At 69.6% G+C, this 40,843-nt stretch carries 33 protein-coding genes; 9 read left to right on the top strand and 24 right to left on the bottom strand.

Going from position 1 to position 40,843, the window contains the following annotated elements:
* From NIE79_RS27990 to NIE79_RS27935, 12 genes are all read right to left on the bottom strand, one after another.
* On the bottom strand, positions 1–2,926 hold a 2,926-nt coding region (locus NIE79_RS27990), incomplete at its 3' end, for a type 2 lanthipeptide synthetase LanM family protein (protein WP_238681422.1).
* A 94-nt stretch (positions 2,927–3,020) separates the two neighbouring features.
* Positions 3,021–3,299: a mersacidin/lichenicidin family type 2 lantibiotic gene (locus NIE79_RS27985; protein WP_091399738.1), complete on the bottom strand. Its 279-nt coding sequence runs from the start codon at positions 3,297–3,299 to the stop codon at positions 3,021–3,023.
* 88 nt (positions 3,300–3,387) lie between these two features.
* Positions 3,388–3,639, bottom strand: coding sequence for a mersacidin/lichenicidin family type 2 lantibiotic (locus tag NIE79_RS27980; protein ID WP_238681421.1), 252 nt, complete (start codon positions 3,637–3,639; stop codon positions 3,388–3,390).
* A gap of 73 nt (positions 3,640–3,712) precedes the next feature.
* On the bottom strand, positions 3,713–7,015 hold the full coding sequence (locus tag NIE79_RS27975) for a type 2 lanthipeptide synthetase LanM family protein (protein ID WP_238681420.1): 3,303 nt from the start codon (positions 7,013–7,015) through the stop codon (positions 3,713–3,715).
* A gap of 33 nt (positions 7,016–7,048) precedes the next feature.
* A complete protein-coding gene (locus NIE79_RS27970) occupies positions 7,049–7,873 on the bottom strand; it encodes an AfsR/SARP family transcriptional regulator (RefSeq protein ID WP_238681419.1) in 825 nt (274 codons plus the stop codon).
* Positions 7,874–8,172: 299 nt separating this feature from the next.
* On the bottom strand, positions 8,173–8,802 hold the full coding sequence (locus tag NIE79_RS27965) for a VOC family protein (RefSeq protein ID WP_238681418.1): 630 nt from the start codon (positions 8,800–8,802) through the stop codon (positions 8,173–8,175).
* Positions 8,803–8,866: 64 nt separating this feature from the next.
* Complete coding sequence (locus NIE79_RS27960; protein ID WP_238681417.1) at positions 8,867–10,057, bottom strand: MFS transporter; 1,191 nt, start codon at positions 10,055–10,057, stop codon at positions 8,867–8,869.
* A gap of 99 nt (positions 10,058–10,156) precedes the next feature.
* Positions 10,157–10,444, bottom strand: coding sequence for a MarR family winged helix-turn-helix transcriptional regulator (locus NIE79_RS27955; protein WP_372471837.1), 288 nt, complete (start codon positions 10,442–10,444; stop codon positions 10,157–10,159).
* A gap of 66 nt (positions 10,445–10,510) precedes the next feature.
* Positions 10,511–11,395, bottom strand: coding sequence for a pyridoxal-phosphate dependent enzyme (locus NIE79_RS27950; protein ID WP_238681415.1), 885 nt, complete (start codon positions 11,393–11,395; stop codon positions 10,511–10,513).
* 66 nt (positions 11,396–11,461) lie between these two features.
* Complete coding sequence (locus tag NIE79_RS27945; RefSeq protein ID WP_238681414.1) at positions 11,462–11,995, bottom strand: hypothetical protein; 534 nt, start codon at positions 11,993–11,995, stop codon at positions 11,462–11,464.
* Between the two features lie 44 nt (positions 11,996–12,039).
* On the bottom strand, positions 12,040–12,744 hold the full coding sequence (locus NIE79_RS27940; RefSeq protein WP_238681413.1) for a GAF and ANTAR domain-containing protein: 705 nt from the start codon (positions 12,742–12,744) through the stop codon (positions 12,040–12,042).
* 132 nt (positions 12,745–12,876) lie between these two features.
* The gene (locus NIE79_RS27935; protein ID WP_238681412.1) at positions 12,877–14,004 is read right to left on the bottom strand and encodes a glycoside hydrolase family 183 protein; all 1,128 of its coding nucleotides are present in this window, start codon (positions 14,002–14,004) and stop codon (positions 12,877–12,879) included.
* Positions 14,005–14,350: 346 nt separating this feature from the next.
* On the opposite strand from NIE79_RS27935, the gene NIE79_RS27930 reads away from it, so the two are divergent.
* Genes NIE79_RS27930 through NIE79_RS27920 form a run of 3 tightly spaced genes read left to right on the top strand, consistent with a single transcriptional unit; the run spans position 14,351 to position 18,146 of the window.
* Positions 14,351–16,405 (top strand): N-acetylmuramoyl-L-alanine amidase, encoded by a 2,055-nt coding sequence (locus NIE79_RS27930; protein ID WP_238681411.1) that lies wholly within the window; start codon positions 14,351–14,353, stop codon positions 16,403–16,405.
* A gap of 16 nt (positions 16,406–16,421) precedes the next feature.
* A complete protein-coding gene (locus NIE79_RS27925) occupies positions 16,422–17,414 on the top strand; it encodes an alpha/beta hydrolase (protein ID WP_238681410.1) in 993 nt (330 codons plus the stop codon).
* Between the two features lie 21 nt (positions 17,415–17,435).
* Complete coding sequence (locus NIE79_RS27920) at positions 17,436–18,146, top strand: DNA alkylation repair protein (RefSeq protein WP_238681409.1); 711 nt, start codon at positions 17,436–17,438, stop codon at positions 18,144–18,146.
* 39 nt (positions 18,147–18,185) lie between these two features.
* Here NIE79_RS27920 and NIE79_RS27915 read toward each other — a convergent pair whose 3' ends face one another.
* Entirely contained in the window at positions 18,186–19,088 is a 903-nt protein-coding gene (locus NIE79_RS27915) for an SAM-dependent methyltransferase (RefSeq protein WP_238681408.1), read from the bottom strand.
* Between the two features lie 150 nt (positions 19,089–19,238).
* Between NIE79_RS27915 and NIE79_RS27910 the strand changes: the two genes are divergently transcribed.
* Positions 19,239–20,174 (top strand): hypothetical protein, encoded by a 936-nt coding sequence (locus NIE79_RS27910; protein ID WP_238681407.1) that lies wholly within the window; start codon positions 19,239–19,241, stop codon positions 20,172–20,174.
* A 174-nt stretch (positions 20,175–20,348) separates the two neighbouring features.
* Complete coding sequence (locus NIE79_RS27905) at positions 20,349–22,043, top strand: cellulose binding domain-containing protein (protein WP_238681406.1); 1,695 nt, start codon at positions 20,349–20,351, stop codon at positions 22,041–22,043.
* A 100-nt stretch (positions 22,044–22,143) separates the two neighbouring features.
* Here the strand turns inward: NIE79_RS27905 and NIE79_RS27900 are convergent, their stop codons facing one another.
* The 8 genes from NIE79_RS27900 to NIE79_RS27865 all read right to left on the bottom strand — a co-directional run bounded on the left by NIE79_RS27900 (position 22,144) and on the right by NIE79_RS27865 (position 34,445).
* Positions 22,144–23,130: a LacI family DNA-binding transcriptional regulator gene (locus tag NIE79_RS27900; RefSeq protein WP_274524774.1), complete on the bottom strand. Its 987-nt coding sequence runs from the start codon at positions 23,128–23,130 to the stop codon at positions 22,144–22,146.
* Between the two features lie 112 nt (positions 23,131–23,242).
* Positions 23,243–24,970 (bottom strand): IlvD/Edd family dehydratase, encoded by a 1,728-nt coding sequence (locus NIE79_RS27895; protein WP_238681404.1) that lies wholly within the window; start codon positions 24,968–24,970, stop codon positions 23,243–23,245.
* 86 nt (positions 24,971–25,056) lie between these two features.
* Positions 25,057–25,941 (bottom strand): carbohydrate ABC transporter permease, encoded by an 885-nt coding sequence (locus NIE79_RS27890; RefSeq protein ID WP_238681403.1) that lies wholly within the window; start codon positions 25,939–25,941, stop codon positions 25,057–25,059.
* The gene (locus tag NIE79_RS27885) at positions 25,942–26,883 is read right to left on the bottom strand and encodes a carbohydrate ABC transporter permease (protein ID WP_238681402.1); all 942 of its coding nucleotides are present in this window, start codon (positions 26,881–26,883) and stop codon (positions 25,942–25,944) included.
* Positions 26,884–26,959: 76 nt separating this feature from the next.
* A complete protein-coding gene (locus NIE79_RS27880; RefSeq protein ID WP_238681401.1) occupies positions 26,960–28,300 on the bottom strand; it encodes an ABC transporter substrate-binding protein in 1,341 nt (446 codons plus the stop codon).
* 104 nt (positions 28,301–28,404) lie between these two features.
* Entirely contained in the window at positions 28,405–30,588 is a 2,184-nt protein-coding gene (locus tag NIE79_RS27875) for an alpha/beta hydrolase (protein WP_238681400.1), read from the bottom strand.
* A gap of 172 nt (positions 30,589–30,760) precedes the next feature.
* The gene (locus NIE79_RS27870; protein WP_238681399.1) at positions 30,761–31,756 is read right to left on the bottom strand and encodes a LacI family DNA-binding transcriptional regulator; all 996 of its coding nucleotides are present in this window, start codon (positions 31,754–31,756) and stop codon (positions 30,761–30,763) included.
* Positions 31,757–32,072: 316 nt separating this feature from the next.
* Positions 32,073–34,445 (bottom strand): glycoside hydrolase family 3 N-terminal domain-containing protein, encoded by a 2,373-nt coding sequence (locus tag NIE79_RS27865; RefSeq protein ID WP_238681398.1) that lies wholly within the window; start codon positions 34,443–34,445, stop codon positions 32,073–32,075.
* Positions 34,446–34,764: 319 nt separating this feature from the next.
* Here NIE79_RS27865 and arfA point away from each other — a divergent pair, with 319 nt between their 5' ends.
* The gene (gene arfA / locus NIE79_RS27860; RefSeq protein WP_238681397.1) at positions 34,765–36,288 is read left to right on the top strand and encodes an arabinosylfuranosidase ArfA; all 1,524 of its coding nucleotides are present in this window, start codon (positions 34,765–34,767) and stop codon (positions 36,286–36,288) included.
* 151 nt (positions 36,289–36,439) lie between these two features.
* Positions 36,440–36,592 (top strand): hypothetical protein, encoded by a 153-nt coding sequence (locus NIE79_RS27855; RefSeq protein WP_238681396.1) that lies wholly within the window; start codon positions 36,440–36,442, stop codon positions 36,590–36,592.
* 210 nt (positions 36,593–36,802) lie between these two features.
* Here NIE79_RS27855 and NIE79_RS27850 read toward each other — a convergent pair whose 3' ends face one another.
* From NIE79_RS27850 to NIE79_RS27840, 3 genes are read right to left on the bottom strand one after another with little or no spacing between them, the layout of a single operon-like run.
* The gene (locus NIE79_RS27850) at positions 36,803–38,320 is read right to left on the bottom strand and encodes an aldehyde dehydrogenase family protein (RefSeq protein WP_238681395.1); all 1,518 of its coding nucleotides are present in this window, start codon (positions 38,318–38,320) and stop codon (positions 36,803–36,805) included.
* Positions 38,317–39,525, bottom strand: coding sequence for a fumarylacetoacetate hydrolase family protein (locus NIE79_RS27845; RefSeq protein ID WP_238681394.1), 1,209 nt, complete (start codon positions 39,523–39,525; stop codon positions 38,317–38,319). The genes NIE79_RS27850 and NIE79_RS27845 overlap by 4 nt, the downstream gene beginning before the upstream one ends.
* Positions 39,522–39,845 carry a hypothetical protein gene (locus NIE79_RS27840; RefSeq protein ID WP_238681393.1) on the bottom strand — a complete coding sequence of 108 codons (324 nt, stop codon included), beginning with the start codon at positions 39,843–39,845 and terminating at the stop codon, positions 39,522–39,524. The genes NIE79_RS27845 and NIE79_RS27840 overlap by 4 nt, the downstream gene beginning before the upstream one ends.
* Positions 39,846–40,081: 236 nt before the next feature.
* Here NIE79_RS27840 and NIE79_RS27835 point away from each other — a divergent pair, with 236 nt between their 5' ends.
* Positions 40,082–40,516: a recombinase family protein gene (locus NIE79_RS27835; protein WP_238681392.1), complete on the top strand. Its 435-nt coding sequence runs from the start codon at positions 40,082–40,084 to the stop codon at positions 40,514–40,516.
* Positions 40,513–40,843: helix-turn-helix domain-containing protein (locus NIE79_RS27830; RefSeq protein WP_238681391.1), on the top strand; the 331-nt coding region annotated here is incomplete at its 3' end. The genes NIE79_RS27835 and NIE79_RS27830, both read left to right, overlap by 4 nt.

The following is a 40,843-nucleotide window of genomic DNA, read 5'->3' as shown; positions in this document are numbered from 1 at the left end:
CGCGGGCGAGCGCGATGCCGGGCCCGCCGTGGCACCAGGCGACCATGGAGTACCGCTCCGGCGTGGTGTCGCGCAGGTCGAGCCAGCACATGTGCTCCGGGTCGAAGGCCGAGCGTTCGTAGCGCATCGCCCCCTCGACCAGGGGCAGGTGGTCGCGGTTGCCGAGGGCCCGGTCCAGCCGGGCCAGGGCGACCGCGATGCCGGAGCCGCCGTGTGAGAAACCCGCCAGCGGCCGGCTCGGGTTGACCGCGCCCGCCCAGCCGATCCCGTCGCCGGCCGGCTCGGCCTTGTCGGCCAGGATCCGGGCGAACGTGCGGGCCGCGTCGAGGACCGGCTCCGACGGCCGTGCCGCGTGCAGCGCCAGCAGCGCGAGGATCGCTCCGGCCGCGCCGCTGATCACGTCGTACGCCTCGTCCTGCGGCGCGAGGTGCAGCAGGACGGGCACGATACGTCCGGCGGCGTCCAACAGGTCGTCGCGCTGCCACAGAGCACCCAGGTGACTCAACGCGTACAGCGGCCCGCCCAGCTCGTTGAAGGCGCCGACTGTGAAGTTCTCCAGGCTCTCCGTCGGCGTCTCGTCGAGCAGGTCGATCTGACGTACCAGCATGCCGGCGGCAACCTCGGCCGCGCTGCGGAAGCGCTGCTCGCCGCTGACCTCACCGAGGTAGCCCAGGAACAGCGCGATTCCGGACAGCCCGCTGTAGAGGTCGATCCCGACCGGGCCCAGCTGCCAGATCTTGTCGGCCACCAGGGTGTGCCCGAGCCAGGCGATCGAGTCCTCGCCGGTGTCGGCCGACAGCAGCAGCCGGTCGCCGGCAGCGCACGCGGCGGCGATGAACCGGTCCACGTCGGCGGGAACGGTGGCGGCGGTGACCTGGTACTCCGACCACTGCCCCTGACTCTCCACGCCCATCGTCAGCGCCGCGAGCGAGCTACGCAGGATCCAGGTCTGCTGGGCCAGGTGCGTCTCGGAGAGGGCGCCGATGCGCTGCCGCGACCGCTCCAGGCCGCTGGTGGGCAGCACCCCGGCAACCACCGAGCCGTCTCCGGCGACGAAGTCGTGCGAGGCGGGTGTCGTGCTGAAGAAGGGGATGTCGCCGCGGCTCAGCTGCGCCTGCTCGGCGGTCGCGATCCGGGCCTCGGCGCCGGGCCACTCCTCCTGCAACCAGAGGAAGCTGAAGAACCGCTCCCGGTCCAGCGCGTTGCGCAGCAGGTCGGGGTGGCGGCTCTCCTGCAGCAGCTTGCCGTAGGTGCGGGTGGCGCGCAGGATCACGCGTACCTCGTCACCGGCGAACGCGGCCACCGGTCCGTCCGGTGCCAGGAGTTCGTCGCGGTGGCCGTGCAGCAGCCGGTAGGTCTGCTCGAACCCGGCCATGATGTCGGCGCTGAAGTCGAGGGTGTGGTGTGCCGCGTCGCTCAGGCTGGGAAGGTTCTGCCCGCCGCCCATCTCGATCCGTTTGCGGACCAGGCGCATCTCGTCCGTGCCGGACTCCTCCCAGGTGGCGACCGGGGTGGGCGTGAGCTGCCCGGCGGTGCCGGCCAGACCGCTGAAGTCGACACCGCCGACGCCGTCGTCGTCCTGGTAGATGATGGGCCGGGGCAGGAGCCCGACCTCCAGGACCGACTCCCGCATCGTCCGGAACGACTCCGCCGAGACGCCGATCTGCTGGTCCGTCTGCTCGCCCTGCGGGTGGAAGAGGGCTTCCAGGTCGACGAGCATCGGGTGCTCGCCGGCGGCGATGATGTTCTCCAGGTGGAAGTCGACGGCCGCGAGGCTGTGCAGCAACGCCAGATAGCTGCCCTGCCGGGTGTAGAAGCGGCGCAGCGCGTCGTGATCGGCGCAGGGCCCGGCGGTGACGAACTCCGACCAGCCGTAGTCACCGCGGTCGAGCACCCACATGGTGCGCAGCGGCGGGTTCGCGCCGCGTGCGTTGAGCCAGTCCAGCAGTTGCTGGAAGTGCAGCTCGACCTGCAATCCTCGGGGCTTGTAGACGGCTCGGGCGCCGTTGGCGAAGCGGACGAACCCCACCGAGCGGCCACCGCGGTGTGAGTCACCGGCCCCGAACGACACCTCGGTCACGCTGCCCAGCTTTGCCGGGTCGCCCAGTCGGGCGGTCAGCGCGAAGGCGTCCGCGGTGAGCCGCTGGGCGAACTCGACCCGGGCGTCCACCCAGTTGTCGATGAGGATCGTCGCGTCCCGGGCCAGCACCGGGTACTCCATCAGGACGTCGAGCGTGTACTTCGGGTCGCGCAGCCGCCGGGCGAAGTCCTGGAAGCGCTGCTGCGAGGTCTCCCCCTCCAACTGCCCCTGCAACCGCAGGACGTTGAGTTCCAGCACGAGCACCCGGCCGACGAGCAGGTTGATCGCCCCGTAGGGCGGCTCGCAGAGCTGGTCGGCGAGCAGGTCGGCGTCCAGGTGTGGTCCCGACGTCTGCGCGCAGGCAGCGTGCACCGCCTCGCGTACCCGGCGCACGCCGTCGTCCACCAGCGGGCGCACCAACTCGACGAACGCGGCGTGCGGGTGCGGCTCGTGGTGGTGGTCATGGTCATGGTCATGGTCGTGGTCGTGGTGGTCGGTGTCAGCGGTTTCGCCCGGTCGGTGGTTGCGCCAGGCGCGCTCGATGGTGCGCACGTACTCCGGGATGTCGGCGAACCTGCTGCGGACCGTTTCCGGCGTTTCGCCGAGCACCCGGGTCAGCGTGGGCTCGTCGAGGTCGAGGGCGTCGAGCCAACTCTCGAACAGGTCCGTGTCACCGGCGAAGACCGGCTCGTTCTTCCACCGATCGAGCCGGAGCCGCCCCCGGTCCTCGTCCACCGAGCCGGTCGGCGCCGCGCCGCCGAGCCTCTCCGGCAGGGAGTACGCCAGGTACCAGCAGGGGTTCGAAACGTCCACCGGGTCGTGACCGGGTAGGTGCGACTGCGTCATCGGGGGTGCTCTCTCTCGCGCAGCGGTCGGGTCTCGCGGGGGGACGGTGCCCGGACACCGCAGGCATCCGGGCACCGCCGGTGGAGCCGGTGGATCAGGCGGTGCACAGTCCGCAGGTCGACTGCGTCTGGCAGGTGCCACAGGTGGTTCCGCCGCACGTCGCGCCACAGGAACCGCACGGGGTCTCCCGGGCGGTGAAGCCGCCGCAGCAGCCGAGGGTCCAGAGACCCTCGGTGCGCGCGCCGGCGATGTGCGCGAGGACGTCGTCACCGAGCTCGACCACGCCGCAGGGGTGCTCCGGCAGCGCCGCCAACTGCTCGGCGGAAAGGCTCGCCCGGTACTCGGGGTCCTTCCAGGCTTGCACGATGTTCATGAAGGGCTCTCCTCAAGGGGTTCGGGATGTGCTGGCGGGAGGACGCGGTTGTCGAGGACGGTCCGTCTTCTCCGCCGAGGTGGACCGATCAGCCGCAGCAGCCGACGGTGAAGGCCGCGCAGGTGCCGTTGCAGAAGGTGCCGTTGAAGCTGAAGCAGCCCACCGCCCCGGTCACCATCGTGATGGTGGGGGTCGGCGTGAGCGTGCCGCCGTCGGCGCCGTCGAGCTCCTGGTCGTTCAGCTCGACGAAGCCGGCCGGGTTCGCCGGCAGGCTGGCGCGGTCCTCGGCACTGAGGGACGCCCGGTAGACCGGGTCCTTCCACGCCCTGATGTAGTCCATGTGAAACTCCGATCTATGGGTGGTGAAGCGCGATACGTGGATGGGCCTCCACGGGCGGAACCGTAGGACCGCGCTATGGCAGATCGATGGCACCGCGATGGTCGGTCGGCGGTTCCAGCAGCAGCACCGACGGCACACCCGACGGATCGGCCCAGCGCAGCAGCGCGTAGCCGATGCCGGCCAGGCCGCTCATCAGCCCCGGGGTCTCCACTCCACGGGGCACACCGCACCGCCAGTCGCGGTTCTCGATGTCCGCCACGGCTGTCGCCGCGATGGCGGCGGCGCGCTCGGCCGCCCCGTCGTCGCCGAGGGCCCGCGCGGCGGCCAGCGCCGCCTCGGCGTTGCCGAGGTCCCCGTGACAGATCGAGTGGTTGTGCAGCAGGTTGCCCGGCTCCAGCGTCGCCGTCAGGGCACGCCGCAGGTCGTCGCGCAACAACGCCTCGTCGGTGGCGTAGCCCAGGAGTTCGGCACGGGCCATCGCGACCCCGGCCGCTCCGTGGCACCAGGCGACCATGGAGTCGCCCTGCGGTGTGTCCGGGCGGAGGTCACGCCAGTTGCCGGTCACGTCGTCGTAGACCGTGCGTTCGTAGCGCAGCGCCGCGTCCACAGTGTCGCGATGCTCGCGCGTCCCGGCGTATCGGTCCCATCGGGCCAGGGCGGTCGCGATACCTGACGCGCCGTGGGAGAACCCCGCCAGCGGTGCCTCCGCGTAGAGGGTGCCGGACCAGCCGACCCCGTCGCCGACCGGCCGCGCACCGGTGAGCGTGTGCCGGGCCAGCGTCCGGGCACCGGCGAGCAGGCTGGGGTCCGCGGTGACCCGGTGCAGCGACAGCAGGGCCAGCAGCCCACCGGCGCTGCCGTTGATGATGTCGTACTCGCGGGTCTCGGTGGCGTGCGTGACCATCGACGCGGCCAGGCTCACGGCGGTGTCGACCAGGTCGGCGCGGTCCAGGACTGTGCTGAGGTGGCTCAGGGCGTACACCGAACCGCCCAGGTGGTCGAAGCCGCCGACGCCCGCGGCCCCGGCCGGGTCGGCGAGCCAGCTCTGGGCCTCGCGGACCATCATCGTGGCGGCCCGGTCGGCGGCCTGCCGGTAGACCGGGTCGCCGGTGACATCAGCCAGCCGGGCGAGGAACAGGGCGATGCCGCTGATGCCGTTGTAGAGGTCCATGGCGCTCGGGCCGAGCATCCACACCTTGTCGGCGATCAGGCTCAGGCCCAGCCAGCAGATCCGGTCGTCCTCGGCGAGCGCGGTGGCCAGCAAACGGTCCCCGATCGTCCGCGCCGCGTCGACGAAGCGCTCAGGTGTGACAGTCGAGGGCACGACAGTCGCGGGTACGACCGGCGGCGGCAGCACCACCGCGCCCGGGCCGCTCGGTGGACGCCACCGCGACGGGTCCCCCATGATCAGGGCAGTGAGCGAGGCTTCGATGATCCAGCTCTGCTGGGCCAGGTGGTCCTCGGACATGCCCGCCAGTCGGTCGCGGACCGCGTCCAGGCCGGTCCGGCGCAGTACGCCCGGCAACACGGTGCCGTCGCCGCCGGTGAGGTCCGTCGACGACGGTGTGGTCACGAAGATCGGCACGTCGCCGGCGTACATCTGGGTCAGCTCCGCGGCGATGAGGGCGTCGCGGTGCTCGCGGTGCTCGTGCCCCGCCCACAGGTTCTCGAAGTACCGGTCCCGGTCCAACGCGTCACGCAGCAGGTCCGGGTGCTGCGCCTCGGCGAGCAGCCGAATGTACGACTCGGTGGCGCGCAGCACCACCCGCACCTCGTCGTGCGCGAACGCGGCCACCGGGCCGGAGGCAGACAGCAACTCGTCGCGGTGTCGCAGCAGGATCCGGTAGAGCGTGCGGTACCCGTCGCCGATCTCGGGCGCGAACTCCGTCACGTCCAGGCGCTGCTCGCCCAGGGTGGGCAGGTTCCCCGAACCGGGCAGCAGCACCCGCCGCCGATCCAGGCGCATCTCGTCGGTGCCGAACCCGTCCCACACCGTGACCGGCCGGGCGGTCAACTGCCCACCGGCCCCGGACATCCCGCTCAGGTCGAACTGGTTGACCTGGTTGCCCTCGGTCCAGACCACGGGCGCCGGCAGCAGCCCCACAGTGACGACCGACCTGCTCATCAACTCGACACCGACGCTCTGCAGGTAGCCCGCCTGGTCGCCGACCGGCCGCTCCCACTGCCAGTTGTGCAGCATCGCCTCCAGATCGATGAGCATCGGGTGCTCACCGGAGGCGATCACGTTCTCCAGGTGGAAATCCGTCGCGCCGAGGGCCTGCAACAGGGCCAGCAGCGCGCCCTGCCGTCGATGGAACCGGCCGAGGGCGTCCCGGTCGGCGCACGGTCCACTGTCGACGAACTCCGTCCACCCGTACACCTCGCGGTCGACGACCCAGAACGTGCGCAGCACGGGCTCCGCACCGCGCTCGTTCAACCAGGCCAGCAGATTTTGGAAGTGGCAGTCGACCTGGAGACGCCGGGGCTTGTACATCACCCGCGCACCGGTCGCGAAGCGGACCACCGCCACCGAGCGACCGCCCCGATGGTTGTCGCCCGCCCCGAAGCTCACCTCGGCCAGGTCCCCGAGCGAGTCCGGCCCGCCGCACCGGTCGGCCAGCTCCGCGTAGTCGGCGACGACGCGCTCGGCGAACTCCAGCCGGCTGGCCTCCCAGTTGTCGACGACCCGCACCAGATCCCGGGCCAGCACCGGATATTCGCGCAGCAGACGCAGCGCGTGCTGCGGCTGCTCCAACCTGCGGAGGAAGTCGTGGAAGCGCTCGTGCGGGTTGCTCCCGGACAGCTCGCCCCGGATCCGCAGCACGTTGAGCTCCAGCGCCATCGTCCGGGCCACCAGCATGTTGACGGTGTCGACCGGCCCCGGACCCAACCGCGTGGTCAGCGCCTCGGCGGACAGGTGCGGATGGCCGTCGACCAACGCCGTCACCCGCACGCCCAACCGTTGCAGCGCGGCGGCGATCAGCGGCGCGACGAGCACCGCGAATCCCGCGGCATCATCGTGTCCCGCCGCGCCGTGGCCGGGCACCACCGCGGCGGCCGGATGTCGCCGCGCGGCCTCGACCAGCCGACGGGCGTGATCCGGTGCCGTGTCGAACCGGCTCCGGACGGTCTCCGGCTGCTCACCCAGGACCCGGATCAGGCCGGCCTCGTCGAGCCCGTGCTCGGCCAGCCGCCGCGGGGTCAGGTCGGGCCGCCTCGTGTGGACGGGCTCGTCCAGCCACATCTTCAGCCGGATCCGGCCGAGATCCTCGTCGACGGGGCCGGTCGGCACCGCGCCGGTCAGCCGCTCCCGCAGGGAGTGACCCAGAAACCATCCGGCGTCCCCCGGCTGTACCGGGGCAAGGCCGTCGTCCATCTGTTCCGCCTCACCGCGCGGCGTCGCCGCGCATCACGTGGTGGTGGCCGCCCATGCCCGGGCGGGTCCTTCGGGAAATCGGCCCGGCACCGAAGGCGGGCCCAGGTCGCCGCGCAACATCGAGGTGTACGCGGCGAGCAGCGCCGGGGTCGGCTCGACGCCCAACTCGGTCGCCAGGCGGGTACGGAAAGCGCCGAACACGTCCATCGCCTCGCCCTGCCTGCCGGTCTGGTACAGGGCGGTCATCAGCATGATCGCCAGCCGTTCCCGCAGGGGATACTCCGTCTGCAACGCGATGAGTGCGGGGATCGCCCGGTGGCAGTCGCCCAGCCGCAGGTGCAGTTCCAGTCGGTGTTCCAGGCAGACGATGCGACGTTCGAGCAGGTGTTGCCGACGGCTCTCCGCGTACGGACCGGTCAGGCCCGCCAACGGTTCGCCTGCCCAGCTCTGCTCAGCCTCAGCCAGTAGCGCAGCGGCTCCGGCGAGGTCGCCGGCCGTCTCGGCGGCAGCCGCCCGTTCCACCGCCTCGTCGAAGTCCGCGACGTCGGTGCGGGCCGTGCCGAGACGCAGCCGGTAGCCGATCCGGGAGCTGTCGATCGCGGGGCCGTCCTGGCCGACGCACGCGGCCTGGAGTGTGCGTCGTAGCCGGTAGATGTACGGCGGAATCAGCTTCGTGCCGGTCGCCGGGGTCTGGCCGCCCCAGACTCCCTGGAGGATCGACGCCGGTGTGACCACGCGGTCCGCGTTGAACAGCAGGATCGCGAAGACCGCCTGTTGCCGGACGGGCCCGAGGTCGAGCCACTCTCTGCCGACCTCGGCGTGCAGCGGGCCGAGGGCGAGGAACCGTACCGACGTCACGGCCTCGCACCGCCCGCACCAGGACTCGTCATCGAGGTCTCCTCCCTACCGGCGGCCGGGGAACCGCGCACAGGCGACGAGGCACGGCACACCACCCGAGTCAGCTCTGAATCCGGCGGTGCCGCTTGGATCGAAGATCATCACGTCCGGGGATGGTAGGGCGCTCGGCGTACAACTCGCGTACATCGCCCGTACGAACAGCGCGCAGCGGTGGGCCACGTGCACGCGGAGGTGGAAACGGTGCTGCCGGTGAGTCATCACGATGACTCACCGGCAGCACCGTTGGGCGTCGGCAGGGCTCACTCGGGCGGCTTGGCCCCCGACTGCTCGCTGACCATGTACGCCGCGTACCAGTCGGGCCAGTTGTCGTCATGCTCGCCCGTGCGTTCCTCGTGCTCACCGTGGGCGGCGGCCGCGCGCCGAAGCGCGCTCGCCAGGTCGCTCATGGAGCCGAACGACGTGAGGCCACCCTCGATGCGTCCGGGAAGCCTGGTCGTGATCTCCTGCATCAGCCAGGTGTTGCCGTCCGGGTCGCGCAGCGTGGCGCGGGAGAAGTAGCTGCGCCGCTGCGGATCAGGCCCGTCGACCGGGCCGTCCGGGCTGACGTGGAAGACGTCGCCGACCTCGACACCGGCGGCGGCGAGGGTGTCGTGGGCCGCCTCGATGTCGGACACGATCAGGTACGCCATGGCCGAGCCGGGTGCCGCCGACGTGAGGCCGGGGCCGAACTGTACGGAACACGCGGAGCCGTGTGGCGTCAACTGGACGATGCCGGGCGGGGTCTGGTCGAGCCGCCACCCGAGCCGTTCGTAGAACGCCTTCGCCCGGTCGACGTCCGAGACCGGGATGACGATCACCTCAAGCTTGACGTCCAGGCTCTCGATGCGCGACGTCGCACTCGCGTCGCCCTGGGCCACCTTCGGGCTCATCGCCGCCCCCCTTCCTGATCACCACGCTACTGCTTGTGTCAGTGCTCGGCGCCGGCTTCCGGCATCAGCCCGGCGCCGTCCTGGTGGCCCGGCGCACCCCCAACAGGGCGACCAGGGCGAGGAGGATGACGGCGACGGAGTACTCGTCGGCGGTCCTCGGCAGGCCGCCGGCGTAGACCACGAGGAAGCCGGCGATCACCGTGGGGAGACCGAAGCCGACGTAGCAGACGACGTAGAGCACCGACAGCACGCTGGCGCGTTGGTGCGCCTCGACCAGCGGCATGACAGTCTTGAGGCTGCCCTGGAAGCCGCTGCCGAAACCGACGCCCCCGAGCGCGAGGCCGACGAAGAAGACCGGGATGGACTGCGCCATGACCGCCACCAACGTGACGATCATGCCCAGGATGAGCGCGACGATTCCGGTCAGGATCACGGTCCGGGCGGCGGTGTTGCGCTGTACCAGCACGGCGATCGACCCGAAGACGGCGAAGACGAAGAGGACCAGACCGCCAACCACGATCGACGTGTTCATGAGGCTGCGGATCAGCGCCGGGCCGAGCGCGCCGAAGAACCCGGCCAGCGCCCAGACCGCGAAGAGCACCGGGATGACCACAAGGACCGGTTGGCGCACCGAGCGGGGCAGCGTGATGTCCGGCCGCAGGCTGCGTCGGGCCCCGGCCATCGGGGTGACCGTCTCCGGCATCAGCGCGACCCCGACGGCCTGGATCAGCAGGATCACGATCAGCACGACGTACACCAGTCGCGTCGGCGCGGGCAGGAACTGGATGAGCAGCGCCGAGAGCAGGGCGCCGCTTCCGGTTCCGATGCCGGGGGCGATCGAGTTGGCGAGCGTGCCCCGGGCCCGGTCGATGTCGAGCATGGCAGCGCCCACGGCGCCGGTGGCGGCGCCGGCCGCCAGCCCCTGCACGAGGCGGGCGACCAGCAGGGCCGCAACGCCGTTGGCGACGATGAAGACGACAAGCGCGAGCATCTGCACCGCGATCGCGACGGCCAGCACCGGCCGCCGACCGACGTGGTCGGACAACTTGCCGAACGTGAGCAGCGACGCCAGCACCGCGAGGGCGTAGACGGCGAAGACCACTGTCGTGGTGACCGGCGAGAAGTGCCAGCGTTCCTGGTACACGCCGTAGAGCGGGGTCGGGGCCGCCGACGCGGCCAGGAACGACACCAGGATCGACGCCAGCAGCACCAGGGAGACCGTCGGTGTGAGTCGGCCCCGCCCCGCGTTCGGCATGTCGGTGCTCCTCGGCTGCGTAAAGAGCGGTCAGCCTGGGCGTTCCGCCGGCCCCCGGGGCCACGGCGGCGTACCCGGTTGGCGCCGGCACATGCCAGCTCAGCCCTCGGTGTCCTGGCCGGTCGCCGGGAGGCTCGCCACGCCACGGGCCAGCGCGTCCCGGAAGTCGCGGTACCGGTCGGGGCCGAGCGTGTCGGCGAGTTTCTGCTCGATCAGGTGCACGACGCCGTCGGAGGCCGCGATGAAGCTGAGGCCCCGGTCCGTCGGCACGATCAACTTCGCCCGGCGGTCGGCCGGGTCGGGCGTACGCCGGACGTAGCCCAGCCGTTCCAACTCGTCGAGGATCGCGCCCATCGTCTGCTTGTTGCGGCCGGCCAGCCGGGCCAGCTCCGCGCGGTGCCCTCCGGCGCGATTTCGCCGGAGGGCACCGCCGTGCGTACCCGGCCGGCGCCCCTACAGCTCGGGGTGGCCGAAGAGTCCCGGCAGACCGCCGCTGTGCAGAAAGACGACCCGGTCGCCACGCGGGAAGCTGCCGGCCAGCAGCCCCGCCATCGCCCGACCGGTGTACGTCGGGTCGAGGAAGATGCCCTCCGTGCGCGCGGTCACCTCCAGCGCCGTCCGGACGGCGTCGGTCAGCGTGCGGTAACCCGCACCCACCTGGGTACCGTCGATCCGCAACGCGTCCGGCTCGACCTCGCCGACGAGCAGCCCGGCGACTGTCGCCCGTGGGTCCGGCACAGCGCCGACATCCACGCCGATCACCCGCTGCGCGCCCAACTCCCGCACCAGGCCGGCCATCGTCCCGCCGGAGCCGAGCGCCACCACGACCTCGACCCCGTCGATGTCCGGCAACTGGGCCCGCAGCTCCCGACCGCACTCCACATAACCCTGGACCGACGCGGGAGCGGTGCCGCCGAACGGGATGACGTACGCCGACCGCCGCTCCGCCTCGGCCGCCACCACCTCGGCGAGCGGACGGTCCCCGCTCCAGACGATCTCCGCGCCGGCGAGTCCGTCGAGCAGTAGGTTGCCTCGGGGGCTCTCCGGGGGTGGGCCGGCGAGTACCAGCACGCAGGAGAGGCCGAGCCGCGCGGCAGCGGCGGCGGTGAGCCGGGCGTGGTTGCTCTGCGGCGCCCCCGAGGTGATCAGCGTGGTGGCACCGTCGGCGATCGCCTGCGCGCAGGTGTACCGGAGCTTGCGGATCTTGTTGCCGCCCCCGCCGAGGCCGGTGAGATCGTCACGCTTGAACCAGAGTTCGGCCAGCCCCAGCCGGGCGGCGAGCCGGGGGGCTGCCTCCAACGGCGTCGGCCAGGTACCGAGGGGAACGGGTGTGATCATCCGTGCAGCTAAACACTCCCCGGCCGCGGACGCAGCTTCCTGGCCGTGGGTGTGTCCTTCCGCGGGCTATGCCCGGCGTGCTGCTGCCCGGGGCAGCGGACCGACGTCCGAGTGGCGACCGGGACGGAGTGCCGCGTGCCGCTGCCCGGGGCCCGCCCCGTCGCGGGCGGCGAGCACGTCGGCCACCGCTCCGGTGGCGAACGCGTAGATGGACTTGTGCAACACGTCGATGGCCAGTTCGGGGCGGGGCCAGGTCAGTGGGGGCGCCCCCACGCCGGTGGCGTTCTCCAGGATCTGGTCGTTGGTCAGACGCACCGCAGTGAACATCGTCGAAGCCCAGGCACCGCGCAGCCCGGCCTGCGCCATGACGCTGCGCAGCACGCCGACCAGCGCACCCTGGCCGTAGTGCATCGCCAGGTTCTGCCACCGGGGCTGCTGCCCGGAGGTCTCCGGCAGGCCGGTCAGCCTGGCCAGCACCCGGGCCGGCACGTAGGAGTCGGGCCGACCGGTCACCCGCTGCTCGATCTTCTCGGCGGCTGTCATCACCGCCGCCCCGGCCAGGCCCGCCGCCAGTCCCTGCCACACCGCTCGCTTCAGCATGGTTCAGCCCTACCCACAGCTCAGGCACCCACACCCGCGACTCGTCATTGGCCCACCGCCTGGGCGACCAGGGCCTCCGCGACCTCGCGCACCTTCCGGTTGGTGTCCTGAGAGATCTTCGACAGGAGCGCGAACGCCTCCTCCGACGAGCACCGCCGGCCCCCCATCAGGATTCCCTTGGCCTGCTCGATCACGGCTCGATTTCGCATCGCCTCCTGCATCTGCGCGGCCAGCGTGGCGGCGTTCTCGTACAGGTGCGCGTTGGCCAGTGCCACCGCCGCGTACGCGGCGAAACCCTCCGCGCTGGCGATCGAGGGCGGCTCGAATGCGTTCGCCGCATCGCTGTAGACGTTGAGCGCACCAACAACCGAGCCCTGGATGGGAAGCCCGATGGAGAGGGAACTCAGCACCCCGGCAGCGCGAGCCGTCTGCGCCCATGCCGGCCAACGCTCTTCGGTGGCCATCTCTGGCACGGAGATGGTGTCACCACTGGCGGAGGCATCCAGGCACGGGCCCCGGTGCTGCTCGTACTGCCACTCGTCCAGCTGACGGGCCAGTTCCCCGGTGAACGCCCCGGTCCAACCGACCCGACCGCGCACCAGAGTGACCGACACGTCCCTCGTCCCGGGAATGCTCCCCTTGGCGAGTTCGGCGATCCGGAGCAGCATGTCGTCCAGGCTGACCTCGTCGAGTCTGACCCGGCCCAGCTCGGCCAACGCGTCGGCGGGATCCATCCTCGGCTGCGTCATCGCAGTCCGCCCTCCTCGATCGGCGTCCGCCGGAATGGAAGGTTCCGGCACGGCCGGCACCACGTCGGATGCTCGGCAGCCCGCACCGGGGCGGTCGCCGGCAATCGTGGTCCTACCCCCAGAATCGCCCGGTCACACCGACCCGGTGAACTGGCTGACGTGGTAGGCGGTGCTGCGGCCGTCCGGGGTGCGGGTCCACTTCGAGACCATCAGGTGCAGGTCATCGGCGTTCCGGCTGGACCAGGGATGGATGAACCCACCGTAGAGCGCGGGCTCCTGCCAGCTCGTCAGCTGAATCTTCTCCCCCGTCCAGGCCCGGTCGGGTCCGGACGCGGTTCGGGTGACCAGACACCCGTTCTGACAGTTGAGGTAGGACATCACCCAGGTCCCGTCGGCGAGCCGGCGCACCGATGGTTCGCCGAAGCGGCCGGTGAGGATGGGTGTGCACTGTCTTCCCCAGCCCCAGTTGGTGCCGTTCCAGCCCCAGCCCTCGTACGACTCGGGGTAGAACAGCCGGTCCCACCGGACGCGTCGCAGCATCATCGGACCGTCCTGCCGCCCGGAGCGGACCGAGAAGACGTAGACGTACTCGCCGTCGCGCTGCATGGTCCACATCTGGAACGGGTCCTTGTTGTCCGGGCTGTTCCACCACTTCAGCGGCGTACGGATGAAGTCGTTGCCGTTGTCGGAGAAGGCCAGCCCGGCGTAGCGGGACTTCCACTGCGGCCCGGCCGGGCCTGCGGAGTTCCAGTTCTCGATGCTCATGTAGGAGATGAGCTGGCGTCCGGTCTCCGGGAAGCTGATGCCGTCGTTGGGGATGACTGTCACCTCGGGAAGACCGTCGATGCCGATGCCGTGGTGGCCGTTGTGCATCAGCTCCGGGGCCCGCCCGTTGCCGACGACGCGTGCGGCGCTGTCGAAGACGACTCCGCCCGGCGCGCCGGGGTGGACGGCGGAGCGCAACATGACCGGCGACCGCCAGTCGTTGGGCACTGGCGGGCCCTCGGGCCACGGCGTGTCGAAGGTGTCGCCGAAGAGGTAGCCGACCGAGCCGTTCTCCAGCACATAGGGGATGCCCAGATCGGTGCCGGCCACCCGCCATCGGCTGCTGGTGTCCAGGTCCGCGCCGGTCAGCCGCTTCTTCCAGACCGCCGCCTGGGCCGGAGCGGTAGTGGTCAGGATCGCGGCAACGGAACCGAACGCGCCGGCGGCCCCGATCGCGGCGGCGCGGCCCAGCAAAGAGCGACGACGTACCCCCATGGCTGCCCTCTCCTGTCGCACTCGTCATGGCCGTGCCGTGGTGGTGGGACAGCGGTTGCGGGCGAGTAAACCCGCCGACAATCGTCGTTGTCAATACCTGCCCGCCCCGAACGATGCATCGAAGGAATTCTTCATAGAACATTGACAGGCATCAGCGCCCTGAAGAAACTCTCAGCAATCGGTCTCCGGTCGGTGGCGGTCTCGTTACGCCATCAGTCGACCATTCCCGACCCGACGAGGAGCAGCGTGAGACGTACTCTCCTGGCCCTGCCGATCGCCCTCGGCGTCGCCGGCACGACGGTCCTCAACGGCGAGACGACACTGTGATCAGCGGATTGGAGACCCCATGCGACTGACCAGGCGCACGTGCGCCCTCTTCCTGGTGGCGGCGCTGGCCGGTCAGGTCGCGGCCGGGCCGGCCGACGCGGCCGAACCCGCGGCGTCCGGCTCGCTCACCGCTGATTTCGTCCGGGCCGCCGGCGAATTCGACGTGCCCCGGGACCTGCTGGTCGCCGTCGCCTACGGTGAGTCGCGGCTGGACGGGCACGGCGGCCTACCCAGCCAGGCCAACGGGTACGGGGTCATGCACCTGGTCAGCAACCCCACCCAGCACAGCCTGGAACGGGCGGCCACGCTCACCGGCGAACCGGTGGACCGCCTGCGCTCGGTCACCTCCGCCAACATCCGGGGCGGCGCGGCGGTGCTCCGCGACCTGGCCGACGACGAGGGGCTGACCGGCGGGGCGCGCGACCGGCTCTCCGCCTGGTATCCGGTGGTGGCGCGCTACACCGCCGCCGTCGACGCGTCGACCGCCCGGCTCTACGCCGACCACGTCTACGACCTGCTGCGCACCGGAATCGCCACCGGACCGGTACGGGTCGCGCCGCGAGCGCTCCGACCCGAACTGGGCCGGTACGCGGGGGTCACCCCCGCGGGCGCCGCCGGTGCGAACGTCGCGGCGGCGGTGCCGGAGTACGCGCCGGCCCGGTGGGTGTCCGCCTACGGCGGCAACTACCAGGCCGGCCGATCGGCGCGGATAACCACAGTGGTGGTGCACGTGACCCAGGGGTCGTACGCCGGCACTGTGAGCTGGTTCCAGAACCCGTCGGCGGGGGTCAGCGCGCACTACGTGGTGAAATCGAGCAACGGCGAGATCACCCAGATGGTGCGCGAGGGCGACACGGCCTACCACGCGCGCTCGGCCAATCCGTACGCGGTGGGCATCGAGCACGAGGGGTTCGTGGACAACCCGGCCTGGTTCACCGACGCCATGTACCGGTCGTCCGCCGCGCTGACCCGCTACCTCTGCGACAAGTACGGGCTGCCGAAGACCCGTGCGTCGATCAGGGGTCACAACGAGCTGCCCGGCAACGACCACACCGATCCCGGCCCGAACTGGAACTGGAACTACTACATCTCCCTGGTCAACGCCGGCGGCTCGGGCGGCCGTTACCTGGCGGGTTCACCGACGGACTTCACCGGCGACGGCCGCGACGACATCGTCGCGTTCACCCGCGGCTCGCTCAACGACGTGTACGTCTCGGCGTCCACCGGCTCCTCGTTCGCCGGGACGTCGGTGAAGTGGAACGACTTCTTCGGGCTCAACGACGAGACGTTGCTGTCCGGGGACTTCAACGGCGACGGGCGCGACGACGTCGTGGCGTTCACCCACGGCTCGCTCGCCGACGTGTACGTGGCACTGTCGAGCGGGTCGTCGTTCGCCGGCGCCACCAGGTGGCATGACTGGTTCGCGCCGAACGTCGAGGTCGCCGCGGTGGGGGACGTCAACGGTGACGGCCGCGACGACATCGTCGCCTTCACCCATGACGGCGCCGGGGACGTGTACGTCGCGTTGTCCACCGGTTCGTCGTTCGCCGGAACGGCACTCAAGTGGCACGAGTACTTCTCGATCGCCGGTGAGTACCCGGCCCTCGGCGACGTCAACGGCGACGGCCGCGACGACATCATCACGTTCACCCAGGGACCGGTCGCGGCGTCGGACGTCATCGTCGCCCTGTCCACCGGAAACGCGTTCGGGGCGGCGCAGACCTGGCACGACGTGTTCGCGGTCGGCGCGGAGCTGCCGCGTGTCGGGGACATCAACGGCGACGGCCGCGACGACATCGTCACGTTCACCTGCAACGCCGATGCCGACGTCTACGCGGCCGTCTCCACCGGCACCTCGTTCGTCGGCACCACAGTCAAGTGGAACGACTTCTTCTGCCTGCCCGGCGAGTTCCCCTACCTGGGCGACTACAACGGCGACGGCCGGGACGACGTCATCGCCTTCACCAGAGGCAACCTCAACGACGTCTACGTCGGCCTCTCCACCGGCACCAGCTTCCTCGGCGGCGCGAAGTGGCACGACTTCTTCGGGCTGCCCAACGAGACCACCCTCTGACCGCAGGGAGACCGCGATGTTCGACGTACCCCCGTCCTCGTCGATCAGCCGACGCCGGCTGATCGGCGGTTCCGCGGCGGCGGCCGCCGCCGGAATGCTCGGCGGCGCCCTCGCCGGGTCGTCCGCCGCCCAGGCTGCCGGTGACGGGTACGGCCTGCGCATCGTCGACCGTAACGAGAACGGCGGCCGGCTCCAGTACTACCGCTTCGCCACCGACGCCATCGAGTGGGATCCGGGCGTGAACGTGCTGCTACCCGACGGGTACCACACCAGCGGCAGGCGGTATCCGGTGCTGTACCTGCTGCATGGTGGCAACGCCGACTTCCGCACCTTTCACCTGCAGGACAACGTCGTCGGTCTGACCGCCGGCCGGGAGGTCATCGTCGTCATGCCCGACGCGTCGACCGGCTGGTACTGCAATCCGGTGACCAGCTTCGTCGGGCCCCGCAACTGGGAGACCTTCCACATCGCCCAACTGCTGCCGTGGGTCGACGCGAACTTCCGTACCTTCGCCGAGTACAACGGCCGCGCGGTGGCCGGCTTCTCGATGGGCGGCTTCGGTGCGCTGAAGTACGCGGCCAAGTACTACGGCCACTTCTGCTCGGTCAGCTCGCACTCCGGGCCGGCCAGTCTCCGCCGGGACTTCGGGCTGGTAGTGCACTGGGCGAACGCCACCTCCGCCGCGCTGGACCTCGGTGGAGGCACCGTCTACGGGGTCCCGTTCTGGGATGAGGCCCGGGTCAACGCCGACAACCCGGTCCAGCGCATCCCGAGTTTCCAGAACAAGCGGATCTTCCTGGCCGCCGGGACCTCACCCGACCCGATCAACTGGTTCGACACCGCCAACGAGACCCAGGTGCTCGCCGGTCAGCGCGAGTTCCGCGCGGCACTCGCCCGAGCCGGCATCCCGCACGAGTGGCACGAGGTGCCGGGTGGGCACGTCTTCCGCCACGACCTGTTCGTCCGGGACCTCGACGGAATGCTCGGACGCCTGCGCCGCGCCGGCTGACCCCCGGTAGCGTCGACGGTCATGGCCACCAGCGTCGACGTGTCTCGGGCACTCGCCAGCCTCGCCGATCCACGGCGGGCCGAGGCGTCGAGCCGGTTCCTCCAGATGGTCCCCGGTGGTTACGGCGAGGGCGACCGGGCACTCGGCGTCTCAGTACCCGATCAGCGCACCGTGGCCGCCCGGTTCTGGCGCGACCTTCCGCTGGCCGAGACGACGAAGCTGCTCACCGGAGGCGCGCACGAGGAGCGGTTGACCGCGCTGTTCATCCTGGTGCGGACGTTCGCCAAGGGCGACGAGCGGGAACGGGGTCGGATCTTCGGCACCCTGTTGGCACACACCGACCGCATCAACAACTGGGACCTGGTGGACTCGTCCGCGCCGTACATCGTCGGCCCTTGGCTGATCGACAAGGACCGGAGCGTCCTGGATCGGTTGGCCGAGTCGGGCCTCGTGTGGGAGCGGCGCATCGCCATCATGGCGACCTTCGCCTTCATCAAGGCCGGTGACTTCGAGTGGACCTTCCGACTCGCCGACCGGCTCCTGCACGACCCACACGACCTCGTCCGGAAGGCGGTGGGCTGGATGCTGCGCGAGGTGGGCAACCGGGACAGGGCGGCGGAGGAGGAGTTCCTCGCCCGCCGCTACCGGGTCATGCCACGGGTCACGCTGCGGTACGCGATCGAGAAGTTCGAACCGCAGCGTCGTCGCGACTACCTGTCCGGAGCCCTCTAGTCGGCCAGACCGGCTGACCGTCCGTACCGGGCGGCGGCGTCAGCGCTTGCGGCCCACCCCGCCGAAGGCGTCGATGTCGGCAGGCGTGTCGACAGCGTCGTCCGGCCGCCACTGCGGGCACGGCACGACGCCGGGCTCGACCAGCTCCAGGCCGTCGAAGAAGCCGGCGATCTCGTCCGGCGAGCGCAGGGTGTACGGGGTCGCCCCGCTGTCGTTGTAGTCGTCCTGCGCCTGCTGCATCTCGGCGCTGATCAGGCTCGTGCCGTCGTTCAGCGAGAGGTAGCTGCCGCTCGGCAGCGCCGCCACCAACTGCCGGGTGATCGAGCGGGCCGCCTCGTAGTCGGGCACGTGGCCCATGACGCCACTGAGGATGAGACCGATCGGCTGCGCGAAGTCCAGCGTCTTGCCGGCCTCGGCGATGACAGCGGCCGGGTCGTGCAGGTCACCGTCGATGTAGGCGGTCCTGCCCTCGGACGTGCCCACCAGCAACGCGCGCGCGTGCGCCAGCACCAGGGGGTCGCTGTCGACGTAGACGATCCGCGCGTCCGGCGCGATCCGCTGGGCCACCTCGTGGGTGTTGTTGGCGGTCGGCAGCCCGGTGCCGACGTCGAGGAACTGGCGGATGCCCGCGTCGGTAGCGAGGAACATGGTCGAGCGGACCAGGAACTGCCGGGAGGCCCGGGCCACGTCGACGACGCCGGGGAAGACCTGGCGGTACTGGTCTCCGGCCTCGCGGTCGACAGCGAAGTTGTCCTTGCCACCGAGCCAGTAGTTCCAGATCCGCGCCGAATGCGGCACCGACGTGTCGATCTTCTGCTGCACGTCGGCCTCACCAGCCTCAGGCCGACCGGTCGTCGGCGATTCCATGGTCACGACGAAACCCCCCATGTCGAACGCGTAAGCGACGTCGTCGCGGGACGGCCCGGTCGAGGAAGTGGCCACCCGTGACCGTGCCACGGTATAGAAGGCCGAGGATTCACACCACACCCGGTCACTCCACAAGAGACGGAGTCGGGCCGATCCCTCGCGAGAGGGAGTGACGTCCCCTGTCAGCGGGGTCTCCCCACTGCCGGAGGCGGGCAGGATCGGCGCATGACGACATCGACACAGATCGTCGGTCGGACCGTCCACGGCCTGACGTACGCAGTGCTCGGCTGGGCCGTGGCATACGGGGGCGTGCGTCTGGCCTGGACGGTCGGCGAGGCTCCGGAGTTCGGGCGGCTCGGGCTGGACCTGCTCGGCTTCACCGGCTGGTGGTCGGTGGCGTTGTGCGCGGCCGCGGGCGGGCTGGCGGTTGCCCTGGACCGGGTGACGACCTGGCGGCCGGCCCTTGCGGGGCTCGCCTGGGCTGTCGCCGGAGCGCTGGTCGCGGCGGCCGCGATCCTGCTGCCGGAGTTGGTGGGCTTCCTGCTGTTCACCGTCGGCCCGTTCTTCGACCCACTGGCCTTCGTCAGCCGGCTGGCCTGTGTCACCGGAGCGGTACTGCTCGCTCTGGCCACCGCGCGTTATCAGCGGCGCACCCGGGGCGACTGCCCAGCCTGCTGCCGGACGGTCCGACCGGGTGTGCGGCGCTCGGCACCCGCGCGGTGGGCGCGCTGGGCCGCGTGGGCCGCTGTGTGCGGTCTCGTGACCCGCTTCGCGGCCCAGTTCGTGGTGGGGTTCGACCGGGTCGACCAGAGCGCCTCGCTGCTCGGGTTGGAGATCGGCCTGGTGCTGGCCGGAGTGCTGTTGCCACTGGCGCTGGTGTACCACTGGGGTGAGGTCTGGCCGGGGTGGGTTCCGCTGCTCGCCGGGCACACCATTCCTCGCCTGCTGCTGCTGGTGCCCGGCTTCGGCCTCGGCGCGGGAATCGTGGCCTACTTCGGCATGGGGATAGTTCAGGTGTCGTCGGGCTCGCACAGCGAGTTCTCCGACGCGTTCCTGTGGGTGGCGATGTCGGCGTACCTCGTCATGGGGGTGGGCCTGGTGATCACGTCCACCGACTACCACCTGCGCACTCGCCGGCAGTGCGGCACCTGCGACCGGTGACGGCACCACTGCGCCCAGACCGATTGCATTGACAGGAATCGTTGGACGAATTACCTTTCTGGGATCAGCACCTGGGAGCGCTCCCAATCCTTCCGCCGCCCACACCATCGCTGAATCTCGCCGCAGACGAGCCCTCCCGAGGCGTGAAGCCACCACCACCTCAGGAGAAGTTTCATGAGAAGTAGAAGAGTGACAAACGCCGCCCTGGTGTCGGCCGGCGCCGTTCTGCTGGCATCGGCAGCGGTCGCCGTGGCGATGCCGGCGGGGGCCGCAGCAGCCGGCTGTTCGGTCAAGTACAGCGTGTCGTCGCAGTGGCAGGGCGGCTTCGGCGCCAACGTCACGATCACCAATCTTGGTGACGCGGTGACGAGTTGGACGCTGACCTGGAACTACAACGCCGGTCAGACCGTCACGCAGGCGTGGAACACGACGCTGACACAGAGCGGCACCGCCGTCACCGCCAAGAACGTCAGCTACAACGGGGCCATCACGACCAGTGGGACCGTCTCGTTCGGTTTCAACGGCTCGTGGACCGGCAGCAACCCCGATCCGACGACCTTCGCATTGAACGGGGTGGGCTGCACCGGTGGCACCGAGCCGACCGACCCGCCGCCCACCACCACCCCGCCGCCGCCGAACGGGCCGGCGGACATCACGGTCAACAGCGCGACCAGGTACCAGACGGTCGACGGGTTCGGGGCCGCGCAGTCGATCTGGGGCAGCGCCTGGTCGACGACGGACACGCAGACCTTGGTCGGGCTGGGTGCCAACCAGTTGGGGCTGTCGATCGTGCGGACCGGCCTGTCGCCGGAATCCAGCGAGTGGGCGACGCACGTGAACTCGTTGAAGACGGCGAAGTCGTACGGGTCCAACGTGAAGATCCTCGCCTCACCGTGGACCGCACCGGCGGCGTGGAAGACCAACAACAGCCGGGTCAACGGCGGCAAGCTGAAGACCGACTACTACGACGACTACGCCAACCATCTGAACAGCTATGTGCAGTACATGCGCGGTCAGGGCGTACCCGTCGACGTCACCTCGGTGCAGAACGAGCCGGACTGGCACCCGGACTACGACTCGATGGACTGGAGTGGCACCGAGCTGCGCACCTTCGTGCGCGACCAGGGCACCAAGGTGCAGAACACCAAGCTGATGGTGGCCGAGGCGGTGAACATGAACTACGGCTACACCGACCCGACCCTCAACGACGCGACCGCCCGCAACAACATCGGCTACGTCGGCGGGCACCTCTACGGCACCGAGGAGTCGGGTCGGCTGCGGCCGTACTCCCTGGCCGAACAGCACAACAAGCCGGTGTGGATGACGGAGTGGAACCTGCACGCGGCCGACGGTGGCGGTTCCAACATCTGGGGCAACCCCGCCAACGCGACGGTCTGGAACGAGACCCTCGACGACATCATGCGCACAGTGCACAAGTCGATGGAGGCCAACTGGAACGCCTACATCTGGTGGTACGGCAAGCGCTACTACTCCTTCATCGGTGACGGCGAGTCGGCGTTCGGCACCGTCGCGGGCGCTCCACTCAAGCGCGGGTACGCCTTCTCGCAGTACGCCAAGTACGTCCGCCCCGGCTACCAGCGGGTCGCCCTGACGAAGAGCTCGAAGGCCTCACCGCTGGAGGTCACCGCCTACCAGGGCGACGGGAAGATCACCCTGGTGATCCTCAACCGCTCGAACAGCGCTGTCAACAACGCCGTGATCCAGGCACCGCAGAACGTCAGCCGAGCCGAGCACTACCTCACCTCGCAGAACGCCAACGCGGCCAGCCAACCGACCAGCGTCAACGGCGGTCAGGCCACCATCAACGTCGGCGCCCGCAGCATCTCCACCCTCGTCTTCACCCTCTGAACACGTCGTTCGCCCCGAGCGCCATCGACGTCGCGGGAGTCCCGGCCACACGCCGGGGCTCTCGCCCGTCGGCGGGCAGCCGGTCCAGATCGTCAGCCGTTCAGGTAGCGGGCGGCGGCGCCGTGCTCTGCCGCACCACGAGCTTGGGGATGACCAGCGGCAGACGCTGCGGCACCGTGTCGTCGATGGCCTGGGTGACGGCCGTGATGGCCCGTCGACCGACCGCGTCGAAATCCTGCTGGATCGTCGTCAACGGCGGAATGAGAAACGGCGCCTCGGGGACATCGTCGAACCCGACGACGGAGACGTCGTGTGGCACCCGCCGCCCACGCTCGTGAAGCGCGCGCAGCACGCCGATGGCCATCTGGTCATTGGCGGCGAACACCGCTGTGGTGCCGCGCATCGCACCGATCCGCAGCCCGGCGGCGTAGCCGCTGTGCGCTCTCCAGTCGCCTTCGACCGGCTCCGGCGGGCGTAGGCCCGCGGCACTCATCGCCTGACGCCAACCTTCGAGGCGGGCGCGGGCCTCCGCCCAGTTGAGCGGGCCACTGACGTGCACGATCTCTCGATGCCCGAGGTCGAGGAGGTGGTCGGTGGCCATCCGCGCGCCGAGCACCTGGTCGACACCGACGGTCACGCTGGCCCGGGACAGGTCGCCCTCCACGACGACGAAGGGGACACCCGAGCGCGTCATCCGCACCACCTCGAGGGCCTCGTCGTTGCCGGCGATCATCACGACGCCCTCCACGCCGACGCGCATGAGGTGTTCGGTGGCGTCGCTGAGCGCCCGTACCGTCACCTCGGACAGGCTCACCGAGGTGGCGAAGTAGCCGGCGGCGCGGGCGGCGTCCTCGACGCTGCGATGGATGCTCGTCGGGCCGAACAGCGTCCTGGCCGTGCCGATGATGCCGATCATCCCGGACCGTCCCCGAACCAGCGCGCGGGCGGCCGTGTTGGGGCGGTAGTCGAGTCGTCGGATGGCCTCGAGGACCCGCTCCCGCGTCTCGCGCCTGATGCTGGGCGCCCCGTTGATGACCCGGGACACCGTCTGGTGTGACACGCCCGCCAGGCGAGCGACGTCGGCCATGACCGGTGGCCGGTCGGCCGCTGTCACAGCGGCCTTTGCGTGAACTCGCACTGGCGGGCCGTCCGTTCTTCCATGGAATGAGTTCCTCGTGGGCCTCGTCCGTTCGTGGCCGTCAGTGTGAGTGACGAGGCACCGCGCTGCCGCTGCCACCGACGAGGAAGTCGAGGTCCGCGCCGCTGTCCGCCTGGAGGACGTGCTCGCTGTAGAGCCGTACCCAACCCCGGTCGGTCACCGGCTTCGGAGGCTGCCAGGTGGTGCGGCGTTGGGCCAGTTCCGCATCGTCGACCAGGAGGTCCAGCCGGCGCGTCGAGACGTCGACGGCGACCAGGTCACCGGTGCGCACCAGCGCGAGAGGGCCACCCACTGACGCCTCCGGTGCCACGTGCAGGATGCAGGTGCCGTAGCCGGTGCCGCTCATCCGAGCGTCGGAGATCCGCACCATGTCCGTGATGCCGTCGGCGAGCAACCGTCGTGGCATGGGCACGTTGCCCACCTCCGGGAAGCCAGGGTAGCCCCGTGGTCCGGCGTTGCGGACGACGATCACCGTGTCGGGGGTGACGTCGAGGTCCGGGTCGTCGGCGGCGACGACGTACTCCTCGATCCGGTCGAAGACGAGCGCCGGGCCGGTGTGCGTGAGGAGGTGGGTCGAGGCGGCGGAGACCTTCAACACCGCCCCGGACGGCGCGAGTGACCCGCGCAGCACCACGGTGCCCGAGCCGGCGGGCTGGAACGGCTCGTCCATGGTGCCGATGACGTCCCGGTTCCAGCACTGGGCGCCGTCGACGTTCTCCGCCACGCTCCTGCCGCTGACGGTGATGTGGTCCATGTGCAGCAGCGGGGCGAGTTCCTTCATCACCACCGGAAGGCCGCCCGCGTAGGCGAAGTCCTCCATCAGGTACGTCCCGGACGGCATGAGGTTGACGAGCATGGGCACGTCGGCGGTGAGGGTGTCGAAGTCCTCCAGCGACAGGGGGACGCCGAGGCGTCCGGCGATCGCGAGCAGGTGTACGACGGCGTTGGTGGAGCCGCCGATGGCGGCGTTGACCCGGACGGCGTTCTCGAACGCCTGCCTGGTGAGCACCGAGGACAACCGTTGGTCCTGTTCGACCATGGCGACGATCCGGCGCCCGGCGGCGTGCGCGAGCGCGTACCGCCGGGAGTCGACCGCCGGCACGGCGGCCGCCCCCGGCAGCTGCACGCCCAGCGCCTCGGTCACACAGGCCATCGTGGACGCCGTACCCATTGTCATGCAGTGACCGCGGCTGCGGGACATGCCGACCTCGGCCTCGGAGCAGTCGGCAGCTGTCATCCGGCCGGCCCGCATCTCCTCGGTGAAGCGCCAGACCACGGTGCCCGAGCCGATGTCCTGGCCACGGAACTTGCCGTTGAGCATCGGGCCGCCGGTCAGCATGAGAGTCGGCAGGTCGACGCTCGCCGCTCCCATCAGCAGGCCGGGGGTGGTCTTGTCACAGCCGGAGAGCAGCACCACCCCGTCGAGCGGGTTGGCGCGGACCGACTCCTCCAGCTCCATCGCCAGCAGGTTGCGGTAGAGCATGGTCGTGGGTCGCATCAGCGGCTCGCCCAGGCTCATCGCCGGGAACTCCAGCGGCAGGCCCCCGCTCTCCCATACGCCCCGCTTCACCGACTCGGCCAGGTCGCGCAGGTGGGCGTTGCAGGGTGTCAGCTCCGACCAGGTGGTGGCGATGCCGATCACCGGGCGACCGTCGAAGACGTCGTCCGCGAACCCCTGGTTGCGCATCCAGGACCGATGGATGAACCCGTTGCGGCCTTCCGCACCGAACCACTCCCCGCTGCGCAGCGGTCGATTCGTCGTCGACATCAGCACACCTCTCTGTCATCCGTCCGGCCGCGTCGTGTGCGGCGATCAATGCGCGTGTGGTGGATTGCTGGTGGCGTCGGCGCGACCTACCGCAGACCTCCGACGGAGAGGCCGCCGCGCCAGTGTCGTTGCAGGCTGAAGAACGCGATGATCAGTGGGATCACGGACACCAGGGAACCCAGGATGATGAGGCTCCACAGCGAGGTGGTCCCCGCGTTGTTCGCGGACGCGATTCCCTGCCACAGGCCGAGGCCGACGGTGACCGGGAAGAGCCGGTTGTCGGAGAGCATGGCCAGCGGCAGGAAGTAGTTGTTCCACGACGCCACTGCCGACAGGAGCAGCACGGTGACCACCGCGGGGCGCATCAGCGGAAGAGCGATCTGCAGAAACGTCCGCACCTCGCCCGCGCCGTCGACCCGCGCCGCGTCCAGGAGCTCGTCGGGCACCGCGTCGCGCGCGTACACGTGCATCAGGTAGACGCCGAACGGGTTGAGCAGCGACGGGAGGATCACCGCCCAGACCGTGTTGGTCAGGCCGAGCCGGGAGAACATGATGAAGGTCGGGATGACCAGTGCGGTGGCGGGCACCATCAGCGCGCCGAGCACGACGGCGAAGCTGAAACGTCGGGCGGCGAACCGGTACTTGGCGAAACCGTAGCCGGCCATCACCGCCAGGACCGTGGCGCCGACTCCGCCAGCGATGGCGTACAGCGTGGAGTTGAGCATCCACCGCAGGTAGATGCCGCCGTCGTAGGTGAAGAGCTGCCGGAGGTTGCCGAGGTAGTCGACCTGGTCGGTGAACCAGAGGGTGTTGCCGCCGCCGAACAGGCCCGGCGCGTCCTTGGAGCTGTTGACGATGACCCACCAGAACGGTACGAGAAAGTAGATCACCAGGAAGCCGAGGAGGATCTGCAGAGGGAGATAGCGCTGCGGTCGGCGGGCGCCGGCGCGGACGCTGGTGTGGTCGGTCATCTACAGGAAGCTCCTCCGCTTGCGGGTGAAGAACAGGAAGGCGTACACGCAGATGAACACGATCCCGCCGAGGGCGAAGGAGATCGCGGACCCGTAGTTGAAGTTGGCGAGCGAGAACGCCTGTTGGTACGCGTACATGTTCGGGGTGAAGTCCGAGCCGATGGTGCCCGCGGCGAGGTACCGCAGGATCTGCGGCTCGTTGAAGAACTGCAGGGTGCCGATGAGTGAGAAGACCAGGATGAGGATCAGGGCGGGCGCGATCAGCGGGATCTTGATCCGCGTCGCGATCTGCCACTTCCCGGCGCCGTCCATCCGGGCCGCCTCGTAGAGCGTCGGGTCCACTCCCTGCAACGCCGCGTACAGGATGATCATGTAGTAGCCGGCCCACTGCCAGGTGACGACGTTGAGCAGCCCGTAGAAGATCAGGTCGCTGCTCAGGAAGTCCGGTGCGGTGGCGCCGAACAGCCCGAAGATGTCGGTGAGCGGGCCGAAGCCCCTGCTGTAGAGGAACCCCCACATCACGGCCCCGATGACAGTGGGGATCGCGTACGGAAGAAAGATCATGAGGCGGGAGAAGCGAGCGAACACTGTGGTCACCGAGTCCAGGATCAGGGCCAACGCGAGCGCGATGATGATCTGGAGCGGGATCGAGACCAGCGAGAAGCGGATGACGAACCACGCTCCGGACAGGAAGCTCGGGTCGGTGAACGCCTTCACGTAGTTGTCGAAGAGAACGAAGCTGGTGCCGCCGATCAGCTTCTTCTGAAAGAGGCTGAGGTACAGCGCGTACCCCAGCGGCGCGATGAGGAACGCCAGGAACACGATCCCGAACGGCCCGACGAAGAGCCACCCCATCAGGTGTTCGCGGAGGTGCACCTTGCCGCGGATCTTGCGCGTCTCAGGCTGAGTACGCGGTGCGCGCTTCTCGGTCAGTGATGTCATCTTGGTCTCCGGGACGTGGACGCTGAGGGAGGCGGGTGGGCCGGTCGGCCAGTGCCGGCGCGGCCCACCCATCCGGTCACTGAACGGTGAAGCCTTGTTCCTTGGCGTACTTCGCCACGTCCTCCTGAAGCCGGTCGGCAGCCTGCGAACCGGTGACGGAGCCCTTGATGATCTCGCTGACCTGTTTGGTCATGGCGTCGAGGTAGTACTGGCCGAACGGGGCGTACGCGACGCCCTTGTAGGCCTCGGCGGCGGGAAGGTAGACGTCCTTGTTGGCCTGCTGGCCGTTGAAGAACGCCACCTTCAGGTCGACGAACGCGGGGTCCTTGAGCGCCGTGAGGTTCAGCGGGAAGATGATCTGGTTTGTCCAGCCGTCGGTGAGCGACTCCTTGTCGGCGTAGAGCCCGTAGGCGACCTTCGCGGCCAGCTCCGGCTTCTTCGCCTGCTTGGTCACCGAGAAGGCCGATCCACCCCAGTTGATCTGCACCGGGTTGGCCGGATCCCACTGCGGCAGCGGCGCCACAGCGAACTTGCCGGTGTCCTGCCCCTTACCGACGCCGGCGCCGGTGAGGTAGCCGGGCGCCCAGGCCGCCGAGATGTACGTCGCGTAGTTGCCGTTGATCACGCCGGAGATGTACTCCGGGGTGAACTGGTCCTGCGTACCGACCAGGCCCTTCTTGGCGAGGCCGCCCCAGTAGTCCAGCACGTCCTTGGACGCCTGGTCGTTGAGCTTCACCCCGATCGCCTTCGGCTGAGCAGGGTCGTAGGTGAAGGGCGCGGCACCCTTCTGGATCTGCAGCGCCATGGTGAGCGCCGAGACGTTCGCGCCGAGGTCCCCGAAGAGCGGGCCACCGGCGTCCTTGACCTTCTGGGCGGCCTGCTCGTACTCGGCCCAGGTCTTCGGCGGCGTGATCTTGTATTTGTCGAAGATGTCCTTGCGGTAGATCATCGCCACCGGACCACCGTCGACCGGGACGCCGTAGACCTTGTCGCCGACCGACACGTCCTTCCAGGCGCCCTCGCCGTAGTTGGCCTTGACCGCGTCGAAGCCGTACTGCTTGATGTCGACGAGCGCGCCCTGAATCTGGAAGGTCGGGATCCGGTCCGCCTCGACCATGATCACGTCCGGCGCGCCGGTGCCCGCCGAGATGGCGGTCTGGAACTTGTCGTACTCGTCGCTGCCCTGGCCGACGTTTGTCCAGCAGACCTGCACGTCGTCATGCTGCTTGTTGAAGTTGTCGACGACGAGTTGGGTGTTGGGGTACCAGCCCCACATCGTCACGACCGGCACGTTCTGCTTGGTGATGGTGTTCGTGCAATTGCTCGCGTCGCTGCCGCCCTCGTCGGAGGAGCAGGCGACGAGCCCGGTCCCCGCCGCGAGCATGGCTACCGTGGCGAGTATTCGTCTTCTCTTCATTGAGATGGTTCCCTTCGGCGATGGCGGTGCACAGCATCCATGCGCTGGCGGGCGTCACCGGGAGCAGGAAAACCTGCTCCCGATGGCGTCGCCGGCGGAGACTCCTAGCGCTTGAACAGACGCGGCGCCAGGTCGATGAGGTTTTTCTGCCACACGTCCCAGCCGTGCGGCCCGGGGGTGACCCCGTCGAACTCGTAGCGGATACCGAGGTTGTTCAACGTGGTCAGCGATGCCATGAAGCTCGGGTACACGAAGTCGGTCTGGTCACCGACGTAGAGGCGCAGCATCTTGGTGCCGTTGTTGATCGCCGCCACGTCGACGCCCGTGCCGCTGCCGAACCCGGCCGAGAACGCGGCGACGTAGGCGAACTCGCCCGGGTAGGCCCGCAGCACCCCGAACGCCTGCCCGCCGCCCATCGACAGGCCGGCGAGGGCCTGCTGCGACGGATCGCTGGAGATGTGGTAGCGGGCACGGGCCGTCGGAACGATGTTCTCCCGCAACTCACTGTTGAAGTTCGACGAGTTGCCGTTGCCCATCACGACGACCATGGGGGTGAGAACGCCGTCGAGGAACTGATGGTCGAGGATCTGTTTGGCACGGCCCATCTCGACCCAGTCCGTGTAGTTCTGGCCGCCGCCGTGCTGGAGGTAGAGGACGGGGTACGGCTGCGTCCGGTTCGGGTCGTACCCGGGTGGGGTCCACACCAGCGCGGTCCGGTCCTGGCCGGCCACCGTGCTGGAATAGGTCATGCTCTCGACCTTCCCGCCACGACCGGCGGGTACGTCCGACAGCAGTCGGGCACCCGGCCCGGGGATGAAGAAGGTGCTCCACATCGGCTCGGTGGTGACAGTCGTCGGGTTGGAGGCGTCCTTGACCGCGACCCGGTCCACGATCAGCCGGTAGTAGTAGAACCAGGGCTTCAGCGGGCCCACTGTCGCCCGCCACCGGTCACCGTCGCGGGTCAGTGGCAGTCGCAGCCAGCTGCCGCCCGGCGCGACGTTCGCCCAGACCGTGACGTGCTGGGCGTCAGCGAAGTCGGTGGTCGTCTCGAAGGTGACGAACCCGTCATCGGTGACGAAGGGCGTCGGGGTGGTGCCGGCCGGCGGCGGAGTGAACTCCCCCTTCAGCTGCTGGTGACCGGGGCTCGGCCGGTGGTCGGAGACGTGCCGGAACAGCCGCGGCAGGAAGTCGACGAGGTTCTCCTGCCAGGTGGTCCAGGTCGCGCCGCCGTCGGGGTTGACGCCGTCGAACTCGAACCGGACGTCGGCTCGGCCCAACGCCTTCGTCAGCCGGTAGGTGGTGTTGTACGCGGGATCGGTGACGTTGCCCGTGTACAGGCGCAGCAGCTTGACGCTGCGGTTGATCGCCTTGGCGTCCTTGCGGTCGATCGCCGGCGCCGACGTGCCCGAGAACGAGCCGACGTAACCGAACTGACCCGGCTTGGTGAGCGCGGCCCGCAGCGCCTCCGTTGCGCCGTCGGACACGCCCGCGATCGCCTGGTGCTCCGGGTCGCGAAGGACCCGGTACCTGTCGGCGACCGCCTTGCGGAGGTCCTTCAACCCCTTGTCGTCCGAGCCGTCGACATCGTTGATCACCACCACCATCGGCCGGATGGTGCCCGCGGCCGAGAGGTTGTCGAGGATCTGCTTGGACCGACCGAGGTCGAGCCAGTCGGTGGTGGCCGCACCGTCACCCGACTGGAGGAAGAGCGCCGGATACCCCTTCGGGCCCTTGGCCGCGTAACCCGGTGGCGTCCAGACCAGGGCGGAGCGCTGCGCGTTGGTGGTCCGATAGGTCAGCGTCTCGATCTTTCCGCCGGTGCCGGCCGGCGCGTCGACCAGCCACCGTGCCGAGTCGCCCGCGACGAGGAAGGTGCTCAGCAGCGGGTTGGACGCGACACCCGTGCTGTTCGTTGGATCCTTGATGGTCAATGTGTCGTCAGCAGTGACCTGGTAGTTGTAGAGCCCGGGCTCCAGCGCACCGAGAACACCCGACCACACGTCACCCCGACGGGTCAGGCCGAACTCCGCCCAGCTGGCCGACGGACCGAAGTTTCCCTCGACGACGACCTGCGAGACGGTGCCCAGGTTCTCCTGGACGTACGCCGCCGGGACGGCGAACGTGGCGTAGCGGTCCGCGGAGACGTTCAGCCACGGCGTGTCCGCCGCAGCCGGTTGCGGCGCGATGAGCACCGCCGCGGTGGCGATGACCCCGGCGGTGAACGCCGCCGAGAGCCGTCGGCGTACGCCCAGACGGCGTAGGCGCCCATGATACTGTTCGGTACTCACACTCCACTCCCTTCAAGGTGCCGGCAGCGGATGCGACCCGACTGACCGGCTCAACTCAACGGTGGATCTGGCCGTGTGTGCTGCGTGCACCTCCTTCAGGCTGTTGCCACTGGCACACCTGACCTGATCGCTCTGTCGGGAGCGATCAGGTTCATGCACCAATGGGCTGAGGTCATGGTCGTGCCGCGCCCTTCGGAGGTGCTGTCGAGTCGCGCACGACGAGGCTGGTCGGAAGCACTATCTGGCTCGGCTCGTCCCACTCGCCGGTCACCAGTGACTTCAGCATCCGCGCGGCTTCGTACCCGAGCTGATACATCGACTGGTCCACAGTGGTAAGACCCGGCTGGGTCAACGCCGACTCGGGAATGTTGTCGAACCCCACGACGGACAGGTCCCTCGGCACCGAGAACCCCAGCTCCCTGGCGACTTCTAGAACCTTGAGGGCCATCCCGTCGCTCGCCGCGAAGATTGCCGATGGCGGGTCCGGTCGTTGCAGCAGGACGCGCGCCAGCGGAGTTGCCGACTCGGGGTTGAAGTCTCCCCGGCCGATCAGCGTCGGATCGACCGGAACCCCAGCGGTGGTCAGCGCGGCCCGGTAGCCCTCTTCCCGCGACCACGCCGAGGCCAGGCTGTCACGGCCGGCGATGAACCCGATGCGCCGATGGCCCAGGCCGAGCAGGTGTTCGACAGCTGTGGTGGCGCCCGCGAGGTTGTCGGAGATCACCGAGGGCGCCGTCGAGCCCCGCACCGGGTCGATGGCCACAACCGGCGTCCGGGTCCGGAAATCACCCCAGGGTGTGACGACGATGCACCCGTCGGTGAGGGTGCCCGACAGGCGGGTCAGGTGCCGCTGCTCCCAACCCTCCGAATACGACCCGTAGAGGTCGCTGTTGGCGTAGATGATCAGATCGAAGCCCGAGCGGCTCAGCGCCTTCATCACGCCCTTGAGCACCTCCGCCGTGTACGACTGGAAGCTGTGCGCCACGAGGCCCAGCACGTTGGTGCGGCTGCGCCGAAGGCTGGTGGCCACCAGACTCGACTCGTAGCCGAGTTGCTCGATGGCCGAGCGCACCTGAGCGACGGTGCGAGCGCTGACGCCGTAATGCCCGTTGACGACGCGCGAGACGGTGGCGGTGGAAACGCCAGCAGCTCGGGCGACATCACTCATCGTTACCGGCGCATTGACTTCAATCATGCCGCTCTCTCTGGACTGCAATCGTTATCGGTTACGTTTCCAGGATGTTGCCAACGTAACTGAGAACGATTACGAACACAAGACCTCGCCGTCCTTACCCGACCCCTGAGAACAACGTCCTAACTGGACGATCACAAGTGCGCGGCCTGCCCCCCGGATGCCGTTGCGGATAACGCAATCGGCAGCCTCTGGCGGCGATCGAAGTGGGCCCGATTTCTGCGCCGGTGCTACCCGTCGACAACAGGGCGGCACGCTCCGTCAAGAACCATTCCTCGACCCAGGTGAGCGCTCACAGCTGCCGAACTTCTGCGGTCCCGGTAAAGACCTTCGACGTCGGCCGGTCCGGGTCCGCACTGATGACAAAGGTGCCGGCATGGGTGTGATCGGCGGCCGAGAAGCCGACGTACACCTCGATCTGCCCGGCCTCCACCGCGTAGCTCATGCTCCGGTCGTAGAAACCGAGTTGGCCGGTGGGGAGCGCGAACCGCACCGCCACCCGCTGGCCGGCGGCGGCCTCGACGCGGGCGAAGGCCTTCAGCTCCAGCACCGGCCGGGTGATCGTGGCCTGTGGGTCGCGGACGTAGAGCTGTACGACCTGCTCCCCCGCCCGGTCTCCGGTGTTGGTGAGCGTGACCTCGACACCGACGCTGTCCCCGGCGCGGACCTCGGCGCCTGCCACGGTGGCGTCCTCGATCACGAACGAGGTGTACCCGAGGCCGTGGCCGAAGACGTATCGCGGCGCGACCGGCGAATCCACGTAGTCGCCGTGCCAGTGCGACCGCCCGCCGGAGACCTTGTGGCCGTAGAAGACGGGGATCTGACCCACGCCACGGGGGTACGAGATCGGCAGCTTTCCGCTCGGGTTGACCTCACCGAGGAGCACCTCGACGATCGCCTGCGCTCCGGTCTCCCCCGGCAACCAGGCCATCAGCACCGCGGCGCACTCGTCGTGCAGGAAGTCGCTGCCCACCGGCCGGCCGGCGACGAGCACCGCCACGACGGGCGTACCGGTGGCGACGACGGCACGGACGAGCTCTTCCTGCACGCCCGGCAGGTCCAGACTGGACCGGTCCCGCGACTCGCCCGTGGTGGCCCCGGGCGTCAGCCCCGAGCGGTCACCCAGGACCAGCACCGCGACGTCGGCCGCCTCGGCGGCCGCGACCGCCGCGGCGAACCCCTCGGTCGACGGGTCGAGGACGTCGCAGCCCTGGGCGAAGCGCAGCCGGTCACCCAGCCGTGCCGCGAGTTCGTCTCGCACCGTGGGCACGCCGTCGGTGCTCTCGTCGATCTCCAGATCGTCCGGGATCGTCATCATCTCGCCGAGCAGGCCGCGCCGCTTGCGCGCCTCGACCAACGCCTCGATGTGGGCCGCGAACGAGTAGTCACCGAGCAGGTGTCGGGCATCGTCGGCGTTCGGGCCGATGAGAGCGACAGTTCCTGCTTCCCCCAGCAGCGGCAGGACGCCGTCGTTCTTGAGCAGGACGAGGCTGCGGCGGGCGATCTCCAGCGCCACGCCCCGGTGCCGCTCCGCGTTCGCCGAGGTCGAGGCCGCGTCCTCGTCGACGTACGGGTTCTCGAAGAGCCCGAGTTCGACCTTGTGCCGAAGGACCCGTGCGACCGCCTCGTCGAGTTGGGCCTCGCTGACCTCGCCCGCGTCCAGGGCATCGGTGAGGGCGTCCGCGTACGCGTCCGTCGCCGGAAGCTCGACGTCCACGCCCGCGCCGAGGCCCACCGTCGCGGCCTGCTGCTTGTCCTGCGCGAAGTGGTGGTACGAGTGGAGGTCGTTGACGGCGAAGTAGTCGGAGACCACGCTGCCGGTGAAGCCCCACTGCCCACGCAGGACGTCGGCGAGGAGTTCCCGGTTGGCGTGACACGGGACGCCGTCGAGCTCGTGGTAGCCGGCCATCACCGACTGGAGCCCGCCGTCGCGGACCGCCGCCTCGAACGGGTACAGGTACACCTCACGCAGCAGACGCGGCGGCAGTTGGGCCGGCGCCCAGTTCAGCCCACCCTCGGACGCCCCGTAGCCGACGAAGTGCTTGGCGGTGGCGAGCACGCCGTCGGTCAGGTCGGCGCCCTGGAGACCCCGGACGAACGCCACCCCCATCCGGGACACCAGGTACGGGTCCTCGCCGTAGGTCTCCTCCGTCCGGCCCCACCGTGGGTCGCGCACCACGTCCAGCACCGGCGAGAGCCCCTGGTGGCTGCCCATGGCGCGCATCTGTGCGCGAACGGCGTCCGCCAACTGCCGGTTGAGCTCCGGCGCCCAGGTGCTCGCGACGCCGATCGCCTGCGGGAAGATGGTCGCCTCGCGGGCCATCACGCCCGAGCAGACCTCCTCGTGCACGATCGCCGGGATCCCCAACCGGGTCTCGGTGACCAGGAAGCGCTGGAGGGCGTTGGCGGCCCGCGCCACCTGCGCCGCCTTCAGGCTGGTCGCGCCCGCGACGCGGGTCACGTGCCCCAGGCCGTGTCGAAGGATCGGCCGGGCCCGCTCCGCCGCGAACCTCCCGCCCTCCAGCACCGTGAACGCCCACGTGCTGCCCAGCTGCGCGAGCTTCTCCTCGCGGGTCATCCGGGCCAACAGATCCGACACCCGTTCGTCGACGGGCGCTGTCGCATCGGCGTAGGTCGCCTCGATCTCCGGCTCAACAGTGGTCACCCGGTCACCCCAATCACCGCGACAAGCTGGTCTTCGGGCCTCGTCGGTCACGACACCGCCGGCGCCTGGCCGCACTGGGGCGGCCTGGCCCTGGGCCCTGTCGGCCGGACATTGATCCAGACACCGTGTTCCCTTACGTAAACGTAATCGGTAACGTTTACATAGATCGAAAACGTAATCGAAGACGATCACGTTGTCCAGAGCTCACACTGCCTCCACCACCCCTCGGTCCCGACGCTCGGGCAGAGACGTCCGCGTCGGACCTGCACGAAGGGAGCCAGCCCTGAACACCCACACCGACAGCGCGCCGGAGAACGGCGTGAACACGGCCCGTCTGACAGTGGACCCCCGTCGACGCGTCGCACCGGTGCCACGGCGGCTCTTCGGCTCGTTCGTCGAGCACCTGGGCCGCTGCGTCTACACCGGAATCTACGAGCCGGGGCACCCGACGGCCGACGCCGACGGCTTCCGGGGCGACGTCCTCGCGCTGGTACGCGAGCTGGGCGTCACCACCGTGCGCTATCCCGGCGGCAACTTCGTCTCGTCCTATCGCTGGGAGGACGGCGTCGGCCCGGTCGACAAACGACCGGCGAGGCTCGACCTCGCCTGGCACAGCCTGGAGACGAACGCGTTCGGGCTGGACGAGTTCATGCGCTGGGTCGGCAAGGCCGACGTGGACCCGATCATGGCGGTCAACCTGGGTACCCGTGGCACCGCCGAGGCCGTCGACCTGCTCGAGTACGCCAATCACCGCGGTGGGAGTCACCTCGCCGACCAGCGCCGCGACAACGGTGCTGTCGATCCGTACGGGATCAAGCTGTGGTGCCTGGGCAACGAGATGGACGGCCCGTGGCAGGTGGGTCAGCGCAGCGCGACCGAGTACGGCCGGCTCGCGGCGCAGACGGCGAAGGCGATGCGCCGCTTCGATCCCGATCTCGAACTGGTCGCCTGCGGCTCCTCGCACCTCGGTATGCCGACCTTCGGCAGCTGGGAGCGTGACGTGCTGACCGAGGCGTACGACGACGTAGACCTGATCTCGCTGCACGCGTACTACCAGCCGGTCGACGACGATCTGGCCAGCTTCCTCGCCTCGGCCGAGGACATGGACAGGTACATCGACGCCGTCACCGCCATCGCCGACTCGGTCGGAGCGATCCGTCGGTCGACCAAGAAGATCATGATCGCGTTCGACGAGTGGAACGTCTGGTACCAGTCCGCCGCCCCGTCCACTCCCCCGAGCGGCGAGGACTGGCCGGTCGCGCCGCCCCTGCTGGAGGATCACTACAGCGTGGCCGACGCGGTCGTCGTCGGCGGCCTGCTCATCAGCCTGCTGCGGCACAGCGACCGGGTGAGCGCGGCCTGCCAGGCCCAACTGGTCAACGTCATCGCACCGATCATGACCGAGGTGGGCGGCTCGGCCTGGCGCCAGACCATCTTCCACCCCTTCGCCCGCACCGCCCGGCACGCCCAGGGCACCGTGTTGGACGTGCTGCGCGAGGGCAGCACGACGACCACCGACCGCTACGGTGAGATCGGCGCTGTCGACGCCGTCTCCACCTGGGACGACAACACCGGGGAGATGGCCGTCTTCCTCGTCAACCGCGCCCTCGACACCCCGGCCGAGGTGACCATCGACGTCGCCGGTGCCCAGGTCAGCGACATCATCGAGTGCGTCACCGTCGGCGGCACCGACCTGCACGCCAAGAACACTGCCGACGGTCCCGACCACGCCACGCCGCGCCCCAACGAGACGGCACGCGGCGCTGACGCAAGTGTCCAGCTGACCCTTCCGCCCGCGTCCTGGACGATGCTGCGCCTGCGCGCCACCGACACGACCCCATGACCGGCTGACGAACGGTTCCGGACGTGCCCCGGCCGCGCACACCTGGCGATCACCAGGGGTGCGCGGCCGGGGGCTTCCCCACCACAGCCGGGCGACGCCGTGGTGCACCGGGGCCGACCCGAGGTGCCTGTCGCCCGCCTAGAAGTCGACAGTGTCGGAGGGTGCCGACGTGCTGGTGCTGACCGTGGCGACCGTCGCGGTGGCGGTGACCTTCGTGCGGTGCGACGGGCCCGCCGGTGACGTGGTGACGTCGAGATCGGTGGTGGTGGCCCGGAACGAAGCGACGCAGCTATGCGAGCGCTAACATCGTTCCCTGTCGAAAACGCAATCATGAATTGCATTGACCGTCAAGATGGAAATCGCGGCAGAGAATCGCGTTCAAACAATTCGGGCGCGCTTCAACGACACCAGGACAACTGGCGCGCGAATTCTCTGTTGGTCGATGTCGTCAAGGAATTCGCGCGCCAGTCGAGGTGGCCCGGAAACGCACCCAGAAGCGACCGGCGTCCGCGATTTATTCGACCGCTGGCTGCAACCTCCCGTCGACTCGCCGGGAAATGGCTGTGTACTCGTCGCGCAACTCCTCGGGGAGCACCCAGGTCGGGGCGTCCTGCCACGCCAGCGGACGGAGGAACCGTCGGATCGACGTGGCGCCCACCGACGTGTGCACGGCGTTCGTCGACGGCCACGGTCCACCGTGGTGCTGGGCCCACGACACCCGGACACCGGTGGGGTAGCCGTCGAAGACGATGCGACCCGCGCGGGCGGCGAGCACGTCGACCAGTCGGCGTACCACGTCGGAGTCGTCGCCCGGTCCGCGGTGAAGCGAACCGGTCAACGACGGCGGGACGGTGGCCAGCGCGGCGTCGAGGTCGGCGGCGTCGTCGTACCGGACCACGATCAGGAGCGGGCCGAAGCACTCGTCGGCAATCTCGGCGGTCAGGCCGGCGAGGCCGACCTCCAGGAGGGTCGGTGCCACTGTGAAGCCCACGCCCGGATCGACAGTGGGCCGCGCCGAGACCTGAGCGCCGGCCCGCTCGAACTCCGTGGCCCGCTTCTCGTACGCGTCCCGGATGCGCTCGTTGAGCAGGACTGTGCCACCCGATGCGTCGACTCTGGCCCGCAGCGCGTCGACCAGGCGGTCGCCACCCGGGTCGGACGCAACGAACGCCAGGCCGGGCTTGGTGCACAGCTGACCGCCCGAGTTCGTGAAGGAGCCGAACAGCCCCTCGGCGATCTGCTCCCCCCGGGCGGCAGCCGCGTCGGGCAGGACGACGATCGGGTTCACGCTGCTCAGCTCGGCGTACAGGGGAATGGGGTCGAGCCGTTCGTGGATGGCCGCCTGGATGGCGCGGGCGGCGTTGACCGAGCCGGTCAGGGCGGCCGCGCGGATCGCCGGGTGACGTACCAGCGAACGGCCGGCCTGCTCCCCGTACACGGTCGCGACGACACCCTCGGGCCCGCCGAGGTCGCGCACGGCCGACTCGATCGCGGCGGCCGAGGCGTGCGAGGTCAGCGGGTGGGACGGGTGGGCCTTCAGGATCGTCGGGCATCCGGCGGCGAGCGCGGCGGCCGTGTCCCCGCCGGCGACCGAGAAGGCGAACGGGAAGTTGCTGGCCCCGAAGACGGCGACCGGCCCGAGGGGTACCAGCATCCGCCGCAGGTCCGGGCCGCGGCCGAGCGGTGTGTCGGCGGCGTGGTCGATGGTGGCCTCGACGTACGCCCCGTCGCGCAGCACCTCGCCGAACATCCGGAACTGAAGCGCCGCCCGGGTGAGTTCCCCGTCGAGTCGCGCGTGGCTCAGCCCGGTCTCCGCCTCGGCGGCGGCGACCAGATCCACCCGACGGGACTCCAGCGACGCGGCGATCGCGTCCAGCAACTCCGCGCGGCCGAGCCTCCCGCGCTCGGCCAGCCACTGCGCCGCCGGCGACGTCTGACCGGCGATCGCCTCCAGCCGAGACTCGTCGGTCTCGGTGAGATCCGTCGCGCGACGCTGACCGTCGCGCGGATCGACAGTGATGACCACGTTCACAGCAGTCCTCTCCTTACCAGATTGCCCATGAGATCGCGGACGCCGAAGTGCCAGGGCTCGCACTCCTCCGCGTGCCGCACCCGGTTGACCAGGGTGCCGAGCGCCGGGCAGCTGATCCGTACCACGTCGTCGACCTTGTGGGTGAAGCCCTCACCGGGGCGGTCCCGGTCCTGGATGGGCGCGAACATGGTGCCGAGCATCAGTGCGGCGCCGTCGGGATAGTGGTGGTGCGGCCCGATCAGCTGCCGGACCAGCTCCTCGGGATCACGCGACATCTGGGTCATCTCCGAGACCGCCTCCAGGTGGAAGCCGTCCTCGCCGCGAACCTCCAGGCGCACCTCGAGTTCACGTACCCGATCCATGCCGAACCGGTCGTCGAAGAGCCGGATCAGGGGGCCGAGGGCGCAGGAGGCGTTGTTGTCCTTCGCCAGGGGAAGCAGGAGCGCCGAGCGGCCCTCGATGTCGCGCAGGTTCACGTCGTTGCCGAGGGTGGCGCCGACGATCCGGCCACTGGACTGGACGATGAGCGTGACCTCGGGTTCCGGGTTGTTCCAGGTCGACGCGGCGAGCACGCCGACCGGGACGGCGGTGCCGACGGCGGAGAGGATCTGCCCCTTGGTGAAGATCTCGGCGTCGGGGCCGATGCCCACCTCCAGGTACTGACTCCACATGCCCTCGGCGACCAGCAGACTCTTGAGCCGATCCGCCTCGGGCGAGCCCGCCTCCAGGCTGTGCAGGTCGACACCGACGTCGGCGAGCATGCGGTGCCGGATGTCCGCCGCCAGCGCCAGGTCTCCCCGCGCCCGTTCCTCGATCACCCGCTCGATCATGGAGATCGGGAAGGTCACCCCGGCGGCCTTGAGCGCCTGGAGGTCGACCGGGGTGAGCAGCCAGGGCCGGTCACGGTCTCGCGTCGCGGCCCCCGTGTTGGCCAGTATCTCTCCGAAGTCGCCCACCCTCGGCCCGTCGAGCCCGGCCACCGTCGCGGCGGGATCGGGCAGCTCGCAGATGTCGCGGACGGTCGGGAACCGGTGGCTGATGTCGATGACCTCGCCGTCGCGGACGGTGACCGGCGAGGGGCCGTCGCCGGACGGGTCCCAGATCCGGCCGATGAGGACGCTGTCGGCATCGTCCGGCAGCGCCTCGACGGCGGTGCCGACCCAGTCCGCGCCCGCGGCCGACCCCCGGGGCCGTGGCAGCGTCATGAGTCGCCCTCCAGGTTGAAGAAGGACCGCTCGTCGCGGGGACGGATGTCGAAGACGGCGTCCTGGAACATCCGCAGCGGGTGCGGTGTGAACGGGTGCCGCTCGATCGCAGTGACGACCGTCTCGGTGGCGCCGACCGGCCCGTTCATCGTTATCACCCAGATCAGCTCTAACCGACGCAGCGACCAGATGGTCCTCAGCAGTGCCAGCAGTCCCAGGGTGGGCTTGACGACCTCCCAGGCGACGGCCTGGGAGGTGGCCCACCATTCGGCGCCTCGACGGTCGCAGCCCTCGTTGAGGTCCGCGGGACGGACTGCCACTCCACAACGGCAGAGACGGTGACTACCCATCGCCACTCCACTCTTATGATGCAGAGCCAAACTTGTGAATTTGCAACGAGCGTAGCGTCATGTGCAACGGTGTCAAGAACGATTGCGCATCGCGTCTACCTCAGTGCACAATCCGCAATGGCAGCGATGGCGCTGTCCGCCGTGAGAGGAATTTGCTGCTGGCGTGCTGGCGGTCAGGAGTGCTCAGGAGTCGGCATAGTGGCGGTGTGAGCTTGAAGGAGTGGGCGGCGGCTACCGGCGTCTCGTACGCGACCGCGCGGCGACGGTATGAGTCCGGAACGTTGCCTGTTCCCGCTTACCGGCTCGGCCGGCTGAGCATGGTCGGTGAACCAATGACCAGCGCGGCCCTGGGCGCTGGGCAGGTTGTGGTGTACGCCCGGGTGTCTTCGGCCGATCAGGAGCCGGATCTGGACCGGCAGCTCGCCCAGGTGACCGTGTGGGCTACCGGTCATCGACTTGCCGTCGACCGGGTGGTGACCGAGGTCGGGTCAGCGCTCAACGGGCACAGCGAGAAATTCCTGTCCCTGCTCCGTGACGTGTCTGAGACTTTGACGTCGCTGTACGTCCGCCTGTACGGCCGTCGCGCCGGCGCGGGCCGTGTCCGCCGCGCGGTCGAGGCGGTCACCGAGGTTCCGATGTGAAGACGATCCAGGCGTACCGGTTCGCTCTCGACCTCACTCCGGGTCAGGAACGCGCTGTGAACGCGCATGTGGGGGCCGCGCGGGTGGCGCACAACTGGGCGCTCGCCCGGGTCAAGGCGGTGATGGACCAGCGCACGGCGGAGCGTTCCTATGGTCTGCCGGATGAGTTGCTGACGCCGTCGCTGCCGTGGTCGCTCGCCGGGCTGCGTAAGGCGTGGAACGCCGCGAAGGCCGATGCGGCGCCGTGGTGGGGCGAAGTGTCCAAAGAGGCGTTCAACACCGGCCTGGATGCTCTCGCCCGTGGCCTGAAGAACTGGGCTGTCTCCC

Origin of the sequence: Micromonospora trifolii (genome assembly GCF_022229005.1) — a bacterium.
In the GTDB taxonomy this organism is placed as follows: domain Bacteria; phylum Actinomycetota; class Actinomycetes; order Mycobacteriales; family Micromonosporaceae; genus Micromonospora; species Micromonospora trifolii.
Note: the sequence above shows the minus strand (reverse complement) of the source record. Positions and strands in the feature narration are given on the sequence as shown.

Coding starts and splice junctions, on each gene's coding strand:
- NIE79_RS27925 (WP_238681410.1), top strand. CDS start 16,422: ATGTTCGACGTACCCCCGTCCTCGTCGATCAGCCGACGCCGGCTGATC.
- NIE79_RS27945 (WP_238681414.1), bottom strand. CDS start 11,995: ATGCTGAAGCGAGCGGTGTGGCAGGGACTGGCGGCGGGCCTGGCCGGG.
- NIE79_RS27845 (WP_238681394.1), bottom strand. CDS start 39,525: ATGACGCTGCCACGGCCCCGGGGGTCGGCCGCGGGCGCGGACTGGGTC.
- NIE79_RS27985 (WP_091399738.1), bottom strand. CDS start 3,299: ATGAACATCGTGCAAGCCTGGAAGGACCCCGAGTACCGGGCGAGCCTT.
- NIE79_RS27890 (WP_238681403.1), bottom strand. CDS start 25,941: ATGACCGACCACACCAGCGTCCGCGCCGGCGCCCGCCGACCGCAGCGC.
- NIE79_RS27880 (WP_238681401.1), bottom strand. CDS start 28,300: ATGAAGAGAAGACGAATACTCGCCACGGTAGCCATGCTCGCGGCGGGG.
- NIE79_RS27900 (WP_274524774.1), bottom strand. CDS start 23,130: ATGGCCGACGTCGCTCGCCTGGCGGGCGTGTCACACCAGACGGTGTCC.
- NIE79_RS27940 (WP_238681413.1), bottom strand. CDS start 12,744: ATGACGCAGCCGAGGATGGATCCCGCCGACGCGTTGGCCGAGCTGGGC.
- NIE79_RS27965 (WP_238681418.1), bottom strand. CDS start 8,802: ATGAGCCCGAAGGTGGCCCAGGGCGACGCGAGTGCGACGTCGCGCATC.
- NIE79_RS27895 (WP_238681404.1), bottom strand. CDS start 24,970: ATGTCGACGACGAATCGACCGCTGCGCAGCGGGGAGTGGTTCGGTGCG.
- NIE79_RS27920 (WP_238681409.1), top strand. CDS start 17,436: ATGGCCACCAGCGTCGACGTGTCTCGGGCACTCGCCAGCCTCGCCGAT.
- NIE79_RS27935 (WP_238681412.1), bottom strand. CDS start 14,004: ATGGGGGTACGTCGTCGCTCTTTGCTGGGCCGCGCCGCCGCGATCGGG.
- NIE79_RS27960 (WP_238681417.1), bottom strand. CDS start 10,057: ATGCCGAACGCGGGGCGGGGCCGACTCACACCGACGGTCTCCCTGGTG.
- NIE79_RS27975 (WP_238681420.1), bottom strand. CDS start 7,015: ATGGACGACGGCCTTGCCCCGGTACAGCCGGGGGACGCCGGATGGTTT.
- NIE79_RS27870 (WP_238681399.1), bottom strand. CDS start 31,756: ATGAGTGATGTCGCCCGAGCTGCTGGCGTTTCCACCGCCACCGTCTCG.
- NIE79_RS27905 (WP_238681406.1), top strand. CDS start 20,349: ATGAGAAGTAGAAGAGTGACAAACGCCGCCCTGGTGTCGGCCGGCGCC.
- NIE79_RS27885 (WP_238681402.1), bottom strand. CDS start 26,883: ATGACATCACTGACCGAGAAGCGCGCACCGCGTACTCAGCCTGAGACG.
- NIE79_RS27930 (WP_238681411.1), top strand. CDS start 14,351: ATGCGACTGACCAGGCGCACGTGCGCCCTCTTCCTGGTGGCGGCGCTG.
- NIE79_RS27910 (WP_238681407.1), top strand. CDS start 19,239: ATGACGACATCGACACAGATCGTCGGTCGGACCGTCCACGGCCTGACG.
- NIE79_RS27950 (WP_238681415.1), bottom strand. CDS start 11,395: ATGATCACACCCGTTCCCCTCGGTACCTGGCCGACGCCGTTGGAGGCA.
- NIE79_RS27980 (WP_238681421.1), bottom strand. CDS start 3,639: ATGGACTACATCAGGGCGTGGAAGGACCCGGTCTACCGGGCGTCCCTC.